The following is a 57,426-nucleotide window of genomic DNA, read 5'->3' on the forward strand; positions in this document are numbered from 1 at the left end:
CAGCAAAATGATAACGACCTTGTTCAGGCCCACCTGGTTGAAATTTTCTTTATTCCGAAAGGGCGCAATAAGATCTGTAGTTATCGTGGTAGATAAAGACTGGATCAGGGCTTCGAGGGTAGAAAGTCCGGCCGAGATCAATCCCGCCACGATGATCACCCCGACCCCTGCGGAAAAGGTCTTTACCACATAAGCCGAAACCAGTTCATCCATTTTTAGCGTTGTACCCGCTATGCTTAAATCAGGAAAAGTGATCCTGGCATACAATCCAACGACCACCACCAGGAAGAAAACGCTCATGCAAATGATGGCTACGGTCAGGTATTCGTTGATCGCTTTTTCACTTCTAAGAAAAAGGGTTTTGGTAATGATATGGGGTTGGCAAACGATAGCGATCCCGATTATGATCTGGCATACGATGATCTCAAAATAATCGCGGAAAAGAAAACTTTCGGGATTCGTGGGTTGAGTAAGATTCGGGTCTATTTCGTTCAGTAATTCTACAATTCCGTCGAAACCATTGGAGAAATATTCTGAACCCGACCATAAAAGGATCACTGCTACCACGAACATGATAATTGCCTGCACCGTATTGGTGTAGACCATTGAGTTGGCCCCGCCAAACATGGTATAACCAAAAACAAAGGCGATAAGTCCCATAAGCACATAAAATGGCTCCAGGTTCAATGATTTCGAGATGATCTGGGTCAAGCCAACACAAATTAGAACAATGAAAGTTATTAGCAATAAAGAGAGGATCGCAAAGAAAATGGTGAGTCCTTTGGAGTCATAGCGTTTGCCAATCCATTGCGCCATGGTAAGCGCTTTTACCGTGGAACCATGTTTCTGAAATGCCTTGGTAAAGAAAATAAGGGAGGCAAAAATGGCGATGGGCATAACGATGCCGAAAGAGATAAGCCCCGAAAATCCATAAAGTGCAATAAACCCCGGATTTATTATGAATGTGGCCGCGCTGGTCATGGATGCGGCCAGGCTCAGGCCTACGGCCCAGGCAGGAAAACCGTCACTGCCAATGGCAAAATCATCGATATTTTTGGTCCTGAGATTACCTCTAATCACAAAGAAAAGAATGACCAGAGCATAGACAATTAAAAGTATCGTGACGTATAGGGACCAGGTTTCTGAGGCGAACATATTTGCTTAATTACAAAATGTGAATTTAAAATTATACCTATACGAATTAACATCATTTTATGAAATTAGAACTGCGACTTATAGATTTAAATTAAATTTTATTCAAATAGAACCTTCATATCAAATGATTAGTAAAGTGCGACCATATTGAATCCTGGTTTTAAACATGCTTTTAATAAATTTACCAGAACGGGACCTCAACCAGTAAACTCTATATGAAGAGAAGGAATTTTATCTTAAAAACAGGACTTACCGGAGCAGCGATAAGCGCGGCTCCTTCTGTCTTATCCCGATCAATCTTTAAAGAATTAAATATGACCAAAAATTATCCGGTAGCGGTAGCTACCTGGAATTTCCAGAACGCGACAAAAATGGCCGGAAGCATGCTGGAAGATGGAGCTTCAGCCCTGGATGCTGTGGAAAAAGGGGTTATGGTAGAAGAAGCAAACCTTAAGAACACCACCGTTGGTGATGGCGGCGCGCCAGACCGGGACGGGAATGTCACCCTGGATGCCTGTATCATGTCGCCAGAGGGAAATGCCGGTTCGGTGGTTTACCTCAAGGAGATCGCCCACCCGGTTTCGGTGGCACGCAAGGTAATGGAAGAAACCCCACATGTAATGCTGGCCGGTGAAGGAGCATTGCAGTTCGCCATTCAGCAGGGGTTCAAAAGAAAGAACCTGCTGACCGAGGAGTCAGAAAAAGCATGGAAAGACTGGCTGGAGCATAAAGAATACAAGCCGATCATAAATATTGAAAATCACGATACCATTGGGATGCTATGCCTGGATAAAAATGGAGATATCGCCGGGGCCTGTACCACTTCCGGTTTATCCTATAAAATGAATGGTCGCGTGGGAGATTCCCCTATCATCGGCGCAGGTTTATTCCTGGACAACGAGGTAGGCGGCGCTGTTGGAACCGGAATGGGAGAAGCCATCATGAAAAGTGTGGGTAGTTTTTTGATCGTGGAACTAATGCGACAGGGAAAATCTCCGCAGGAAGCCTGTGAAGAAGCGGTGATGCGTACCGTACGAAAATCACCAAACTACAAGGATTTCCAGGTTGCCTATGTCGCCATGAACAAAAAAGGAGAAATTGGTTCTTATTGCATACATAAAGGATTCAGTTACGCAAAGTTCTGTAATGGAGAAAGCACGAACAATCCGAGCAAATCTTACCTGGAAAATTAATTAGCTTTTTAGCTCTTTATGATTTTTGTTAATTGCTTATTGTTGATTGTTTGCAAGGAAGACTGCTAATATCTTTGTAGTTTTGGAATATTCTCAATTTTATATTTAAACGACACCAATGGCCGATCAAAAACGCCTTTTCTTACTCGACGCGTACGCTTTAATTTTTCGTGGATATTACGCATTCATCAAAAACCCTCGTATCAATTCCAAGGGTTTCAATACCTCAGCGATCATGGGGTTCACTAATTCACTTTTTGATGTGATAAGACGTGAAAAACCAGATCACCTGGCGGTTTGTTTCGATAAGGATGGCAGTAAAGAAAGAACTGAAATGTTCTCTGAATACAAGGCCAACAGGGACGAAACCCCGGAGCCTATCCGTGAGGCTATCCCGATCATACAGGATATCCTGAAAGCCATGCATATCCCGGTGGTGGAAAGTGCAGGTATGGAAGCCGATGATATTATCGGGACCCTGGCCAAGCAGGCAGAAAAGGAGAACTATAAGGTTTATATGGTCACTCCAGACAAGGATTTTGCCCAGCTGGTTTCTGAAAATATTTTTATGTACCGGCCTGCCCGTATGGGTAACGGCATCGAGATCTGGGGAATTCCTGAAGTTCAGAAGAAATTTGAAGTGGAAAGACCCGAGCAGGTGATCGATTTTCTCGGCATGATGGGAGATTCTGTAGACAATATCCCGGGGCTTCCGGGAGTGGGCGAGAAAACCGCTAAAAAGTTCATAAAGAAATACGGCAGTATGGAAGGTCTGCTGGAAAATACAGATGACCTTAAAGGAAAGATGAAAGAAAAGGTGATCGAAAATGCCGAACTGGGGCGTTTATCCAAAAAACTGGCCACCATCTTTACCGATTGCGATGTGAAATTCCATGCAGAAGACTATGAGCTTTCGATGCCAGACGGAGATAAGGTACAGGAGATCTTCGACGAGCTGGAATTCAGAAGATTAAAAGACCAGTTCATTAAACTTTTCAGCGGAGAGGAAGAAACCCAGCAAACCCAGGTCACCAATTCGCCTTCTGCCAAGAAAAATGCCCAGGCAACTGCTGGCGCAGGACAATTCTCTCTTTTTGGCGGAGACGGAGAAGAAATAGAAAGAACTTCCTCCAGGACCAATCTTTCAGATACTCCACACTTTTACCAGGCTGTGACCACAGAAATGGCGCGTAAGCTTTTTATTGAAAGACTGCTGAAACAAAAAAGCGTTTGCTTCGACACCGAAACTACAAGCCTGAACCCACTGGAAGCTGAACTTGTAGGCATCGCTTTTTCCTGGGAGGCCGGGAAAGGATTTTATATCCCCTTCCCCGAAGACAGGGAAGAGGCCCAGAAGATCATCGAAGAACTAAGAGAATTCTTCGAAAATGAAAAAATAGAAAAGATAGGCCAGAACCTTAAGTACGATATCGAGGTACTGGATAAATATAAGCTCGAGGTAAAAGGACCTCTGTTCGATACCATGATCGCGCATTACCTGATTAATCCAGATATGCGCCATAATATGGATGTGCTGGCCGAAACTTACCTTAACTATACACCTCAACCTATTTCAGAACTTATTGGCAAAAAAGGCAAGAACCAGGGTAATATGAGAGATGTGCCCCTGGACAAGCAAACCGAATATGCCGCAGAAGATGCTGATATCACCTTCCAGCTGAAGAATTTTTTTGAAAAAGAACTCGATGAGGCAGAAACCAGGAAGCTTTTCAACGAGATCGAAATTCCGCTGGTCAAGGTACTGGCCGACATGGAACTGGAAGGCATCAGGCTGGATGAAAAATACCTGAAATCATTATCGGAAGCCCTGGCTTCAGACATCAAGGACCTGGAAGCTAAGATCTATGAAGCTGCAGGTGAGGAATTCCTGATAAGCTCTCCAAAACAATTAGGAGTTATCCTGTTCGAGAAACTGGCATTGGTTAAAAAACCAAAAAAGACCAAGACCGGTCAGTATTCTACCAGTGAAGATGTATTATCTGGACTGGCAGATGAGCATGATATCGTAAGGCATGTACTGGACTTTAGAGGCCTGGTAAAACTTCAGAACACTTATGTAGATGCCCTCCCGAACCAGGTTGAAAAAACCACCGGTCGGGTGCATACAGATTATGTGCAGACCACTGCCGCAACAGGGAGGCTAAGCTCAAACAACCCGAACCTTCAGAATATCCCAATAAGAACCGAAAGAGGCAGGCAGGTTAGGAAGGCTTTCGTTCCTCGTGATGAAAATTATGTATTGCTTGCTGCCGATTATTCTCAAATTGAACTCAGGATCATCGCCGCCTTGAGCAAGGAGGAGAACATGATCAAAGCTTTCCAGAATGGAGAGGATATTCACGCTTCTACTGCCGCCAGGGTTTTTGGTGTTCCGCTGGAAGAAGTGACCCGCGAGCAACGTAGTAACGCGAAAACGGTGAATTTCGGGATCATTTATGGGGTTTCCGCTTTCGGATTAAGCAACCAGACCTCGCTTTCCCGAAGTGAAGCCAAGGAATTGATAGATACCTATTATAAGACCTACCCAAAACTGAGCAGTTATATCGCAGACCAGGTAGAATTTGCCCGGGAGCACGGTTATGTTTCCACCGTGCTGGGCAGGAGAAGGTATTTAAAGGATATCAATTCCAGGAACCAGGTGGTTCGTGGCGCTGCCGAGAGAAACGCAGTGAATGCCCCAATCCAGGGAAGTGCTGCCGACATCATCAAACTGGCCATGATCAATATCCACAGGAAGCTGGAAGAAGAAAACTATAAGACCAGGATGCTCCTGCAGGTGCATGATGAATTGGTGTTCGATGCACACAAAGATGAACTGGAGAAGGTTCAGAAAATGATAAAAAGCGAAATGGAGAATGCCTACAAACTCGAAGTTCCGTTAGACGTTGACCTTGGAACAGGTGATAACTGGCTGGAGGCACATTAATTAAAGAAATGAAAAAAGGGATCTTAATTTTACTTTTCTCTGCACTCATTTTTTCCTGTAAGAAGGAAAAGGAGATCAGTTCTTATGATCCCGTGAACTGGGAAGCCCGGGGTGTTGATAGCTCTGTGACCGACTCCCTTAAAAAGGGCAAATCCTATCTTTCGGTCTATTCTGAAATTTATAGCCAGACGGAACACCGTACCCATAACCTTACTTCCACAGTCAGCATGAGAAATATAGATATGGAGGACACCATCTATATAGATAAGGCTGAATATTTTAACACCAAAGGGGAACCCATCCGCATTTATTTTGATCATCCCATATTCATTGCTCCACTGGAAACCGTAGAGATCGTTGTTGATGAAACTGATAAAGAAGGAGGTACCGGGGCAAATTTCATCTTTGAATGGTCTATAAAACAATCTTCTACAGAACCACTTTTTGAAGGTGTAATGATCTCTACCTCTGGTCAGCAGGGTTTATCTTTTACCAGTAAAGGAGTTCGAATAGATTAATCCAATTAAGCCATACAGGATTCCAGAATACCCTCCATTTTAATAGTATCCGAAACAAAAAACCTCACAAACTAACGCCTGTGAGGTTTTCCAACTAACACTAAAACTACAATTAGAACGGGTATTCTATTTTCTGGAATACTCCAGTTCTAAAATTCTTATTGCTGAAGCCTGGGTATCACCCGGGTCGTTCACATATTGATTTGACTCTATCTTGTTCACATCAAAAGAAAACCTGTCACTTTCAAAATTGATCAGTTTCCTATGAATGTATGTTTCACCATTTATCTGCATTTCCAGGATCAAACTATCATTTCTTACTTCCCAGTTCCCGGAATCCATTCTATCTGAAAGACAGCTAAACTCATTTTGTGAAGCACCTGCTTCAAAGCTCATCTGGGCATTGTTACTAATAAACGTTCCGTCTTTCTTAAATGTTATACTCATTGTGTTAAAACAATCGGTTTCATCCAAAAGATTTTTGCTGAAGGAATTATCATCATCCAGATCTACCAGAGTATCGGCCATCATACGCGATAATTGCCAGTGGCCAATCATATCTGCATTGGTTACAGCCATTGCATCACTTACTTTTAATTGAGGATCTGCCCCTGCCTCATCTTTACTACATCCCACTAACCCCAGAAATACAATAGCGATAAGGGCCAGGCATTTCATTTTAAAAGATTTAATCATTTCCTTAAGCATTTGGTTTCGATGCAAACATAAGGCTCTTCGTAAGAATTTTATGACTTTTTTAACATTAAAATGATCGTTTACCGACTTTTAACGTTTTTAATCGGTTAGGAAATCGCTTCGGAATTATTAAAAAGGGCCTAGCTGAATTTCAGCTCCTTAATTTTCGCTGTCTTTGTAAACTGGAAAAAATATAAATCTTAGATTTCACTGAAAATCAGTCTCTTCAAAGCAAATAAAATAATCTTTTCGCTATTTGCTATTAGAATTTATAATTGTACATTTGCACCCCTGTTTTCCCGATTGAGATTCGGGTAAACGGGATTGGAATGTTTAATAATTAGTAAAATCAATTGGTGTGGACACATTAAGTTACAAAACAGTATCGGCTAACAAAGCCACCAGAACCAAAGAATGGGTTGTGGTAGATGCTGAAGGACAAAATTTAGGTCGTCTTGCTTCTAAAGTAGCATACCTACTTAGAGGAAAGCACAAGCCTAACTTCACCCCACACGTTGACTGCGGAGACAATGTAATTGTTTTAAACGCACAAGGAGTCAACTTGACCGGAAAGAAATGGGACGCTAAAGAATACTTGCGTCACACAGGTCACCCGGGTGGGCAAAAAAGTCTAACGGCTGCCGAATTATTCGAAAAAAGTCCAGAGAGACTTATCGAAAAGGCAATCAAGGGAATGCTTCCAAAGAACAAACTTGGAGCTGACCTATTCAGAAATTTAAAGGTTTATGTAGGATCTGAACACGATCACGAAGCTCAAAAACCTAAAACTATTAACTTAAACGACGTTAAGTAATGGAGGTAATTCACAAAATTGGCCGTAGAAAAACAGCTGTGGCCCGTGTATATGTTTCAGAAGGAAAAGGAAACATTACCGTAAACAAGAAAGACCTTAAAGATTACTTCACTACTGGTACCCTTTTATACAAAGTAAACCAGCCAATGATGCTTACCGAGAACGAAGGAAACTTCGACGTTAAAATTAACGTATACGGTGGTGGTATCACTGGACAGGCTGAAGCTATCCGTCTTGCCCTTTCCAGAGCTATGGTAGAGCTAGACGCTGAAAACCACGGCGCTCTTAAGCCGGAAGGTCTTCTTACTAGAGATCCACGTATGGTAGAACGTAAGAAATACGGTCAGAAGAAAGCCCGTAAGAAATTCCAGTTCTCTAAACGTTAATCTTATTACCGGATTGGTTTCCGGGAAGTTCATTAAAAAAATTAATTTTTTGTTGTTACTCTGTTCCTGCCGAACAGGGGTTAGTTTAGCATCTAAACAGCCAGGGCCGTACTTCCTTAAGTAGCCACCTGATTGTTGCTATCTCAACAGAACGTAAACTATTACAAAAATGGCAAACAAAGTAGAAGTAAAAGAATTACTTGATGCTGGTGTTCATTTTGGACACTTAACCAGACGCTGGAACCCGAACATGGCGCCATATATCTATATGGAGCGTAACGGAATCCACATCATCAACCTATATAAAAGTGCTGCTAAAATGCAGGAAGCTGGTGAAGCTCTTGCAAAGATCGCGGCAAGCGGAAGAAAGATCCTTTTCGTAGCTACAAAGAAACAAGCGAAGGAGATCGTTGCAGAGCAGGCTGAAAAGGCAAACATGCCTTATATCACCGAGCGTTGGCCTGGTGGTATGCTTACCAACTTCGTTACTATTCGTAAAGCTGTTAAGAAAATGGCTTCTATTGATAGAATGAAGAAAGACGGAACCTTTAACTCTCTTTCTAAAAAAGAGCGTCTTCAGGTAGATCGTCTTAGAGCTAAGCTGGAAAAGAACTTAGGTTCTATCGCAGACATGTCAAGACTTCCAGCTGCGCTTTTCGTTGTAGATACTACACGTGAGCACATCGCGATCAAAGAAGCACAAAAACTAAACATTCCAATTTTTGCGATGGTAGATACCAACTCCGATCCACGTGAGGTTGATTATCTAATCCCATCTAACGACGATGCTTCTAAATCTATTAGCAAAGTTGTTTCTTATGTTGCAGATTCTATCGTAGAAGGTCTTTCTGAAAGAAAGTCTAACAAAGACGCTAAGAAGAAAGAAGAGAAAGCTTCAAAAGAAGGCAAAGAAGACAAGGCTCCTAAAGTAAAAAAGGAGAAAGCTGAAGTTCCTTCAAAAGACGCCGAAGATAAAAAGGCAATGAAAGAAGCTAAGAAAGATGTAAAGCTTGAATCTAAAAGTGAAACTTTAGACAAGGCAAAATCATCTAACGAAGAAGAATAAAATAACGTTTTCATAAAATCTAAAAGTCGTTTAGTTTCTTTCTTTACAGTGAGTTTCTAAACGACTTTTTTTAAATAAAAAACAATATTATGGCTAAGATAACCGCCGCTGAAGTAAATAAATTAAGAAAAGCTACTGGTGCAGGAATGATGGACTGTAAGAAAGCATTAGTAGAAGCTGATGGTGACTATGATACTGCAATCGAATTGCTACGTAAAAAAGGTCAGAAAGTTGCTGCCAAGAGAGCCGACAGAGATTCTTCTGAAGGGGCTGCTATAGCTCAGGTTAATGGAGACAACACTAAAGGGGTGATCATCTCTCTAAATTGTGAGACAGATTTCGTAGCAAAGAATGATGACTTCATCAAATTAGCTAACGATTTCGCTGATATGGCTCTTAACTACTCAACAAAAGAAGAGTTATTGAAAGCTGATTACAACGGAATTACTGTTGAAGAAAAACTTACTGAGCAAACAGGAGTTATTGGTGAGAAGATCGAGATAGGCGCATTCAAAACTTTGGAAGCTCCATTCGTAGGATCTTACATCCACGCTGGTAACAAGATCGCTGTTCTTACAGGTCTTTCTAAGAACGTAGACGGAGCTGAAGAAGCTGCGAAAAACGTTTCTATGCAGGCTGCTGCTATGAACCCTGTAGCTCTTGATGAATCTGGTGTAGACCAGGCTACGATCGATAAAGAAATCGAGATCGCTAAAGATACTTTAAGAGAGGAAGGTAAGCCAGAAAATATGTTAGACAAGATCGCTCAGGGTAAACTTCAGCGTTTCTTCAAAGACAACACTTTGGTACACCAGGCGTATATTAAAGACAACAAGCAAAGCGTTGCACAGTACGTTAAGTCTGTAGACGGTGACCTTGAAGTTGTAGGATTTGAAAGAGTAGCTTTAGGATAAGCTCATATCATATAAATTCTAAAAAGAGGTTTTATTCATTTAAAACCTCTTTTTTTATTCTCTTATTTTTGTATCGTCGAGCTGTCCCGATGCTTCGGGAGTTTCAGCTTCTCCACAGATTCTTAATCAAGTTCAGAATTTTGTATTAAGTCATTTCGAAGGAATGAAATGACTGAGAAATCTCAAATAAGTATTGAACTCACTAGAAGATTTCTCACTACGTTCGAAATGACAACATCATTAAATTTTTACTTTTACAAAATGTCTCAAAAACCCTTCAAATTCAAACAATTCAGTATAGACCAGGATCGCTGCGCAATGAAAATCGGCACAGACGGTGTGCTTCTTGGAGCATGGGCTTCCTTGGTTCATCAACCAGAAAGCATCCTGGATATTGGCACAGGAACGGGCCTTATTGCGCTAATGCTGGCACAGAAATCTGATGCTCAACTAATCGATGCGCTTGAAATTGAAGAAAATGCCTATGAACAGGCTGTGGAGAATTTCGAAAAAAGCGACTGGGGCGACCGACTTTTCTGCTACCACGCAGGTTTCGATGAGTTTGTGGAAGAAATGCAGGATGAAGAAGAATACGACCTAATTATCTCCAATCCTCCCTTTTATTCTGAAGATTATAAGACCGGAAATGAGAACAGGGATCAAGCGCGTTTCGCTGACGCCCTTCCCCTAACTGAATTGATCGAAGGAGCCTCCCTCCTGCTTTCTAAAAAAGGACATTTTGATCTTATTATTCCGTTTACGGAAGAACAAAACGCTCTCGAAATTGCGAAGGAACACAAGCTTTTCCCACTTAAGATAACGAGGGTAAAAGGCACTGAAGATTCGCCAATCAAAAGAAGCCTTATCAGCTTTGGTTTTGAGAATACAGAACCAGAAATCGATGAACTCATTTTAGAGATTTCCAGACATAATTACACCGAAGAATTCAAGGCTCTGGTCAAAGATTTCTACCTGAAATTATAAATCGATGAGTTTCGTCACCCTGAACTTGTTTCAGGGTCTCTAAAAGATGCTGAAACAAGTTCAGCATGACGGATACCTTAGAAATATATTGTCCTCATTTTGAGCTTCGGGACCCATAGGAGAGAAATCCGTAAAAAAAAAGGATTACTGTTTGAGGCCGACTGCAATTCTTTTAAGATTTAAGCCGTGATGGGTGAATAAGAAAATGAAGACTAGATTTTTTTATTTCTCCTGAGCGAAGCCGAAGGGTTCATCAATGGAAAAAAGAAAAAAGATAAACCGTTACCATAAAATTAATTCAGGTTCTCTAGAGAAATATAAACCTTAGTAAGGTAAGATGCTGAAACTAGTTCAGCATGACTAATTATTCGATTTCCAAAGCCACAATAAAAAGATTGCTTCTCATAAAAGACTTGGTTACATTTGTTGGAAACACTACACAAAATGAAACCAGATCTTTTTCAGGCTCCTGATTATTACAATCTTGACGACCTACTTAGCGACGAACATAAAATGGTGCGCGACGCCACACGCGAGTTTGTAAAGCGTGAAGTTTCCCCGATCATAGAAGAAGCGGCTCAAAAAGCTGAATTTCCAAAACAACTCATCAACGGTCTTGCTGAAATTGGTGCTTTTGGACCTTATATTCCTGAAGAATATGGCGGCGCTGGCCTGGACCAGATCTCTTACGGATTGATCATGCAGGAAATTGAACGCGGGGATAGCGGAATCCGATCCACCGCATCGGTTCAGTCTTCACTGGTGATGTACCCAATTTTCAAATACGGAACAGAGGAGCAGAAAAAGAAATTCCTACCGAAGCTGGCATCTGGAGAAATGATAGGTTGCTTCGGGTTGACCGAGCCAGACCATGGTTCTAATCCCGGAGGAATGACCACCAATTTTAAAGATAAAGGCGATCACTATCTGCTGAATGGTGCGAAAATGTGGATCTCCAATTCACCCTTCGCCGATATCGCTATCGTCTGGGCTAAGAATGAAGAAGGAAGAATTCATGGTTTGATCGTGGAGCGTGGAATGGAAGGATTCTCCACTCCAGAAACTCATAATAAATGGTCTCTTCGTGCAAGCGCGACCGGCGAACTGATCTTTGATAATGTAAAAGTTCCAAAGGAAAATCTGATGCCAAATAAAACTGGTTTAGGAGCTCCGCTTGGCTGCCTGGATTCTGCACGATATGGCATCGCCTGGGGAGCGATTGGAGCAGCAATGGATTGTTATGACACTGCCTTGAGATATGCCAAAGAAAGAGAGCAATTTGGTGTGCCTATCGCTGCGAAACAACTTCAGCAAAAGAAACTGGCCGAGATGATCACAGAGATCACTAAAGCCCAGCTGATGGCCTGGAGGCTTGGAACTTTAAGAAACGAAGGCAAGGCAACTTCAGCCCAGATCTCCATGGCGAAAAGGAATAACGTGGAAATGGCTATCAAGATCGCCAGGGAGGCCAGGCAGGTTCTTGGCGGAATGGGAATAACAGGGGAATACAGCATCATGAGGCACATGATGAACCTCGAGAGCGTGATCACTTATGAAGGTACTCACGATATTCATTTACTGATAACGGGACTGGACATCACGGGACACGCCGCATTTTAATTTAAATCATTATGAAAAAGATCAGCTATCAGGTCGAGATCGACTGCCCAAGGGATAAGGTTTTTTCAGTTATGCTGGATAAACAGCATTACCGGGAATGGACAGCTGAATTCAATCCAACTTCGCAGTATGAGGGTGAATGGAAAGAAGGCAACAGGATCTTATTTCTAGGTGAGAACGAGGCCGGAGAAAAAGCCGGGATGTATAGCCAGATAGCAAAGCTTGAACCTGGTAAATTTGTAAGCATCAAACATCTTGGTATGCTGGACCAAGGCAAGGAAACTGCTTTCGAAAATGATCTTTATGAAAATTATTACCTGGAAGACAAGAATGGTTCCACCTTATTAAAAGTAGAAATGGATACCGAAGATGACTGGCTTAAATATTTTGACAAAACCTGGCCTAAAGCGCTTCAGAAATTAAAGGGAGTCTGCGAAAAGAACTGCTAGATTTCAACAAGATCAAAACAGGGGCAACGTTTACAACGCTTGCCCTTTTTATATTTTTCACAGCATTCTTTCTTTAAAGGTTTGGGCTTTTTAGCCACCACGCCCTCTACTCTCAAATAATCTTTAGATTTATTTGAATAGAATACGATTACATTTATCGATTTCACAATTTGAAAAGCCATATTTTTAATTTACCTCAAAAGGCTGATTTTCTGAGTTAAACAAGCTATAAAAACCCGCTAAGATTTTCTAAATAGTACTTCAGCTTTTACCTTTGCTAAAAATTTGAAGGAAATATGATTAAAGAGATAAACGCAAGTTTAGAACCTCTAACCAACCAGTTAATAAATCATCCCCTATATAAAAAGATAAATACCCCGGAACAGCTTCAGATCTTTATGGAGCATCATGTGTTCGCGGTTTGGGATTTCATGTCCCTGCTTACGGCGCTGCAGGAGATACTCACTAAGACTACGAATCCATGGCTACCGGTGGGAGATCCGGAAATACGATACCTCATCAACGAGATCGTTCTTGCTGAAGAAACCGATATTAACATGCAGGGAAAGCGACAGAGCCATTTTGAGATGTACCTGGACGCGATGGATGCAGCCGGAGCCAACAGGAAGAAGGTCGAGGATCTTTTGATGCAGGTAACCCATGGGACTGATATTTTCCTGGTGATCGCCACCAGCAAATTACCCATTAGCGTAAAGCAATTCTTAAAGCAGACCTTTGAAGTGGTTTATAGCAGGGAGCCTCACAGGATCGCCTCAGCCTTTACTTTTGGTCGCGAAGGCCTTATTCCCGACATGTTCTCTTCGATCATAGAGAAGGTGCAGAAGAACTTCCCTGAAGACGATCTTAGTCTTTTTAAATATTATTTTGATCGTCATATAGAATTAGACGGGGACGAGCATGGTCCCATGGCCTTTAGAATGGTAGCAGATCTTTGCGGTGACGACCAGAGAAAATGGGACGAGGTTAAAGAAACTGCAGAGAATTCCCTGAAAAGCCGCCTGGAACTCTGGGATGGTATCGAAGCTGAAATCGAAACTGGAATATGCTTAGGCGGAACCTTGCTTAATTTTAAGTGAAATAGAAACACAAAAAAACCTGAACTAATGAGTTCAGGTTTTTTACTTTATTGTCTTCCCGGTTATTCTGAAGCAGGAGCGATACGCACCTCCAGTCCATCAAGACCTTCGGTAATGGGGATCTGGCAACTTAAGCGGCTATTGTCTTCCACAAAGAATGCCTGGTCCAGCATATCTTCTTCCTCATAGCTCTTTTCCGGAAGCATATGCTCAAAATTCAAGATGTAGCACTGGCAGGAGGCACACATGGCCATTCCGCCACAAATACCAATAGTCCCTTCCGGAGCCAGCTCGTAAGAACGAATCACTTCCATCAGGTTCATATTCATATCTGTTGGAGCATCTACCGTATGTGCTTCGCCTTGGCGATCTATGATGGTTAACTTGATATCAGACATATTATATAAAAATTGAACCTCACAGGTTTTGCCAACATGTGAGGTTTCTAAAATACTAATTTATACTCTTTACAACTTCTCTTTTCGCTTCCTTTTTACTACCATCAAAGCCATTAACACCACTTACAGTAGTATACTTCATCACATATTTCTTATCTGGGTTGATTCGCTGGTACGCACTCTGACACATGATCGCTGCCTCATGAAATCCGCAAAGGATAAGCTTCAATTTTCCCTTATAAGTGTTTACATCTCCAATTGCGTAGATCCCAGGAATATTGGTCTGGTAATCATAAGAATTATCCACTTTGATGGCGTTCTTTTCGATTTCCAGTCCCCAGTTAGCAATAGGTCCCAATTTAGGAGAAAGTCCGAATAGGGGAATAAAATGATCGGTTTCCTTGATCTCTTCTTCCCTGGCCTTATCCTTATGGCGGATCACTACTGATTCCAGTTCATTTTCGCCCTTCAGGTCTACCACCTCAGCATCGGTGATCAGGTTGATCTTTCCAATCTTAGAAAGCTCCTCTACTTTTTCTACAGAATCCAAAGCTCCACGGAAGTCCTTTCTTCTATGGACCAAAGATACTTCTGAAGCAACATCGGCCAGGAAGATACTCCAGTCTAATGCTGAATCTCCTCCCCCGGCGATCACTACTTTCTTATCCCTGTATACTTCCGGATCCCTAATAATGTAAGCCACACCTTTATCCTCATAATCCTTGATAGTAGGAATAGGCGGTTTTCTAGGCTCAAAACTACCAAGCCCACCAGCGATCACCACTACTGGAGCGTGATGTTTGGTTCCCTTGCTGGTAGTAACGATGAAACTCCCGTCCTCCTGCTTATCGATGGTTTCAGCTCTTTCGCCCAGGGTGAACCCCGGCTCAAAAGGTTTGATCTGTTCCATCAAATTATCTACAAGATCTCCGGCAAGTACTTCCGGAAACCCGGGAATATCATAAATAGGTTTCTTTGGATAAATTTCTGAACACTGTCCTCCTGGTTGAGGCAGCGCATCTATAAGGTGACATTTTAACTTTAGTAGTCCGGCTTCAAAAACGGCAAAAAGGCCCGTTGGGCCGGCACCAATGATAAGTATATCGGTTTTAATCATGTTTGAATCAATTAAAAGGCGGGCAAGTTCTACTTTTCGATGTTCACCACCTGTTCGATTTGAGGCACATATTTTTTAATGGTCATTTCCACACCGCTCTTAAGGGTCATCTGGTTCACACTGCATCCTACGCAGGCTCCTTCTAGCTGAACCTTCACCAGGCGGTCATCTTCGATGGAAACCAAAGAGATATTACCGCCGTCACTTTCCAGGAACGGGCGTATCTCTGCCAATGCCTTTTCAACATTAATTTTAACTTCTTCGCTAGTCATCTATTTCTTATTAACAGCACTACATCCGGCCATCGTGGTAATCTTTATAGCTTCAGTTGGAGGTAGGTTTTTGTTTCTATTTACGGTTTCCTGTACCATATTCCTGGTGATATCCTCGAACGCAGCTTCCAGTGGAGTTGCGGTTTGCAGGGCAGCCGGCCTTCCTATATCGCCAGACTCTCTAAGGCTTTGTACCAATGGAATTTCTCCAAGGAACGGAACTTTCAGGTCTTCAGCAAGATTCTTAGCTCCTTCCTGGCCGAAAATATAATATTTGTTCTCTGGTAATTCTTCAGGAGTAAAATATGCCATATTCTCTATGATTCCTAGCACCGGCACGTTAATGCTTTCCTGCTGGAACATCGCCACTCCTTTTTTAGCATCGGCTAGGGCAACATTCTGCGGGGTACTCACGATCACAGATCCCGTGATTGGCAAAGATTGCATGATAGACAGGTGGATATCTCCTGTTCCCGGAGGAAGGTCTACCAGCATGAAATCTAACTCTCCCCAGGCTGCATCAAAGATCATCTGGTTAAGGGCTTTGGCCGCCATAGGCCCTCTCCATACTACCGCCTGGTTAGGCTTGGTAAAGAAACCTATGGAAAGGATCTTTACTCCATAGTTCTCTACCGGTTTCATTTTAGACTTGCCGTCCACGTTCACGGACAGAGGCCTTTCAGCCTCCACGTCGAACATGATAGGCGCAGATGGCCCGTAGATATCGGCATCCAGGATACCTACCTTAAAGCCCATTTTAGATAGGGTCACCGCAAGGTTGGCAGTAACTGTAGATTTACCTACACCACCTTTTCCTGAGGCTACCGCAATGATATTTTTGATTCCGGGGATCGCTTTTCCTTTGATCTCAGGCTTCTTCTTTTCGGGTGCCTGAACTTTAATATTTACCTTGACCTTGGCTTTTTCATATACCTTTTCGTGGATCACTTTCATGACGTCCACCTCGGCTCTTTTCTTGATATGAAGTGCCGGCGTGGCCAGTACAAGGTCTACCACCACCTCATCACCAAAGGTCATTACATTTTGAACGGCGCCGCTTTCTACCATATTACTTCCTTCTCCAGCTACAGATATGGTTTCCAGGGCTTTTAAAATCTCTTTTCTGTCTAATTTCATATATGAATTTTAATCAGATTCTTAAGCTTATATAGACTGATTCTAAATGCAAATATAGGTGGAAAAGCTAAGAATACGAAGAATTTAGCGATTTTAGATTTATGAGGTAATAGGCGGAAATTATGGGACTGCAGCCCGTTATTCTTCAGCTGGAAGCTCCTTCATCGGGTCCCAGAAATACCTGTCGAAATCTATGATCTGCAGGTTTTTCACTTTCACTCCCTCGGCCTCCAGTAATTGCTGCATGGCATTGGAGCCTCCAAAATGATGCTTGCCGGTAAGCACCCCGTTGCGGTTCACCACCCGGTGGGCGGGCACATCTTCAAGATCATGGGACGAATTCATCGCCCAGCCTACCATCCTGGCACTCCTGGCCGCTCCAAGGTACTTGGCAATGGCCCCGTAGGAAGTCACCCGGCCTTCCGGTATTTTCCGGCAAACCTCGTAAACCCTGGTAAAGAATCCAGATTTATCGCCCAAAATCAAGAGTTTAAAATACGAACCAGAGCTACTACAATGAGCACCAGCATCAAAACCGCCATAAAGTAGTTCGAAAATTTCGCGAAGGATTCCGCCTTCTTTTCGATCTTATCAAATAATACCACGTAGAGGTATAATGAAGTGAAACTTCCCGAGCTTGCCGCAAGGGCAAAAGAGGAAATAAGGGACCAGTCGTACTCCATTCCTCCACTTAGGTCCATGGCTCCGGCAATAGCTACGAAGTATGGAATGGGAAAAACGTTCAGGGCCGCGATAAGCATTCCTTTGAAAAAGCTCTGGGCCTTTGCTTTCTGCCTATTATGTTTTATCCCTTTTTTGTGGCGCGCCTTTATAAAGAAATAGACGGCGAGGATACAGAATACCACCAGGCCGGCTCGAAGGATCATACGTCTAACATAGGGATGGTCAAATATATATTTGGCCAGCAGCACAGCGATGAGAGCCTGAATAAGGATCACGATCCCAGCGCCAACCGCTACATAAAAGCCACTTTTCTTGCCTTTTTCCACGCAGGTTTTGGCAACGGTCATATTTACCAGCCCCGGCGGAACCACCCCAATAAATGCTGCAAAGTAAGTTATGAGGAAAAGTTTAGTTTCTTCCAATACCCCTTATTTTATCTTGAATTGAATATACGTAATTGGTTTTCCTTTTTCAAGATACTGTTTTTCATAGAAAGTCTGGATACCGGTTACTTCTTTTGGCGAATATTCGTTACTGTAGATATCGTGATGGGCATACATTACCTCATGCCCTTCCCCATGCAACAGCCCCAGGGTATATCCATGCATGAATTCTGAATCGGTCTTAAGGTGCATCACCCCATCCTCTTTCATTACATTCTTATATCTCTGAAGGAATTCGGCATTAGTCAACCTGTGTTTGGTCCTTTTATATTTTATCTGTGGGTCTGGAAAAGTGATCCATATCTCGCTAACCTCTCCGGCTGCAAAAACATGTTCGATAAGTTCTATCTGGGTTCTCACAAAAGCAACGTTTTCCAGGCCCTCCTCTATAGCGGTCTTAGCACCACGCCAGAATCTGGCTCCTTTGATATCTACACCGATGAAATTCTTGTCTGGGTTTTGCCTGGCCAGCTCTACGGTATACTCACCCTTCCCGCAGCCCAGTTCGAGGACAATAGGATGATCGTTCTTAAAGAAATCACGGCTCCAATTTCCCTTCAGGTCGAATTGTTCATCGGTAAGTTCCTCACGGGATGGCTGGATCACGTTCTCGAACTTTTCGTTCTCTCTAAAGCGCTTAAGTTTATTCTTACTTCCCACTAAAATTTGATATTTTGGCAAAATTAAAGAAAATCACCCACCTAACTATAAATTTATAATTGTATTATGGGAAATAAGCGGATTTTGGTGGCGGCATTGAACTGGGGCCTGGGACATGCTACCCGCTGCGTCCCGATAATCAACGAACTTATCGATTTTGGTTATGAACCGGTAATTGCTTCAGACGGCCCGGCATTAGAATTACTGAAAATGGAATTTCCCCAACTCCTCCACCGGCAACTACCCTCTTACAATATTGAATATGCTGAAAAGGCCTCGGGACTTAAGTGGAAATTATTACAAAACAGTCCGCATATCCTGAGAACCATTCAGAAGGAAAACAGGATTACCGAAGAACTGGTGGATGAACTGGAGCTCTCCGGAATAATCTCAGACAACAGGTGGGGTGTTAGAAGCCAGAAGCTGAAGAAAAATGTATTTATTACCCACCAACTGAAAGTGCTGAGCGGAAGCACGAGTTTCCTGAGTACTTATATTCAAAGAAAATATATCGCTAAATTCCAGCAATGCTGGGTACCTGATGTTAAGGGAGAAAACAACCTGAGCGGCATCCTGGGGCATCCATTAAAATTACCTGGTAATGTAAAATATATTGGTAGGCTTAGCAGGTTGAAAAAAGTCAATTCTGGGATAATCTACGATTACCTTGTACTGTTAAGCGGCCCCGAACCTCAGCGGAGCATCCTTGAATCCATTCTTTTAAAACAATTTGAAAATACAGAAAGGAGAACGCTCTTTGTTCGCGGGGTAATTCATGATGAAACTATAGAACATTCCAATCCTTTTCTAAAGGTTAAAAATTACCTTTTCGGCAAAGAACTGGAAGAAGCCCTGAACGGGAGCCGGTATATCATATCCAGGTCGGGATACACCACCCTGATGGACTTGGCCTGTCTTCATAAAAAAGCTTTTTTCATCCCTACGCCCGGCCAGCCGGAACAGGAATACCTGGCAGAAAGGATGGAAAGACTCGGGATGGCCGCATATTCCAAACAGGATGATTTCAGTACAGAAAAACTGGAAAAAATAGAAGATTACCGGGGTCTAAGTGATCTCGGGGATGACCCGCTGATCGGGAGCTTCCTTACTTTTTTCGAGGGTGAATGAGAATTCACTACCTACACCAAAAACACTTTCCACATAGATCTTTTCACCATGAGCCTCCAGGATATGCTTTACAATAGAAAGCCCCAGCCCGGAACCTCCTTCTTTCCTTGATCCACTTTTATCTACGCGATAAAAACGCTCGAATAACCTGGGGATATTTGCCTTTTCTATACCTTCACCATTATCGGTCACCCTGACTATCACCTTGTTCTTGATAAGGTTTTCGATACTGATCTCGGTAGTACCTCCGTTTTTTCCATATTTAATGGAATTCACGATCAGGTTGGTTAGCACCTGTTGAATCCTTTCCTTATCTGCCCGCACATAGATAGGTTCTTCATAATCTATATCGAAAGTAAGGGTGATATTCTTCTTGGCCGCCTTCATTTCCAACAGATCGAAGGATGCCTGGATGAGATCGATAATATCGAAATTCTCATATCTTAAATGAAGATCCCCGGTCTCAAGCTTGGTGATCATATCCAGATCTTTCACAATATAAATAAGCCTTTCTACTCCTTTACTGGCGCGGGTAAGATATTTTTTCCTGATCGCCTTGTCCTTATGAGCCCCATCAAGCAGGGTAAGTATATATCCCTGTACAGTAAATAATGGAGTTTTAAGTTCATGCGACACATTTCCCATGAATTCCTTCCGGTAAGCTTCCCTCACCTTTAGGGTTTCGATCTCCAGCTTCTTGTCTTCGGCAAATTTCTTCACTTCCCGGGTAAGGCTGGACATATCTGTGGTGATCTGGTTTGGCCTTAAAGTCTTGGAATCTAAAAGAGAAACATTGTCGTAAACCTTCTTTATGCGCCTGTAGATAAAACGCTCCACCCTGTATTGTATAATAAGGAAGGTGAACAGGTAACAAAAGAGCGCGAAAACAAAAAGGGACACCCATATCGAGCTTAGGTCCAGAAGCAGGAATACCGCTAACAGCAAGGTAAGAAATACACTTATATATAAGGATGTTCTTAAGGCAAATCGATATGAGCGTTTAAAACTTTGTGGCATTAAACTACGAACTTATAGCCCACCCCTTTGATGGTCTTGATCTTATCGTCGCCTATCTTTTCGCGAAGTTTCCTAATATGAACATCGATGGTTCTTCCTCCAACCACAATATCGTTACCCCATACCGTATCCAGGATATCTTCTCTTTTAAAGACCTTGCCCGGTTTTGAAACTAGCAGGGAAAGCAGTTCAAATTCTTTCCTGGGAAGGGCCATCTCATTGCCATCCTGCACGATCTTGTATTCTTCACGGTTTATCGTGATGTCTCCAAGCTTCACAATATTCGAAGACTTTTCCTCTTCGCGGTATCTTCTTAACAATGCCTTTACCTTACTTACCAGAACCTTAGGTTTAATCGGTTTGGTAATATAGTCATCGGCACCGGCATCGAACCCGGCCATTTGGGAATAATCTTCCCCGCGGGCGGTAAGAAAAGTAATGATGGCATGTTCCAGATCTGGACTTTTCCTAATCTGTTCGCAGGCCTCGATCCCATCCATTTCGGGCATCATCACATCCAGGATGATCAAATGTGGCTTATGCTTTTTGGCAAGCTTCACCCCATCTGCACCATTGGCTGCTGTGATGACATTATAACCTTCAGAAGACAGGTTATACCCTACTATTTCCAGGATATCCGGCTCATCATCTACCAGTAATATTGTAATGTCTTTTTTCTTCATAATGAATTTAGCTGTGGTTAAGAGACCATAAAATTAACCAATAATTTGAACTATAAAGGCCTTAACACATTAGTAACATTAAACTAACCCTTTAATGACGAACCATTAAAACTAAGATAACATCCGGCATGCGTCTTCGCCGTTAATTTGCAGCGAGATTTTATAGCAAAAACAAAATGAAACGATTCTTATTATTATCATTACTTTTTATTGTAACAGCGGTTCAGGCACAGGATGCAACAACCGGAGCAATTGGTGGTAAACTTTCCGATAAGGAAATGGGCGGTGAGCCTCTGCCATTCGCCAACGTGTTACTTAAAGACTCCTCTAAAGGTACAACTTCAGATTACGACGGAATATATTTATTAGACAAATTAGAACCAGGAACCTATACCGTGGTATTTAGTTTCGTTGGTTACGAAACGCTTGAAATACCGGGAGTGGTTGTTGAAGCAGGAAAAGTAACCGAAGTGAACACGGAGCTTGGTTCCAGTGCAGCTGCCCTGGATGAAGTAGTTATTACCACTGTTTCGAGAAGGGATTCTGAAGTTGCCCTGTTAATGGAGCAAAAGAATTCTGTAGACATCAAAACTTCTATCGGTGCCCAGGAACTTGCCAAAAAAGGGGTAGGTGATGCTGAAGGCGCGGTAACCAAGATTTCGGGAATCAGTAAGCAACAGGGAGTTAAGAACGTATTTGTACGTGGACTTGGAGACAGGTATAACTCAACTACTTTTAACGGTTTGCCTCTTCCTTCTGAAGATCCTGAATACAAGAATATCGCGCTTGACTATTTTGGATCAGACATTATTAATAGCGTAGGAGTAAATAAGACTTTCGCCGGAGATATCTACGGAGATGTTGCCGGAGCAAATATTGACATCAATTCTAAAACACTGGTTACAGACGATCTTTTCAAGATTGGATTTGGAACCGGTTTCAACAGCCGTGCGGTAACTGAAGATTTCCTACTGCCTGACGGAAGTAACTGGCTAGGATTCGACCTTGACAAAGGAAGCCCTATAAACAACCTGGGAACCTATTCTTTTGTAAACTCATTTAATCCAAACAGACAGAACACCCAGGTAAGCAGTGATGCTTCCATTCAGATGGGTAAAAAGTTCGATATTGGAGACCACCAGTTATCTGCTCTTTTGATCGGTTCTTTTGAAAGCGATTACACTTACCAGGAAGGTAACACCAAGGAACTAAACGCTCAGGGACTTCCTTTAAGAGACCTTGATTTTGACAAATACCTTTATTCTGTATCTCAGATTGCCATGGGTAACCTGGACTTCGAATTTGCAGATGACCTGGGTAATATCGCATACAACTCATTATTGATCCACACCAACGTTCAAAGTACAGGACAGTACTTTGGACAGTCGGCCAACATTTCTGAAGAAGAAGGTGATTCTGCTTTCATTAGAAGACAACAGATCAATGACAACACCATCTTCGTTAATCAGTTATTATCTGAATTTAACCTTACAGACAGGTTAGCTATAAATCTGGATGCCGGCTATAACATCACCCGTGGGGATGAGCCCGACAGAAGACAGAATACTTTCGTATACGATGGTAGCGACTACAGGGTAGCTGTTGGAACACCAAGTTACAACCACAGATTCTACTCTCAGCTAGAAGAAGATGAAGTTGTAGGTAATTTCAAGACCTCTTATAAGATCGGTGACCTGGAAAGTGAAAGCAAGAATGGTGAGATCTCTATTGGATATAATTATAAGAATACAGACAGGATCTTCAATTTCTTACAGTTCAACCATGATTTTGGATCTCCTGTAAATATTGACATCAACAATGTAGATGGGGTTTTCAACCAGGAAGGTATCGATAACGGAGATTTTAGACTGGTAACCAACAGTGGTTTTGGAGCTGGCTTCAACCCGCTAAGACCATTCTTCTACGAAGGAGACAAAACAATAAATGCTGGATTTGCTAACTTCCTTTATACTTTCAGTGAGAAGTTCTCTGCAAACCTAGGTTTAAGGTACGAGAATGTTGAACAAACCGTAAACTGGAACACTAACCTTTCAAGTAGTGAGACAGACCTTAACGTAGACCCTTCAACTCTTAAGGAAAACTATTTCCTACCAAGCCTTACCGCTAAGTATAACTTTAATGAGAACAGTATCTTAAGATTTGCAAGTAGTAAGACCTACACTTTCCCTCAGTTCAAGGAGGTGGCACCGTTCCTTTATGAAGACGTGAACTTCTCAAGCTTTGGTAATCCAGACCTTATGCCATCTGAAAACTATAACCTTGACCTGAAGTACGAATACTACTTTAGTTCTGGAGAGCTGGTTTCCCTTACTGGATTCTATAAAAAGATCATCGATCCTATCAACAGGGCTCAGGTAAACTCTGCCGCTAACCAGTTGTCTTATATCAACTCTGGAGAAGAGGCCGATGTAGCCGGACTGGAACTTGAATTAAGAAAAGACATTTTTGAGATAGATGGTGATGAACTTGAAAAGAACACCAAGAGCTTATCCTTCGGTCTTAACGCGTCTTACCTTTACTCAAGACAGGACCTTACAGATGAGTCTACCAACTTTACCAACAGTGAAGATGAACTTCAGGGAGCGTCTCCATTCCTACTGAACACAGATCTTACTTTCGATCTTGAAAAAGAAAAGTATGACTTCCTTTCTTCAGTAGTATTCAACTATTTCAGTGACCGTATCTACTCGCTGGGAGTACAGCAGCAGGGTAACATCATGGAAACAGGAATTCCAACCCTGGATTACATAGCGAAGCTTACTCTTAACGATCATTTCGGGATCAACTTTAAAGCGACCAACCTTCTAGACCCAAGCTTTGAGCTTACCCAGAAGGATGTTTCAGGAAATACGAACGTAATAAACACCTATAAAAGAGGCTCTAACTTCAGTCTAGGATTCTCTTACACCTTTTAACTATAACCACAATTAATTATTAATTCAAACCTTTAAATGATGAAAAAAATCAAATTCTCTTTAACAGTCCTTGTCTTTGCAGCGATCATGACCGGATGCTCGAGCGATGACGACCTTAACGTTACGCCTACAGCATCTTGTTCAGACGGGATCCAGAATGGAACAGAAACAGGCGTTGATTGTGGAGGATCCTGCACTCCTTGTGAGAATCAAGCCCAGAAAGATGGAGTTATAGATTCTCAGGACGATCCAGACCTTGATCCTGCAGACCTTAAAGGAGATGTAACAGCAGATATTACTCTTGATGCAAATACTGCCTGGACATTAACAGGATCTTTAACTGTAAAAGCTGGAGCTACTTTAACTATAGATCCGGGAACTACGATCATGGCGCAGCCAGGAGGAACTAACGTATATATTGCTATCGAGCAGGACGCTCTTATCGATGCAGAAGGAACTGCAGACGAGCCTATAGTAATTACTTCAGCAGCTACCAACAAAAGATCTGGTGACTGGGGAGGATTGATACTTGCCGGAAAAGCACCTATCAACTCTGGAACTACTGCTGAAGCCGAAGTTGTAGGTCTAACTTACGGTGGTACTGAAGCAGATGATTCTTCAGGAACTTTAAAATATGTAAAAGTTGAATATACCGGAGCCAGAATTGGTGGAGAGCAGGAGTTCAACGGTATCACTTTCTACGGAGTTGGAAGCGGAACTGTTATTGAAAACATTGCTGTATTAAACGGAGATGACGACGGTATCGAGTGGTTCGGAGGAACCGTTAGCGTTAAGAATGCCCTAGTGGTAAACGCCAAGGACGACTGGTTCGACTGGACTGAAGGTTGGGCTGGAAAAGGAAACACCAACTTCTTTGGAGTACGTGAGTTTGGTTACAATGATGTAACTGAAGACCCAAGAGGAATCGAGGCAGACAGCAACTCTAGTAACAATGATGCTTCTCCAAGATCTAATCCAACGATCGACGGGCTTACGCTTCTTCACCAGTCACAAATCGAAATGGCTGATATGATAAAGATTAGAAGAGGTAGTTCTGCAACTATCACCAATGGTGTGATCGCTATCCTTGCTGCTGAAGGTGAAGACCCAGGATCTGCAAGTGACTTTATCGACCTTACTGATGGTTCAGGAGCTGCAGCTGCAACTACTTCTATCAACGTTTCTGCTGTTGGTGCTGCCGACGGTTCAGATGTTAAGAATGAAGTTGGAGCTACTATCACAGTTGTAGACGGAAATACTGGAGCCGATGCTTCTCTTTTCGGATGGACTGGATATACCATCCCTACTATTGAATAAATTTGAGTTAGCCACTCATATTAATAAGTATAGAAAACCGCCTACTGGCGGTTTTCTTTGTTTATAAAATAGAATAAACCTTTTGTGCCTAAAGCACTATAAATGAAACTCCGGTTATTTTTTTGAGTTTGGAAGCCTATATATGATCTCAAAATTCAGCATAAATCGATCCTGCAAAAACCAGTAAAAAATGAGTTCTGTCACCTCAGCTCGAAACCTGGTTAGAAAAAAAACTGAACTCTTGAAGTAAATTTTAACTTTCTGATTATCAATATTTAGCTATATTTAAAAGCCTGCAACGAGCAACGCCATTTTTTATTTTATTTTTTTATATTTAATGAAATTCAATGGCAAGATTTTTGAATTTTTATTTGTAAGTTTGTCTAAACCTCGATCACGAAGAATGAAGCAAAAGTACTTATTTACCTTTTTTCTTTTCTGTTTCCTGATGATTGCCGCACCGGTAAGCGCTCAGGAATCTCCTCGTGTTCAGCATCGAACAGAGATCCCTATTGATGGTTTGTCTATCTATCCTAACCCCGTAACCGGTGGTAAGGTTTATATCTCTTCTACCAGGAACCAAGAGAAAACTATCGAGATCTACAATGTACTGGGAAAACCAGTTCAAAAGTCCAGGCTTAACGGCAGGGAATTAGATGTTTCCAGTCTTACCCCGGGAATCTATATTTTGAAGATCCAGGAAGGAAAGGCCAAAGCTACCAGGAAACTTGTAGTGAAGTAAGGATATTTAGATAGTCATCTTTTTAAACAGCTTCTATTCAGAGGCTTTTTTTATTCTTAATTTTGAAGAAATTTCCCGGGCTACATGTTAGAAAATAAAATCTTTGAAATTTCCAGCGAGGCAGAATTCAGGACCACCTGCCTGGAGGTTTTCAAATTTCAGTATGAGAATAATACGCACTACAAACAATTCTGCCAGTTATTACAAAGAAATCCGGATAACGTAACCCAACTCACAGAGATCCCATTCATGCCTATCGAATTCTTTAAAACCAAGGAACTCGTAAGCAAGAATCATCCGCCACAGATCACTTTTACCAGTAGTGGCACCACCGGTAGTAAAACCAGTAAACATCATGTAACCGACCTTAGGCTGTATGAGGAAAGTTTTCTAAAGGCCTTTCAGAAATTTTATGGAGATGCTTCGAATTATATCTTCCTGGCCCTGCTTCCCTCTTACCTGGAAAGAACAGGCTCTTCCCTTATCTATATGGTGGATGCACTAATTAAAATGTCAGGTGATAAAAACAGCGGTTTTTATCTGGATAACCTGGAGGAACTTTCCGGTAAACTGAAGTCTTTAGATAAAGGAAACAAGAAGGTTTTTCTTATCGGAGTTTCGTTTGCCCTGCTCGACTTGGTGGAAAATAAAAGATTTAAGCTTGAAAACACTATTGTGATGGAGACCGGTGGAATGAAAGGCCGCCGTAAGGAGATGATCAGGGAAGAACTACATGAGATCCTGAAAACTGGATTCGGAGTGGAATACATTCATAGCGAATACGGTATGACCGAGCTTTTATCACAGGCCTATTCTAAGGGACAGGGAGTTTTTGAATGTCCACCGTGGATGCAGATCCTTATCCGCGATCCGGAAGATGCTTTAAGCTGGCAGCAGGAGGGAAAAACGGGAGGCATCAACGTAATAGACCTCGCGAATATAAATTCCTGCTCTTTTATTGCCACCCAGGACCTTGGAAGAAAAAAAAATAATAAAATTGAAATCCTCGGAAGGTTCGATAACAGTGACATTCGGGGTTGCAACCTTTTATTATTGTAAAAAATTTACCACCCCCTGTAAAGAATCAAGTAAATTTTCGACACAAATAGTGCAGTAAGCAAAATGATACCCAAATCATTTCCTTATTGCGGGCTAAGTGAAAATTTTTCATATTAGATTGGTTAGTTAGTTGCAAACCCCTTAGGCGCTCGCTTAAGGGGTTTTGTATTTCTCCTCCACGAATTAAAAAAAGCTCCCATCCTTTAATAATCAACAATCAAAAAAAGAAATAAAAAAAGCTCCTGGAAGGGAGCTTTTAGATGTTTTCGGAAGCTATATTAAACCACTCTTATTATAAAGGTATTTTTCTTTCCCTTATTAATAATGACATACTTGCCATTAATCAGGTCTTCCCTGGTGATGGTATAATCTTCTTTTACTTTCTCTTTATTTACCGAAACCGAATTCTCTTTTAGTGCCCTTCTGGCCTCCCCGTTAGAATTTAAAAAACCGGTCTTTGCCGAAAGTGCTCCTATCATATCAAGCCCATTTTCAACTTCTGAAGCTTCTACCTCTGCCTGGGGCACTCCTTCAAAAACATCCAGAAAGGTAGCTTCGTTCAGCTTTTTGAAATCTTCGGCAGTACTTTTTCCAAATAATACCTCAGAAGCGGTAATGGCATTTTCATATTCCTCTTCTGAATGCACCATCGTAGTCACCTCCCTGGCCAGAACTTTCTGTAATTCCCGCTTATGCGGTGCTTCCTTATGCTCGGCAACCAGGGCTTCGATCTCCTCTTTGCTCAAAAAGGTGAAGATCTTTATATATTTTTCAGCATCCTCGTCGCTGGTATTCAACCAGTACTGGTAGAATTTATAAGGAGAGGTTCGGTTGGCGTCCAGCCAGACATTTCCCCCTTCAGTCTTCCCGAATTTGGTGCCATCAGCCTTGGTGATCAACGGGCAGGTAAGAGCATAACCCTTCCCGTTCCCAATACGTCTAATCAGTTCTGTTCCGGTGGTGATATTTCCCCACTGGTCACTACCTCCCATTTGCAGGGTGCAGTCATGTTCCCTGAACAGGTGAAGAAAGTCATATCCCTGAACCAGCTGATAGGTGAATTCAGTAAAAGACATACCTTCAGAAGATTCCGCAGAAAGCCTTTTCTTCACAGAGTCCTTGGACATCATGTAATTCACGGTAATATGCTTACCAACGTCGCGAATGAATCCCAGGAAAGAAAAATCTTTCATCCAGTCGTAGTTGTTTACCAGCACAGCTGCATTATCATTATCTGAATCAAAATCAAGAAAACGGGAAAGCTGCTCCTTAAGCGCGTTCTGGTTATGTCTTAAAGTTTCTTCGTCAAGTAGATTTCTTTCAGCAGATTTTCCCGAAGGATCACCTATCATCCCGGTAGCTCCACCAACCAGGGCATATGGTTTATGCCCGGCAAGCTGAAAATGCCTTAGCATCATTACCCCAACCAGGTGACCTATATGTAGCGAATCTGCGGTGGGGTCTATCCCAACATAGGCAGCACGCATTTGTTCCATTAGATGTTCTTCAGTTCCTGGCATTACATCATGTAACATTCCACGCCAGGTGATTTCCTCAACAAAGTTCTTTTCCATATTTTAAATTTCAGATAAAAACAGCCGTAAAGATACCATAAAGCTTTATTTTTCCTAAGTCGTTTAGCTATATTTACCACATGATTCTGGTAACCGGAGGAACAGGTTTAGTTGGTGCTCATCTCTTATTTGAACTGGCGCAAAAAAATGAAAAGCTCAGGGCAGCAATCCGGGCTACCAGCGATACCCGACAGGTAAAAAAAGTATTTGAATATTATTGCGATAAGGCCCGGGCACACCAACTGTTCAATCGTATAGAATGGGTCACCGCAGATATCAATGATATACCTGCCCTGGATGCCGCATTTAAGGATATAAATAACGTTTATCACTGCGCCGCCCTGATTTCTTTTGATCCCTCAGACGAAAAGAAGCTTCGAAAAATAAATATAGAAGGTACCGCCAATATCGTGAACCTTTGTATCTCCCATCGGGTGGAAAAACTCTGTTATGTAAGCAGTGTTGCTGCGATTGGTTCTGCCAAAAATAGCTCCAGCGTTGACGAAAACACCAAATGGAATCCGGAAGAAGACCATAACGACTATGCGATCTCGAAATATGGTGCTGAAATTGAAGTATGGCGGGGCACCCAGGAGGGCATTAATACCGTGATCGTAAATCCCGGTATTATTATTGGACCGGGATTCTGGGATTCGGGCAGCGGCAAGATCTTCAGAAGAATAGACAACGGGCTAAAACACCATTTCCCGAAAGTAAGCGGTTTTGTAGGGGTTAAAGATGTAGTGCAAGTGATGACGGGATTAATGGAATCCCCTGTAGTGAACGAGAAATATATCCTGGTCTCCGAAAATATCAGTTTTGAAAAGGTATTAAAGGAAACTGCCGAATACCTGGAAAAGCCAAAACCAGATTACCAGTTAAAAAAATGGATGATCGCGCTGGGCTGGTTCTTTCAGAAGATAGGAAGCTGGTTTGGTGCAAAAAGAGAGATCACCAGGGATTCCATACAAGGATTATACGAGGAAACCTATTACGACAATTCCAAGATCAGGAATAATATGGATTTTGAATTCACTCCCGTAAGCGAGGTCTTAAAGGAAACCGCAGAGATCTATCGCAGGGACCACTAATTTCTATTCATACTGCTGCTGTTCTGCACGGCTTTAGGCGGCACGACAAGACTGTCCCGTCCGTCCCTAAGTTCCTCTATCCTTTTCAATTTCAGGGAGTCGGTCTTTAGGCTGTCTTTCACCCTCAGCGAATCCTTGTTCAGAGAATTGGTTTCTCGTAAAGAATCCTTTTCGGCCAGCTTAATGCTGTCTTCTATCTTTATCTCGATCTCCCTAAGCGAATCCATCCTGGATTTGATATTCTGAATACGATTCTTAACGCTATCGTAGATACGCTCGTACTGGGTATATTGCTCGGCATAATAATCATTGCTCCTTTCAAACTGAAGGCTATCGATGCCGAACCTTTTAAAAATATAATCGTCTGGCTTTATACCGGTACTCTCAAGTTTCTGTTTATTATAGTTCCGCGCAGCATTCAGCAGGGCCATTTCGGTAAGCACATCCACCATTTTAGCTTCGGGAATAAGGTCTGCCGGTCTTTCGGTCTTCTCCAGGTCCTGGCAGGAGAAAGACAGAAAAACCAGCAGTAATAGAACAGCTTTATATTTTAAACTACCTGTCAAAAGTTAATCTTTCAGCATTTTTAGCGAAAGGGGTATGTTTAAAGTTCTTATAAACAAGATTCCCGTTCACGAAAGTATGGGTGATCCTTGATTTAAAGGTTGTGCCTTCAAAAGGAGACCACTGGCATTTTGAGAATATATTATCGGGTTGTACCGCCCATGGAGAATTTAGGTCTACCAGTACCAAATCTGCCTTATAGCCTTCACGAATAAAACCTCTTTTCTCTATCTGGAAAAGGATGGCCGGGTTATGGCAAGCCTTTTCAACGATCTTCTCCAGGCTAATCTTACCCTGGTGATGCATTTGCAATAGAGCCGGTAAGGCATGCTGCACCAATGGCCCTCCACTTGGAGCCTTAGTATATACGTTCTTCTTTTCTTCCTTGGTATGCGGTGCATGGTCTGTTGCCAGAACATCCAGCCTATCATCTTTAAGCGCTTCCAGTAAGGCTTCCTGATCCTTTTTAGTTTTCACCGCAGGATTCCATTTAATATAGGTTCCTTTCTTCGCGTAATCTGAATCGTTGAACCAAAGATGGTGAATACATACTTCAGAAGTGATCTTCTTATCCTTTAAAGGTTTTTTATTGCTGAAAAGGCTCAGTTCCTTAGCGGTAGAAACATGGAATACATGCAGCCTGGCCCCGGTTTTCTTGGCCAGCGCAACCGCCCTGGAAGAAGACTTATAACAGGCCTCTTCACTTCTTATTTTCGGGTGCAGTTCAATTGGGATATCATCTCCGTATCTTTCTACACACTCGGCAAGATTCTTTTTAATGGTATCTTCATCTTCACAATGCGCAGCGATAAGCACGGGAGATTTTTTAAAGATCTGCTCCAGTACCTTTTCATCGTCTACCAGCATATTCCCGGTAGAAGAACCAAGGAACAGCTTTAAAGCGGCAACATTCTTGGGATCAATTTTCTCGATCTCGGCAAGGTTGTCGTTAGTTCCGCCGAACATGAATGAATAGTTAGCGTAAGAAGTTTCAGAGGCTATCTGGAACTTTTTCTCCAGCTCTTCCATATTAGTGGTCTGCGGAAGGGTATTAGGCATCTCTATAAAAGAAGTGATCCCTCCGGCCACTGCTGCCCTGGAACCTGTTTCGATAGATTCCTTATGAGTTAGCCCCGGCTCCCTGAAATGAACCTGGTCATCGATAAGTCCCGGAAGCAAGTAAGTCCCTTCTGCATCGAAGATATTTACATCGGGAGATTTGGCACTTATACTTTCGGAAATTTCGACAATGATGCCATCTTCGATAAATACATCACCATCAATAATTTCACCTTCATTTACAATTCTAGCGTTCTTGATTAAAACCTTTTTCATCAGACCTTTTTTCTGTTAAACAGACTTTTAAGCTTCATTTTTATTACCCCAAACACGGCTTCAGAAATTATGGAGCCGCTCATTTTAGAAGTCCCACGGGTTCTATCGGTAAATATTACCGGAACTTCTACTATTTTAAAATTGCGTAAATACGCTTTAAATTTCATTTCTATCTGGAAAGCATATCCTATAAACTGTATCCTGTCCAGGTCTATTGCCTCCAGCACCTTTCTTTTATAACATACAAATCCTGCCGTGGTATCCTGTATATCCATCCCGGTGATGAATCTCACATACCTGGACGCCAGCCAGGACATCAAGACCCGGTTCATGGGCCAGTTAATCACATTTACCCCGGTAATATACCTGGAACCAATGGCTACATCTGCATCGTCCCTTTTGCAGGTGTTATATAACCTGATGAGATCATTGGGATTATGAGAGAAATCTGCATCCATTTCAAAAATGTAGTCATATTTTCTCTCCAGGGCCCATTTAAAACCGTGAATATAGGCGGTTCCAAGACCTTGTTTCCCTACTCTTTCTTCAAGGAACAATCGCTCCGGGAACTCTGCCTGCAGGGTTCTTACCCTGGCCGCAGTTCCATCGGGAGAATTATCATCCACAACCAGAATCTGAAATTTACGTCTTTGCGAGAACACGTTCCTAATTATGCGTTCTATGTTCTCAATTTCATTAAAGGTGGGTATAATAATTATCCCATTTACCATTCCCAAATATTTTGCACAAATGTAGGTAAATTAAAACTTCAAATCTTTATGATCTGGCCCCGGAATAAAGGTCAAAATTTTACATTTGTAAAAAATTACTTCATGCAGGCAACCGAGAGAGTTTTTGAACATCAGGACTGGATTACCCTATTATTCCTGGCTTGCCTGGTTCTCCTTGTACTTGCAAAAATGCTTTTCCCGCAACGTTTTGAAGAGTTCACCTCACTTTTAAACTCGGGTAAATTTATAGCCTTTAAGGGAAAGGAGAATAAAGCTTTTCATGCTTTTAACATTTTATTATTAAGCCTTCAGGCCATTGCGGTCTCATTGTTCCTATATATAGTTTTTCGCTACTTCAAGGATTTTGAAATCTCGCCTACCATTTTATTTATCAGGATCTTTACCGCTTACACCTGCTTAGTTTTGATCAAGGCGGGAATAGAAAAGATAATCGGAAATATTTTCGAGATGGACGAAAAAATCGATTATTACCTCTTCCAGAAATTTAGTTATCGAAATTTTATCTCAATTTTCCTGTTATTTGCATCTTTATTTTTAATTTACGCCTTCCACCCTACAACTATAATCTTGGGTATAATAGGCGGTTCTGCAATATTTGCAAATGCCTTTGCCCTGGTAATCATTTATAGAAAAAATCAAAGTGTAATTAGCGCGAATTGGTTCTATTTTATTTTGTACCTTTGCGCACTTGAAATAGCCCCTTATATAATTTTGTATAAGCTAATTACAATCTAAAGAGGACCTAATAAAGTTTAATCTATGAAAGTGAAAACAATTTTGGTTTCTCAGCCTGAACCTAAGGTGGAAAACTCACCTTATTTCGAGCTTGAGGAAAAGCAAAAAGTTAAAATTGATTTCATCCCTTTTATTCACGTAGAAGGAGTACCTTCTAAGGAAGTAAGACAACAAAAAGTTGATCTAACCAAGTTCACCGCTATTATTCTTACCAGCCGTAACGCCGTGGACCACTTCTTTAGGATCGCAGAGGAAATGAGATATAAGGTACCAGACACCCTTAAGTATTTTTGTTTAAGTGAGGCAGTGGCCTACTACCTGCAAAAATATGTGGTTTACCGTAAGCGTAAGATCTATGTTGGTAAAAGGACCTTTGCTGAATTGGCACCACTTATCAAAAAGTACAAGAACGAGAAATTCCTTCTTCCTTCTTCAGATATGCTTAAGCCAGATGTTCCAAAGACACTGAACAAATTAGGGGTAGACTGGCAAAAGGCTGTATTTTACAGGACCGTGGTTAGTGATCTTTCTCACCTGAAAGATGTGACCTATGATATCCTGGTATTCTTTAGCCCAAGCGGGATCAAGTCTCTTTTCGAGAACTTCCCAGATTTCAAACAAAACGACACCAGAATTGCTGTTTTTGGTAACACTACCATCAAAGCCGCAAAAGAACATGGCCTAACCGTGAACATCAAGGCGCCAACGCCGGAAACTCCAAGTATGACCATGGCGATAAACAAATATATAAGTGAAGTGAACAAGAAATAGTTCTTTCACTTTCATCTGAAATAAAAAAATCCGGTCTTATGACCGGATTTTCCTTTTTAACTAACAATTTAAAACTACTCTATTGGAGCTCCATTCATGATCTCCTCATTTGCGTACTCTTCAAATTTACTGAAGTTCTTTCTGAAAAAATTTGATAGCTCTTTGGCCTTTCGGTCGTAAGCTTCTTTATCTGTCCAGGTGTTTTTAGGATTAAGCACTTCTGCCGGTACACCTTCACAGGTTTTTGGCATTCTCAATCCGAATATTTCGTGCTTTTCGTACTCAACATCTTCTAGTTTTCCCTGTAAGGCAGCACTGATCATGGCCCGGGTATATTTAAGCTTCATCCTGCTTCCAACCCCGTAAGGACCACCCGTCCACCCGGTATTTACCAGCCAGACGTTTACATTGGCTGCCTTCATTTTCTCACTAAGCATTTCGGCATATTCCGTAGGATGTAAAGGCATGAATGGCGCACCAAAACAAGCTGAAAAACTTGGCACCGGTTCATCCACTCCGGCTTCGGTTCCCGCTACTTTCGCGGTATATCCGCTAATAAAATGGTAGGCCGCTTGTCCAGGAGTCAGCTTACTGATTGGAGGCAATACTCCAAAGGCATCTGCGGTAAGGAAAAATATGTTCTTCGGATTCTTCCCGGTGGAAGGCTCCTGTATATTCTTAATATGGTAAATAGGATAACTCACCCTTGTGTTCTGGGTAATGCTGGTATTGGAAAAATCCACATTTCCTTCTTCGTCCAGCACCACATTTTCCAGAATCGCTCCCGGTTTTATGGCCCTGTAGATATCTGGTTCGTTCTCTTCAGAAAGATTGATCACTTTGGCGTAACATCCACCTTCAAAATTGAAGATGGTATTTTCAGCCGTCCATCCATGTTCATCGTCTCCAATAAGTTTTCTATCTGGATCTGCAGAAAGCGTTGTTTTCCCAGTTCCTGAAAGACCAAAGAAAATGGCCGTGTCACCGTCTTCCCCAACATTGGCTGAACAATGCATAGGCAAAGTGTTCTTATAGACCGGAAGAATGAAGTTCAAAGCAGAGAATATTCCTTTTTTGATCTCGCCGGTATAACCGGTACCTCCAATTAAGGCAATCTTTTTGCTGAAGTTAAGAATGGCGAAATTCTCCTGCCTGGTACCGTCTACTTCAGGATCGGCTTTAAAACCAGGAGCGTTTACGATAAGCCAGTCTTCTTTAAAATCATTCAGTTCACTGTCATCTGCACGCAGGAACATATTGAAAGCAAAAAGATTGGACCATGGATATTCATTGACCACCCTTATGTTCAATCTATAATTATCATCTGCGCAGGCATAGGCATCCCTGGCATAGATCTCTTTACCTCCAAGGTAGTCTGTCACCTTCTTATAAAGCTTATCGAACTTTTCAGGATCAAATGGAATATTGATGTCACCCCACCATACTTTATCCTTAGTGATCTCATCTTTTACAATAAATCTGTCTTTTGGAGATCTACCTGTAAACTCACCGGTATTGATTGCCAGCGCACCAAAAGAGCTTTCAACACCCTGACCAAGTCTTAGGGTTTCTTCCTGAAGTTCCTGTGGAGATAGCTGATAATGTACTGTGGCGTTTTTGATCCCGTAATCCTCTAACGAAATCGTTTTCGTAATTTGAGTGTTATCGACCATAAAAATTTTTAATTCAGTAGTTTGTTTAGGCTTACAAAAGTAAAAATCTTATGTAGATATACTGGTAATCAGGTTCAATTTATTTCTTTTTTAACTTTATAAAATCCAGCAGTAAAAGTAGCCAGCCCAGTATTAGCAGGCTTCCACCCAATGGGGTCACCAAGGCAAAACTTTTAAAATCTATCCCGGTAAGTTCCCCGGTGCTCAGTAAATATATGGATCCCGAAAAAAAGATAACCCCTGAACAAAGCAGGTAAAAGATCCAGTTGATCCTTTTTAGGGCCGAACTATTAACACCTCCAATAATTAGGAGTAAAAAGGCATGATACATTTGAAACCTTACCCCGGTCTCGAAAGAGTTCAAAGATTCTGCTGAAATACTTGACTTTAATCCGTGGGCAGCAAAAGCCCCTAAGATCACCGCAGCAAGACCGAAAATTGCCCCGGTTATTAAAAATCTACTGTTCATTATTTCAATTTTATTTCATTCAAAGTTTTAATACATTCGTCACAACCTACACAAAACTAACTTAATTTATGCGAGAAATTTTAATTGTGGGAGCAGGAAAATCTACCTCTGTTCTCATTAATTACCTGCTGGAGCAGGCCGAAAAGGAAAAGCTTTTTTTACGAATAGGAGACCTTGATATAGAGAACGCGAAGAAGGCCTGCAACGACAGCCCGAATTGCGAAGCATTCAAACTGGATGTTTTTGACCCGGAGAGCCGTGGACCGGCCATCAAAAAGGCAGACATCGTGATCTCCATGCTTCCGGCAAGATTCCATATAGAAGTTGCCCGTGACTGCCTGAAATTCGGAAAGAACATGGTAACCGCCTCTTATATAAGTGACGAGATGAAAGCCCTGGACGAGCAGGTTAAAGAGAAAGGTCTTGTCTTCATGAACGAAATTGGGGTGGATCCGGGCATAGACCATATGAGCGCCATGCAGGTAATAGACCGGATTCGAGAAAAGGGCGGGAAAATGCTGCTTTTTGAATCCTTTACCGGCGGGCTGGTTGCCCCCGAAAGCGACAACAATCTGTGGAACTATAAATTCACCTGGAACCCCAGAAATGTTGTGGTTGCAGGCCAGGGCGGGGTTGCAGAATTCATCCAGGAAGGTAAATATAAATACATTCCCTACCACCGACTCTTCAGAAGGACCGAATTCCTTGAAATTGAAGGCCATGGAAAATTCGAGGGATATGCCAATCGAAACTCCTTAAAGTACCAGAGTATCTATGGACTCGAAAATGCGCTTACCTTATACAGAGGAACCATAAGAAAAGTAGGTTTCAGCCGTGCCTGGAATATGTTCGTGCAACTGGGAATGACCGATGACAGCTTCGAAATGAAAGATTCAGAGCAAATGAGCTACCGCGACTTCATCAACTCGTTTCTGCCTTATTCGCCGAGCGATTCCGTAGAATTGAAGGTTCGCCATAATTTAAAGATAGACCAGGACGATATCATGTGGGATAAGCTCATAGAACTGGACCTTTTTAATCCTAATAAAAAAATTGGCATCAAGAATGCTACCCCTGCTCAGGCCCTTCAAAAGATCCTGATGGATAAATGGACACTTTCCCAGGATGATAAGGATATGATCGTGATGTACCACAAATTTGGATACGAACTTAACGGTGAGAAAAAACAAATAGATTCTACCATGGTTCATATTGGGGAGGACCAGTCTAAAACTGCCATGGCCAAGACCGTGGGATTACCTGTCGCGATGGCTACCATTATGATCCTGAACGGTGAGATAAAGACCCCGGGAGTTCAATTACCAATTAGCAAGGAAGTTTACGGCCCGCTACTGAAGAAACTGGAAGAGCAGGATATTATTTTTAAAGAGAAAGAGACAGAATATTTGGGATATAATCCTTTTGGAGAGGTTGGTAATTAATTTAGACAAGCATTTTTGTATTTTAGCTTAACAATCAAAAAAAATCTCGATGAAAATAGTCAATGACAATGTTAAGCTTGACGGAATTGATAAGACCATTCTTAATCATTTGATGAAGGACGCGAAAAAACCGATCCTGGAGATCGCCAAAAATATAGGCATCACCGGGGCGGCTGTTCATCAAAGACTTAGAAAACTGGAAAAATCTGGCTTGATCGAAGGCTCGCGAATGATGCTTGACGCCCGGCTACTGGGTTATAAGACCATGGCCTTTGTAGGGATCTACCTGGATAAGGCGGTAAGCAACCCTCAGGCAGTGAAGCAGCTTAGCGAAATTCCTGAAGTTATAGAATGTCATTACACCACCGGGAACTGGTCTATTTTCCTGAAGATCCTCTGCCGGGATAACGAACACCTAATGCATGTTCTTAATAAGAACATACAGGCAATAGATGGTGTTTCCAGGACAGAGACCTTCATCTCCCTTAACCAGCAGATCGACCGGCAAATAAAGATATAGACAATAAAAAAGGCTGCTTTTTGAGCAGCCTTTTTTATTTTATGAAATTCAGATTAGTCTCTTCCCATAAAGATACCGATGAAATATAGCAGGGTTGCTAATGAACCTACTGCGGCTACCACGTAAGTACGTGCAGCCCATTTCAAAGAGTCTTCAGCCGCATCATGCTCGGCACTGGTTAACATATTCTCATTCTCCAGCCATACCAAAGCTCTTTTACTAGCATCGTATTCTACCGGCAGGGTAATAAAACTGAATAAGGTTCCCATCGCATACATAATGATTCCTATCAGGAGCACGGTTTGTCCTACTCCTACCCCAACCATGGTCATTAATATAAGACCACCAAAGATGGCCCACTGCGATAATTTTGAGGCAACACTAACCACAGGTACCAGTTTGCTTCTCATTTGCAGCCAGCTGTAAGCCCTGGCGTGCTGCACGGCGTGACCACATTCGTGGGCAGCCACAGCTGCAGCGGCCGCATTTCTTTGAGAATACACCCCTTCACTAAGGTTCACTGTCTTTTTTGAAGGATTGTAATGATCTGAAAGCATTCCCGGGGTAGAGATCACCTTTACATCTGTGATCCCGTTATCCCTGAGCATCTTCTCTGCGATCTCCTTCCCGCTCATTCCATTCTGCAAATGAACTTTCGAATATTTCTTGAATTTACTTTTAAGCCTGTTACTTACATACATGCTTACCAAAAAGATAAGACCGGCAATTATATAATATCCCATCATAGGTGAAAACGTTTTTACTGTTTATGAGATTCAAATATATCAAAAATCTGGCCACAGCTTTCTTATATTATGCGAGCTGACAGGCACGAGCCGTTAATTAATATTAAAAGCATCCTAATCCTTTTCAAAATAATGGCTTTATATTTCACAAATTCAGATATTAGCTATATTTGCAACGATTAACAAAAATCAGCTATGCAATACAAAAGAATACTTTTAAAACTATCGGGAGAAGCTTTGATGGGAAACCGCCAATATGGCATTGACCCGGAGCGATTGGCAGAATATGCAGAAGAAATTCAATCGGTAGTAAATAAAGGTGTTGAACTGGCCATAGTTATTGGTGGAGGTAACATTTTTCGCGGGGTTGCCGGTGCAAGCCGCGGGATGGACAGAGTGCAGGGAGATCATATGGGAATGCTGGCAACGGTAATCAATGGACTTGCTTTACAAAGTGCTCTGGAAGACGCTAATATCCAGACCAGACTTCAGTCAGCTATCAAGATCAACGAGGTAGCTGAGCCTTTTATCCGTAGAAAAGCGATAAGGCACCTTGAAAAAGGCAGGGTAGTAATCTTTGGTGGTGGAACCGGGAACCCTTATTTCACTACAGATTCTGCTGCCGTACTTAGGGCCATTGAAATCAAGGCAGACGTCATTTTGAAGGGAACCCGTGTAGACGGGATCTATACTTCAGATCCTGAAAAGGATAAAGAGGCGACTAAATTCGATTTTATTACATTTGAAGATGTGATCAAGAAAGGCCTGAAAGTAATGGATACCACTGCTTTTACTTTGAGCCAGGAAAACGAATTACCAATTATTGTTTTCGATATGAACAAACCGGGCAATCTGCTGAAAGTAGCGACCGGAGAACGTGTTGGAACCAAAGTGAACTTATAAATCTGAACCAGTAAATTATTTTAAAATGGATGAAGTTGAATTTATTCTAGAAGAAGCAAAGGAAGGAATGGAAAAGGCCATTGCGCATCTTAAAAAACAACTTTCTAATATTCGCGCCGGAAAGGCGAACCCAAGTATGCTTGGGAGCGTAATGGTAGAGTACTACGGTTCTCAAACCCCGCTGCAGCAGGTAGCGAACGTGAATACCCCAGATGCCCGAACCCTTTCTATCCAGCCATTCGAAAAAAGCCTTATTCAGGAGATCGAAAAAGGTATCATGATGGCAAACCTTGGCTTTAATCCTATGAATAATGGAGAAAGTGTGATCATCAACGTTCCGCCACTTACAGAAGAGCGAAGAAAACAACTTTCTAAACAGGCAAAGGCTGAAGCTGAAGACGCCAAAGTAGGTATTCGTAATGACAGGAAGCAGGCGATGCAGGAATTAAAGAAACTTGATATCTCTGAAGATCTTTTAAAAACTTCTGAAGACGAGGTACAGGAGCTTACCAATACTTATATTGAAAGAATCGACAAGATCCTTGAGGTAAAAGAAAAGGAGATCATGACCGTTTAATGTTCTCCAACCTACATAAATTTGCCGGTTTAGGTCTGAAAGAGCTCAGATTTGACCCGGCATTTTTTATTTTATAACAGGCCCAAATCCCCAGCCAGACCTATGCGCTTTTATTTCCTGGTATTTTTATTTTTATGCAATTTTAGTTTACTGGCCCAGACCCGTATCCCTGGCAGGGTGATCAATAAGGATACCCGGGAACCATTGGCTTATGCTAAGATCCAGCTAGGAAATGACATACAGTTGCTGAGCAATATCGACGGGAGTTTTGAAATTCAACTGGACAAGGAAAAGGACAGTCTTCAAATATCATACATAGGCTTTAAAACTATACGAACGGAGGTAAGCCGGGACACCAGGTATCTACAGATTGGGATGCGTCCCAATTATGAGCAGCTGCAAACGGTCAATATTTCTGATGGACGCAAGCTCGCAAATATCATTATTGAAAAAGCTATTAGAAACCGGGAGAAAAATGATCCGGAAATCGCTTTAAACGGATTCAGGTATAGATCCTATTCCAAATTCATCATAGATAACGAGAACGGGGGCATGCAAATGCAGGCCGATTCCACCTCGGCGACCATGGAAACCATTATCAACCAGGGACGCGGCTATCTTTCAGAAAAGGTTTCAGAACATTTTTACACCAAAAAGAATGGCCGAAAGGAGAAAGTGATCGGCCTGGAAACAGCGGGCTTTGAAGAACCGGTCTACAACGTTCTGGCTATGGATGTGAATCCGCTTTCCCTCTACAAGAACAAATACAAGCTGTACAAGACAGATTATGCCGGACCCCTTGGTAACGAGGCATTTAAGAACTACGAGTACAAGATCCTGGACACTACTTCTACGAAAAGGCCTGCCTACGTGATATATTTTAAACCCAGGCGTGAAATGGTTGTGGCAGGCCTGGAAGGAGTTCTTTACCTGGATACCACTTCTTTTGCCATTCAAAAAGCTAAGGCCCAGCTACTGGGCGCCATAAGACTGGAAGTAAACCATAATTACGAATATCATCCTGAAAAAGAGCTATGGTTCCCTTCGGAACAAACCACCAAAATAAGGCCGGGCTCAGGAGGAAAAGAGATCGCTGTTTTTGGAGGCACCATAGGCCTGGGTACTGTACAGCAAAAGAAAGGCGTGCTAGGAGTGATCTTTGGATCAGCTGATGTATCCCGAGACCTATACCTGAACTCCGTCAGCAGGACCTTTGACATCGAGCTTGATTATACAGGAAAGATCGAAAAGCCCGGGGCCGAGATCTACGTGAATCCCGAAGCTATTAAAAGAGATTCGGAGTTCTGGCAGGAAAACCGAAAGATTGAATTCTCTGCACGGGATGAGGCTACCAGCGCAAAAGTAGACAGCCTGATCGAGGCCGGTAATGTGCGAAGAAAGATCGAGGTGAAAAATGCCATCGCGGTTGGTCATTACCCCATTGGATTCTGGGACCTCGATCTTAGCAAGATTTTTAAGTTCAGTAATTACGAAGGTATTCGCCTGGGCGTTGGAGGCAGGACCAACGACAGGTTTTCCGACGATTTCAGCCTGAATGGCTACACCACCTATGGCTTTAAGGACGAGGTACAAAAATACGGGATCGGCTCCAAGATCTACCTGAACAAGGCCACGGGCACCAACCTGCTTTTTTCGGTAAGCCGCGATATACAGGAAACTGCCTCCTTTTATTATTTAAAAGGACAGAACACCTTTGCTATTCTCGAACCAAGGTTTGTAAACATTAACTTCCTGTATAATTACAAAAGGTTTTATGCAGGCATCGAACACAGGATCACCCCAAAGCTGAACGCTGAAATACAGGTGGGCCGGCAAGAGATATGGCAGATCAGGGATTACAGCTACCTGCATGATGGGAAAGAATTCACGAATTATAATCTTTCCAGTATTACCCTTTCATTTTTATGGAGGCCATTTTCCAGGTTTTTAACCACCCCGGAGAGTAATATAGTTCTGGAAAAGAACTTTCCCCAGTTCACGGGACAGATCGAACAGGCGATCTCAGCCTTTGGCGGGGATTTCAGCTTTACCCGAATAGGCCTAAAGGCCGAACATGAGATAAGGAACCTGGACCGGTCCCGGACAGAATTCATCCTGGAAGGGAATTATGGTTTTGGGGACCTTCCGCTTACCCATGCTTTCCATGCCAATCCCAATAATCCGGATAGGGAGAATGTTTTAAGAAGGTTTTCCATTGCGGGCAGAAACAGTTTCGAGACCATGTATTTTAACGAGTTCTTCAGCGAGCGCCAGGCCAGCCTGCATATCAGGCATCAGCTCAGGCCTTTCCTCATCTCTAAAAGCTTTCAGCCAGAAATGGTCTTTATTTCGAGGTTTGCCATTGGTGATTTCGACAACCAGAATAAACATCAGAACATAAGTTTCGACACTCTTAACCATGGGTATTCTGAGGCCGGGATAGAGCTCAATAAGATTCTTGCCGGTTTTGGTCTTGGGGCCGCCTACAGGTATGGCGCTTATCACCTGGACACATTCAAAAAGAATTTCGCCTTTAAATTCACGCTGCAGTTGCAGCTTTAATTGTTGGAAGATTAATCCTTTAATACGAACCAATTAAGTCAGCTTTTTTCTACCTTTGCGCCGCTAAAACACAGCCATGCATAAGATTTTCAGCTTTGGATTTTGGAACTCCATCGCCCGACTTATTCTGAGAAATAGGATCACCATTATAGTTATAATCGCTATAGCCACTTTCCTGCTTTCTACGCAGTGGAAGAACATGCGTTTTTCTTATACGGAAGCTAACCTGATGCCAGATGATCACCCCGTGAACATCAGCTACAACGACTTCCTGAATAAATTCGGGGAAGAAGGAAATCTTATCCTGCTGGGAGTACAGGATTCTGCTCTTTTTACTCCTGAAAAGTTCAATGCATGGAATAAGCTTACCAAAAAACTCACCGAATATCCGGAAGTTGACCATATCATTTCTCCGGCAAGCCTGAAGGAATTAAAGAAATTTGAAGACCCCAAACGCTTCGAAATGGTCCCTGCCCTGGAACAGGAAGAACCAGACAGTTCTGAACTTGAAGAGTTCGAAAACAAGCTTTTTACAGAGCTGCCTTTTTATGAGAACCTGGTTTACAGTTCTCACTCCAATACCATACAGTCTGCACTTTACCTGAACAAGGAACTGGTGAACACCAAGGCCCGGAAGATCTTTGTACTGGAAGAACTGGATCCGCTTATCCAGGAATTCGAAGAAAAATACGATATAGACGTTCGTGTTTCCGGGATGCCCTATATCCGCACCCTGAATGCACAGAACATTGTAGATGAGATAGGCCTGTTTATTCTGGCGGCACTAATGGTAACCTCGCTTATCTTCTTTTTCTTTTTCCGCTCCATCAGAGCGACCTTCATTTCCATGTTCACGGTATGCATCGGGGTGATGTGGGCCTTTGGAGTCATAGGATTGTTGCATTACGAGATCACCATTTTAACCGCGTTGATCCCACCGCTGATCATCGTGATCGGGATTCCCAACTGTATCTTCCTGATCAACAAATACCAGCAGGAGATCAAAAAACACGGAAATCAGGCAAAATCACTACAAAGGGTGATCACCAAGGTCGGGAACGCTACCTTAATGACCAACCTAACCACCGCTTCAGGTTTCGCAACCTTTATACTTACAGATAGCCAGCTACTCAGGGAATTCGGGGTGGTAGCCTCTATCAACATTATCGCCATCTTTGTTTTGAGCCTGTTGATAATCCCAATTATTTACAGTTACCTGAAACCGCCCAAGGACAGGCACCTGAAACACCTCACCAAAAAATGGATTGGTGGATTCGTGGACTGGATGGAAAATATGGTCCGCAACCACCGTATCGCTATCTATATTTCTTCTATCGTACTTCTCGTAGCGAGCATTATCGGGATCTATACCATCAAGATCTCCGGAAGTATCCTGGAAGACATGCCGAAGAACACCACTTTCTACAAGGATGTGAAATTCTTTGAAAGCGAGTTCGACGGGGTGATGCCTTTAGAGATACTGATAGATACCAAAAGACCAAAGGGAGTAATGAAACTCTCAACATTAAAAAGAATGGACGAGCTGGAGCAGTTCATTCAGGACATTCCGGAGCTTTCCAAGCCTCTTTCGGTGAACCGACTGGTGAAATACTCCAAGCAGGCTTATTATAACGGCAATCCGAAATATTATCAGTTACCAAGTTCTCAGGAGCGAAATTTCATCATGCCCTATGCAAAGAGCCTTTCTTCCAACGAAGGCATTATGCAGTCTTACGTAGATTCTACCGGGCAATACGCGAGGATCACCACCTTTATGAAAGACGTGGGCACCGAAAAAATGGAGGAGATCGAGAATGACCTCCTGCCACAGATCCAGAAGATTTTCCCTGAAGACAGGTATGATATCACCATTACTGGAAAGGCACTGCTATTCCAGAAAGGAACCAATTACCTGGTCAAGAACCTGATTATTTCCCTGGGTCTGGCCATACTCTTGATCGCCATACTTATGGCCTGGATGTTCAGGAGTTTCAGGATGATCGTGATCTCCCTGGTTCCAAACTTATTGCCGCTACTGGTTACCGCCGGCGTCATGGGATTTTTGGGTGTTCCCATTAAGCCTTCCACCATCCTGGTGTTTAGCATCGCTTTCGGGATCTCTGTAGACGACACTATTCACTTCCTGGCCAAATATCGCCAGGAACTTAAAGCGAATAACTGGAAGATCAAGCGCTCAGTCTATGCCTCCTTGAGAGAGACCGGGGTGAGTATGTTCTATACTTCCATCGTGCTTTTCTTCGGCTTCTCCGTTTTTATGATAAGCAGCTTTGGTGGAACCGTCGCTCTTGGAGGACTGGTCTCGGCTACCCTGCTTTTCGCTATGCTGGCCAATCTTTTACTATTGCCTTCCCTACTGCTTTCTTTGGAAAGAAGTATCGCGAATAAGGAGGTCCTAAAAGAACCGGCCATGAATATTATTGAATCTGAAGAAGACGAGCAGGAGTATAATTCAAACGGACAAAAGAATTAAAAACGTTAATAAAATGGCCTGCTTGCTAAGCTTCAGGCTAAAAACTATCTTTGTTTTTTCTAAATTTCAACTAAATGATACAAGCAAAAATCGCTGAAATACTGGAAAGCGATCAGTTTTTACAGGAACACCATGTGAAAGGTTGGGTACGCTCTTTCAGGAGCAATAGATTTATCGCCCTTAATGATGGTTCTGGATTAAAAAACCTTCAGTGTGTAATCGATTTTGAAAATACAGATGAGGAGATCATCAAAAGGATAAATGTGGGTGCGGCCATCTCTGTAAAAGGTACTCTCAAGGAGAGCCAAGGGAGCCAGCAGCGTGTGGAAATTGAAGTTAATGAAATTGAGATCCTTGGAGATGCCAACCCTGAAGAGGTTAAATTAACCATTCTTTCTCCCAAGAAACACAGCATGGAGAAGCTTCGCGAACAGGCTCACCTGCGCGTGCGCACCAATACTTTTGGAGCGGTAATGCGTGTGAGAAGCAGGCTGTCTTTTGCTGTTCATAAATATTTTCAGGACAGGAACTTCTACTATGTGAATACCCCAATTATCACCGGCAGTGACGCCGAAGGAGCCGGAGAAATGTTCAAGGTGACCAACCTGGATCTTAAGAACCCTCCAAAAAACGAGGATGGCAGCATAAATTACAAGGAAGATTTCTTCGGAAAGGAAACAAACCTTACCGTTTCTGGGCAGCTGGAAGCTGAAACTTTTGCCCTGGGGCTTGGGCAGGTTTATACGTTTGGTCCAACCTTCAGAGCTGAAAATTCCAATACCTCCAGGCATTTAGCTGAATTCTGGATGATAGAGCCCGAGGTTGCATTTTGTGACCTTGACGGAAATATGGACCTGGCAGAAGATTTCATCAAATTCGTCCTGAAGTACGTACTGGAAAATTGTAAAGAAGATCTTGAATTCCTTGCTGAAAGACAGGAAAATGAAGACAAGCTTAAGCCAAAGGCCGAGCGGAGCGAAATGACCCTTCTAGAGAAGCTGAATTTCGTACTGGACAATAACTTCAAAAGAGTAAGCTATACCGAGGCCATCGAGATTCTTAAGAACTCAAAACCTAACAAGAAGAAGAAATTCAACTATATCATTGAAGAATGGGGTGCCGATCTTCAAAGTGAACACGAAAGATACCTGGTAGAAAAGCACTTTAAGTGCCCGGTCATCCTTTTCGATTACCCTGCCAATATCAAGGCTTTCTATATGAGGCTGAACGAGGACGGAAAGACCGTAAGAGCTATGGACATACTTTTCCCCGGGATTGGAGAGATCGTAGGAGGAAGTCAGCGTGAGGAACGCCTGGACGTACTTAAAGAAAAGATGGCCGAGCTTAATATCCCTGAAGAAGAGCTTTGGTGGTACCTGGATACCCGGAAATTCGGTACTTGTGTACACAGTGGTTTTGGACTAGGCTTTGAAAGGCTGGTACAATTCACTACAGGAATGGGCAATATCAGAGATGTGATCCCTTTCCCTAGAACTCCGCAAAACGCAGAATTTTAATTACTTGAAAATACAAGAAACGCATATAGTTCCTGCAATCTCAAAAGAAATAAGATTGCAGGAATATGCGGTTTCTATCTTCACTACAATCCAAACCCGCAGCAGCCTGAAGAAGGCAATCAAAAAGGGTTTGCTTCTTATAGATGGACAAAAGGCTTCTACAGCCAGCTGGATTAAAGAAGGCCAGAAGATACAGCTTCTCGAGCCAGATATCCAGGACAAGAAAATATACCGCCTGGACCTGGAGGTACTTTATGAGGATGAATACCTTGCGGTGATCCACAAGCCAGCAGGCTATCCTACCAGCGGTAATTTCTTTAAAAGTATAGAAAACGCCTTGCCTCATAACCTTATCAGATCGAATGAACCTGATGCCCTGCACTATCCTCTACCGGCGCACCGGCTGGACAGCCCTACTGCAGGCATACTGCTGTGCGCGAAAACCAGGAATACACTTATAAAGCTTCAGCAGGGTTTTGCAGAAAAGAAAATTCAGAAAACCTATTACGCAGTGGTAAATGGCGAGATCTCCGGTCACAGTACTATAAACTCACCTATTGAAGCTAAGCCTGCGATAACGCATATTCGACCGAAAGAATTCTATAAAATAAATTCAGATCTGTATACGCTGGCAGAAGTAAATCCGTTAACAGGAAGAACACATCAAATTAGAATTCATTTAAGCAGAAATAAGACCGCGATCGTAGGTGATGAAATTTACGGGCAGCAGGAAAACAGCTTTTTCAGGAACAAGAACCTCTTTCTGTTTGCCGGTGGGATAAGTTTTGTTCATCCTTTAAAAAATGAGGAAATGAACTTCAGCATAAAATTGCCAAAAAGGTTCAGGAACCTGCGTAATTACAGGCTGCGTTAACAAAATTTTACCACAAACATAAGCTGTGCCAAAGCGAGTATGGCTCGTATTTTCCTTATTTTTGTTAGAGAAGCAAGATTTTTATGCTAAAGCAACAATTAAATCTCAAATTATCTCAAAAGCTATCTCCGCAGCAGATACAGCTTATGAAACTCATTCAATTACCTACCCAGGCATTTGAACAGAGGATCAAGCAGGAGCTGGAAGAAAACCCTGCGCTGGAAGATGGAAAGGAAGAGAGGATAGATGAATACGACGACCTGGTGAATGACAATTCATCTGAGGACGATTATGATAATGAGACCATAGAAACTGAGATAGACGTTGACGAGTATCTTAGTGACGATGAAATACCAAGTTATCGTCTAAACGCGAACAATTACAGTCCCGATGACGATGACAAGCAGGTGCCTTATGCCGCGGGAACTTCTTTTACCCAGCACTTGAAAACACAGTTAAGCACTATTCGCCTGGACGAGACCGAAGAGGAGATCGCAGAATTCCTGGTGGGTAGCGTGGACGAAAGCGGATACATAAGAAGGAGCATACAGGATATCGTCGATGACCTGGCCTTCACCCAGAACATCTATACAGACGAGGAGAAGGTTGAAAAGGTATTACAGAAAGTACAGCGGCTGGACCCGGCAGGTGTAGGTGCCAGAAGCCTGGAAGAATGTCTTATCATCCAGCTGAATCGAAGGGAAGCAACCAAAGCCGTGGAGCTGGCAAAAGATATACTGGAAAGGTCTTTTGATCATTTCAGCAAGAAGCATTACAAGAAACTGCTTTCACGCCATGATATTTCAGAAGATGAATTAAGGGACGCGATAGATGTAATAGAACATTTGAACCCAAAACCGGGAGGAGCCTATTCGGGCAACACCCGCATGGTAGAACATGTGATCCCCGATTTTACGATTAAGATAGAGGACGGGGAGCTTCAGCTTACCCTTAACGGAAGAAATGCTCCAGAAATGCATATCTCCAGGGATTACAACAATATGCTGAAGGGCTATAAGGAGTCCAAGGAAAAGACCAAGGCACAGAAAGACGCGGTGATGTTCATCAAACAGAAGCTGGACGCGGCAAAATGGTTCATCGAGGCCATCAAGCAGAGACAACAGACCCTAATGGTCACCATGAGCTCAATCATGAACTACCAGAAAGAGTATTTTCTCACCGGGGATGAGCGTAATTTAAGACCCATGATCCTTAAGGACATTGCCGATGAGATAGAAATGGACGTTTCCACCGTTTCGCGTGTGGCAAATTCTAAGTATGTGGACACGCCCTACGGAACCAAGCTTATCAAAGAGTTCTTTTCAGAATCTATGAAGAACGACCAGGGTGAAGACGTATCTACCAGGGAGATCAAAAAGATCCTTGAAATGTCTATTGAAGAAGAGGATAAAAGGAAACCCCTCACAGATGAAAAGCTTGCAAAGGTTTTAAAGGATAAAGGTTACCCGATCGCAAGGAGAACGGTGGCCAAGTACAGGGAACAGTTAGATATCCCGGTAGCCCGGTTACGTAAAGAAATTTAATGAAAGTACTACTTAAGCTTGCCTCCTACTTGTTTCATCCATTGTGGATGCCATTGGCCGGCAGTCTTTTCTATTTCCTTTTCACCCCAAGATTCTTCCCTCAGGAGATCATTAAAGCAAAATTACTGGCCATAGCCATCATTACCATATTTATCCCGATCGTATTCTATTTCCTGCTAAAGAACCTGGGGAAGGCAGGTACGATCTTTCTAGAGAATGTGCAGGAGCGAAAATGGCCCTTGTTCTTCTTTATCCTTCTTAGTCTAATGGTGTTAAACCAGGTGCTTAATATCTATAATTATCCCGGTCTGTTCTATTATTTCGTAGGAATTCTCATCTCTTCAGTATTAGGGTATATTTTCACCATTTTCAATATTAAGATAAGCTTACATATGGTAGGCATGGCAGGATTGCTGATGTTCGTGATCGCATTCTGCACCTATTTCCACCTGTACTTCATCTACACGATAAGTTTCCTGATCATAGCCACAGGATTGACAGCTTCCTCGCGCTTATACTACAAGGCACATAATAAACAGGAATTGTTTCTTGGCTTTCTAACGGGTCTTGTTCCCCAGGCGATGGTTTTCAGCCTATGGTTTACAGAATATAGAATGTCAGACCTATTTTCAGGGTAGAGAGATCTACCGGTTCTCCATCTACTTCAGCATTCTGAAAAAATGGATTCAAAGCATAATAGAACTGGAAATTGAAGGTATTATAGCCAAAGGTAAATGTTGCCCCAAGCCTTAACCGATCCAAGTCGGAAAGGCGGTTCACAATGATCTCCCGATCATCATCCCTGTAACGGCTTCTAAAGTGATAGACATATCCGAGCTTCATCCCCGTATAGATACGCCAAAATTTATAGGTCTCAGGAGTCGAGGTACGCCATCTGAATTCCACCGGAGCCTCAATGAGCTGAGTGGTGAACCTGTTGGTAGAATAATTGGCATCGCCATCAAGGCTTTCAAAAACACCATTGCCTTCTGAATCCTCACTGATGAATAGGTTCTGACCATAGGTATTAATGGACCAGCCAAGGCCAATCCCGAGAGCCACATTCCTTCTCTCGTTCAATGGGAAATCCCGGATAAAACCAACATCAAGCCCCCCGGAAAAGCTTTCCTGGGAAATACTGGATGGTCTATCGGTAATGAGGTTGAAATGAAAACCAGCATAGAACTGATCTTCGCGGTAAAGGCTATCTATGCTAAAGGGAACGGTATCTGGAATCCTAGCCGCCTCCTTTTCCTCCTGGGCAAAGGAAGACAGGGGTAAGAAACAAAAGAACCATAAGATAACTTTACCAGTCTTCATTCAAGTTATTAAATGTAATGTTTAAATATAAAAAAACATCCTGTCTGGTTAAACCCAAACAGGATGCTTTCTATAATTAAATTGAAAAGATTATTCAACGTTCTGCATAGCGTCACCAACTACAGTTGTATAGTTGATCTTAAGTGCTTCTGCTTTTCTCAATTCTTGTTTAATATCTGAAACAAGCCCCATGTTAGTCTCTTCATCTACCTTTAAGGCAGTGGTTAGATAAGGAATTAATTCCTCTCTTTTAGACTCTCTTTCAGAATAAATAAACTGCTGTACTTCTTCAACACTTGCAAATTTATCATTTAACTGAATACGTGCTTCTGTTCCATATTGAGCCTGGTATCTCTTGCTTGGTTTCCCTGCATAGATATACATGATCAAATCTTTCTTGTCAAGTTTCTCAACTTGGTCTGCGAACGGTAATTTGTTTTCGATCATCAGAGTGTTCTGACGCATTACTGTTGCCACCATAAAGAAAAATAAGAGCATAAAAACGATATCAGGTAAAGATGCCGTACTAATCGCAGGCAAATCTCCAGACTTCTTCTTTTTAAATTTAGACATAATTAAAGTCGTTTTCGTTTATTAATAGCTCTAGCTTGTCGGTTCAGCTTCAGATAACTTCTGTGGAATCATATCTGTAATTACATCGATCTTTTCTTTAAGGGCATCTTTATCGCCATTATAGTTAGGATCGTTATAATTCTTTTCCATTTGAGTAAAGCTCATTCCATACATTCTTTGTGCCTCACGGTCACGCAGCTCGTTATAAGCGGCCACAAGTTCGTTCTGCACGGCGATGTAGGTACCGTATTCGGTTCCACGGTTATTCACCAGTGAAATAATGGCTTTCTGAGGATTTACCGAAGAGTTAGGATCTTTGGCTCCCTGGCAAAAGCTACAAGCTTCATCACCAGTACCACCTCCATTATCCAAAAACTCTACAGCTGCCTCGCGAAGTTCAGAAAGCTCCATCTCTTCATCTTCTACAAGTAACTGGTTATTACTGTTCACCAGAACCGTAAAGATGTTACGTTGTTTAATGACCGGAGGCTCAACGTCTTCAGGTTGCCATGGCGGTAACTTCCTGCTTATCCCGCTATCTGTTTCGATGGTAGTAGTTACCAGGAAAAAGATAAGAAGTAAGAAGGCGATGTCTGCCATAGACCCGGCGTTAACTTCCGGTGCTGATCTCTTTGCCATATTATTTAGCCAGTTTTTTAATTCCAGAGAATACCATCGCAGCGATAGCTATTCCGGCAAGGATGTAGAAGGTAATTAAACCAGCTCCAACCCAATGATCACCGGATGCCGAAAGCATACTACCGTCCTTAAGCTCTTTTGCTGTACCATCACTTAATGCATAAGCGATAACCACGATCACTAAAAATGATCCAATAGCAATAATAGTGTTCTTAATATTACCTCTGAATAAACCTACGATCACAAATATTCCAACTAGTACTACAACAGCAGCTAGAACCAAATAAGCAATCCACATATAAGGGTCTAAATGACTCCCCTGAAGGTCTGCCGAGGCTTTAATGGCATCGTCTCCGGTGGCGATAATCCTTCCCAGAAGGATCATACCTACCACACCAAGAACGAGTGCCAGATATTTTAATATTTTATGTAAGGTCATAATTTACTTTGTCTTAGATTCGTTTTTTATTCTTGTAAGCTACCAACATATCGATAAGTAGGATAGAAGCATCTTCCATATCGTTAACGATACTATCTATCTTAGCGATGATATAGTTGTAGAAAATCTGAAGAATAATCGCAACGATCAAACCGAATACTGTAGTAAGAAGTGCTACTTTAATACCTCCTGCCACAAGTGATGGCTGCATATCTCCGGCTGCCTCGATACGGTCAAAAGCCTGAATCATCCCGATTACAGTACCCATGAACCCAAGCATAGGAGCCAATGCGATAAATAAAGAAACCCAAGATACGTTTTTCTCAAGCTGTCCCATTTGAACACCTCCATAAGCAACAACTGCTTTTTCAGCAGCTTCGATGCTCTCGTCAGCTCTGTCTAAACCTTGATAATAGATAGAAGCAACAGGTCCTTTTGTATTTCTACAAACTTCCTTAGCTGCCTCGATTCCTCCACTGTTAAGAGCGTCCTCAACATTTTGAGCAAGCTTCTTAGTGTTAGTAGTAGATAGGTTTAAAAAGATAATTCTCTCAATGGCAATAGCCAGACCAAGAATTAAACACAATAGAACGATCCCCATAAAGGCAGGACCACCTTCGATGAAACGTTTCTTAAGCTCCTGGTGAAAACCAAGCTCTTCTTCTTCCATATCACCGGCTGCTGCTTCCTCGTCATCCTGTACAAAGGTCACAATCGTTCCTGGCAAAGTATTCGCGCTGTTAGCCGCCTGTAGATTGTAGGCCCCAAGAACCGTAATCGCGGCGATTACCAAAATAGAAAATAATCTTTTCATTACTGTTTGTCTTAATTTAATTAGTTAAAGGGTTAAAGATATAAATTATTTTTAATAAAACACTTAGCAGAGAGGAAGGGATTCGAACCCTCGATACGCTTGTGACGTATACACACTTTCCAGGCGTGCGCCTTCGACCACTCGGCCACCTCTCTGTTTGTTTGTTTTGGTGCGGCAAATAACAAAAAAATTGCCTTTCCATCAAAAAAGATTACTTAAAATTTAAGACATCTCTCCTCTTAGGGAAGTTTCATAGATAGTCCTGAATACTTTAGGGGAAAGATCCTTGCTTAAAAGATACATTAATTTAGAGACTGCCGCCTCTGTAGTAATGTCTTTTCCAGACACAACCCCTATTCTTTTTAGGCCTACACTGGTCTCATACTGACCCATTGAAACACTTCCTCCTATACACTGGGTAACATTCACTACCCTTAATCCGTTTTTGATCTTTTTCTCCAGTATATCCAAAAACCAGGATGCATTTGGCGCATTTCCGCTGCCATAAGTTTCCAGAACCACTCCTTTTAAATTGGGTTTTGAAAGAATATACTCCACCGTACTTTCACTTATTCCCGGGAACATTTTTAAAACCAGCACCTCATCATCAAAACCTGTATGCAGTTTTGTCTTTTGTTTCCGGTTTGGCTTCCACAAGGCCTTATAGTTTACCGACAAATATACTCCAGATTCGGCCAGGGCAGGATGGTTCATGGAAGCAAAAGCCTGAAAATGCTCTGCATTCACTTTAGTGGTCCTGTTGGCCCGGTATAATTTATATTCAAAATAAAGCCCAACTTCAGAAATCACCGGCTTGCCGTTCTTACGCAGCCCGGCTATCTGTATACTGGTGATCAGGTTTTCCTTGGCATCTGTTCTAAGGTCCCCGATAGGTAACTGGGATCCCGTAAAGATGATTGGCTTGGTCAAATTCTCGAACATAAAGCTCAGGGCAGATGCCGTGTAAGACATGGTATCGCTACCGTGCAGCACCACAAAACCATCATAAAGATCGTAATGATCGTCAATGGTTCCCGCGATCATCTCCCAATATGCCGGATTCATATTTGAAGAATCTATGGGCTCTTCAAAGCTCAAAGTTTCTATCTCATGTTCCAGGATCTTTAACTCAGGGATATTCTGAAGCAACTCGTCGAAGTTAAAAGCCTTTAACGCACCGGTGTCATAATCCTTGATCATACCAATGGTTCCACCGGTATATATTAAAAGTATTCTGGATTTAGTCTTCATCCAAAGACATTTTATTGATCACAGGATTCGCATACATTAATAAGTAACTATTCAGCGCAAGCGGATTTTTCACATCTACCCTCCTGCTAATACGACGATCAAACTGTCTTTTTTCCTTTTCGGTATAATGTTCCTCAAACCTATCTTCATTTTTCAGAAGATCATAAGCGATATAGTTTGAAGGCCACAATTTATAATTGCGGTAGATAGCATTGTCTATTAAGGTAGCAACCTCTTTTAACTGGTCGTTTATCGATAGGTCCTTTTTCCTGATAGCATCAAAATCTTCTTCGGTCAATGGCTGGGATGCATTTAGCTGAATCCTTCCTTTTTGCCCCATGGCGCCCTGCATGATACTATTGAAATCTTCATTGGCAGATTTCTTATATTCCTCTTTCATCCTTTTCGCCAGCACCTCTGGCATTTTCAGCATGTCTGTAGGATCGAATTCATAAGAAATAGCGACCGGCACTATTCTTAATTTGGCGAAATAGTCCAGGATATCCATTTTCCCCTTGCCCATTCCAATCATCTTAAGCACGCCTTGTTGGGTAAAGTCGTTACCATCTTTGGTTCTCCCCTCTCTTTGTGCCATCCAGACCGAACGCTTTTCATCAAGCATCAGATGTTTGATATATTCTGAAAGTTTCATAGAACTCTTCAGCATCTCCCGCGGACTCTGATTTCTTAAAACAAGGAAATTCCTGTTAAGCCTTGAAAGAGCCATCAAAAATGGTTTTTGCACCAGATTATCGCCAATGGCCGAAGCGGTCATCACCATGTCATGATTAAGAAGCGTATAATTAATAAGTGAGGTGTCCAGGATGATATCCCGGTGATTTGAAATATAAAAATAGGATTCCTTAGCATCCAGTTCCTCAAAGCCATTATCGGTAAGACCTTCGCTGGTTCTTTCCAGCACTTTTTCCACGCTTAAATAGATCACCTTGTTCTGGAAATCGGCAATGGAATGGCATTCCTTAAGAATGGCCTTAATATCACTAAAATCTAACTCAGGAAATGTGAACTGAAGCAGGGCCTTCACCATAGGGTGACTGGCATATTCCATTAAGGCCGCATTCACCTCATCATCCCTGTAAAATCTTATATCATCAAAATTTTTCACCTATCTCTAAATTATTTTGACAAATGAACAAAAATTCTGTTTAACAGCTTCAAATTCCAAAAACTTCCTTGGAGTTTTTTGTAGTGATCTCGGCAACCTTCTCAAGGGGAAGATCATAAAGTTCTGCTATCTTTTCAGCCACTTTAAGAATATAAACAGGATCATTGCGTTTTCCCCGGTATGGTTTGGGAGCCAGGTAAGGAGAATCTGTTTCCAGGACCAGCTCCTCGATCGGGATCTGGTTAAGGAATTTATCTATGCCTCCATTTTTAAAGGTAACTACTCCCCCGATCCCAAGTTTCATATTATAGGAAAGGGCTTTTTTTGCCTGCTCCAGGTTACCGGTAAAGCAATGAAAGATCCCAAAGAGTTTGTCATCTTTTTCAGACTCCAGAACCTCGAAGATCTCATCGAAAGCTTCCCGGCAGTGGATCACGATAGGCAATCCCAGCTCCTTGGCAAAATGTATCTGCTTTTTGAAGGCCTGCTGCTGAATCCCCAGGGTAGATTTATCCCAGTAAAGGTCTATCCCGATCTCACCAACCGCATAAAACTTTCTGCGATCAAGCTCAGATTTCACATGCTTTAGTTCCTCTTCAAAATTTTCTTGCACATGTGTTGGGTGCAGCCCCATCATTAAAAAGATATTTTCGGGAAATGCTTTCTCCAGCTCATACATGCTCTGTGTAGTTTCAGAATCTATGGCCGGGATAAAGAATCTTCTGACTTCATTATCTATTGCCTCCTGAATCACCTCCCTGCGATCTGCATCAAAGGAATCACTATATAAATGTGTATGCGTATCTGTAATTATCATAGCTGCAAAAGTAATAGAAGAAAGCAGAATGATAAAAATAGAGTTGACTAAAAAGCAAAGACCCTTCTACCGGAGACTCTCCGATGCTTTGAGCTAAAAATTCTTGAGCCTCTGCTAGCTAATGGTGGCTGTAATATTACCTCCACTTATACTAGTTGGATAAACCCTTAGGTTCCTGGTACTACCAGATTCACCCTGTGGGCCGCGAATCACATCACCATCGTCTTCGTAACGGGAAAAATGCAGCTGGCATTCTATATAACCTTCATCTTCTACCCAAACCAATGCGCCTCCCTGATGGGGACATAAAGCCTCGGTAGCTACAAAATCGTCTGAAGAATTGCCTTCACTAATTCGGAAGAAAAGCACCCCGCTCCTGGTGAACTGGTCACCAACATTCGCCAGGTTAGACAGGCTTACAGATACCGTAGTAGGCCCTCCTCCATTTCCTGGCGGATCTGGAGTACCTCCTCCATCGTCGCTCGAACTACAGGCCGACAATACACACGCACCTGAGCAAGCCAGTAAAACCCCTTTCACTAAAAATTCACCTCTTTTCATAACTATACATTTTAATTACACTTTTACTTAATTAGCAATCTTTTTAGGCCCCAGATTAAAATTCCTGGAAATCATGAAGCCGAATCTAACGCCACCATCAGACCAGCTTTTAGTAGTATTGGGAATAAAATTGTTGGCGATGATCGCCTGCGAGTTCTGGAAATTCAAAGCAAACACATGGCCTCCAGTCTCAATTTCGACTCCAACCCCGAAAGGGTTGTAATAATCGGTCTGCAGATCGTCTGGCCGGCTAAGACCATTTACGAAAGTATAATCGGCGATGATCGAAATTCTTTTAAAGATCTTCACCCGCC

General features: G+C 42.2%; 57 protein-coding genes and 1 tRNA gene (2 of these 58 cut by a window edge). 29 read left to right on the forward strand and 29 right to left on the reverse strand.

Translation table 11 applies throughout. From position 1 onward, the window contains the following. Positions 1 to 1,155 carry the 5' portion of a sodium/pantothenate symporter gene (locus FLP08_RS06530; RefSeq protein ID WP_156275204.1) on the reverse strand. The gene continues 327 nt to the left of window position 1, outside the view, so 1,155 of the gene's 1,482 nt are visible here — the first part of the coding sequence; its start codon is at positions 1,153 to 1,155; the stop codon falls past the left edge of the window. A gap of 215 nt (positions 1,156 to 1,370) precedes the next feature. Here FLP08_RS06530 and FLP08_RS06535 point away from each other — a divergent pair, with 215 nt between their 5' ends. The 3 genes from FLP08_RS06535 to FLP08_RS06545 all read left to right on the forward strand — a co-directional run bounded on the left by FLP08_RS06535 (position 1,371) and on the right by FLP08_RS06545 (position 5,813). Beyond that, a complete protein-coding gene (locus FLP08_RS06535; RefSeq protein ID WP_156275206.1) occupies positions 1,371 to 2,348 on the forward strand; it encodes a glycosylasparaginase in 978 nt (325 codons plus the stop codon). Between the two features lie 118 nt (positions 2,349 to 2,466). Beyond that, the gene (gene polA, locus FLP08_RS06540) at positions 2,467 to 5,295 is read left to right on the forward strand and encodes a DNA polymerase I (RefSeq protein WP_156275208.1); all 2,829 of its coding nucleotides are present in this window, start codon (positions 2,467 to 2,469) and stop codon (positions 5,293 to 5,295) included. Positions 5,296 to 5,303: 8 nt separating this feature from the next. Next, on the forward strand, positions 5,304 to 5,813 hold the full coding sequence (locus FLP08_RS06545) for a DUF3124 domain-containing protein (RefSeq protein ID WP_156275210.1): 510 nt from the start codon (positions 5,304 to 5,306) through the stop codon (positions 5,811 to 5,813). Between the two features lie 126 nt (positions 5,814 to 5,939). Here FLP08_RS06545 and FLP08_RS06550 read toward each other — a convergent pair whose 3' ends face one another. Then, entirely contained in the window at positions 5,940 to 6,491 is a 552-nt protein-coding gene (locus FLP08_RS06550) for a lipocalin-like domain-containing protein (RefSeq protein ID WP_162430958.1), read from the reverse strand. A 376-nt stretch (positions 6,492 to 6,867) separates the two neighbouring features. Between FLP08_RS06550 and rplM the strand changes: the two genes are divergently transcribed. The 8 genes from rplM to FLP08_RS06590 all read left to right on the forward strand — a co-directional run bounded on the left by rplM (position 6,868) and on the right by FLP08_RS06590 (position 13,839). Further along, complete coding sequence (gene rplM / locus FLP08_RS06555) at positions 6,868 to 7,323, forward strand: 50S ribosomal protein L13 (RefSeq protein WP_162430960.1); 456 nt, start codon at positions 6,868 to 6,870, stop codon at positions 7,321 to 7,323. Then, positions 7,323 to 7,709 (forward strand): 30S ribosomal protein S9, encoded by a 387-nt coding sequence (rpsI, locus tag FLP08_RS06560; protein WP_156275213.1) that lies wholly within the window; start codon positions 7,323 to 7,325, stop codon positions 7,707 to 7,709. The genes rplM and rpsI overlap by 1 nt, the downstream gene beginning before the upstream one ends. A 169-nt stretch (positions 7,710 to 7,878) precedes the next feature. After that, complete coding sequence (gene rpsB, locus FLP08_RS06565; protein WP_156275215.1) at positions 7,879 to 8,775, forward strand: 30S ribosomal protein S2; 897 nt, start codon at positions 7,879 to 7,881, stop codon at positions 8,773 to 8,775. A gap of 89 nt (positions 8,776 to 8,864) precedes the next feature. Further along, on the forward strand, positions 8,865 to 9,689 hold the full coding sequence (gene tsf, locus FLP08_RS06570; RefSeq protein WP_156275217.1) for a translation elongation factor Ts: 825 nt from the start codon (positions 8,865 to 8,867) through the stop codon (positions 9,687 to 9,689). Between the two features lie 261 nt (positions 9,690 to 9,950). Beyond that, a complete protein-coding gene (locus FLP08_RS06575) occupies positions 9,951 to 10,673 on the forward strand; it encodes a tRNA1(Val) (adenine(37)-N6)-methyltransferase (RefSeq protein WP_156275219.1) in 723 nt (240 codons plus the stop codon). Between the two features lie 444 nt (positions 10,674 to 11,117). Next, positions 11,118 to 12,293, forward strand: coding sequence for an acyl-CoA dehydrogenase family protein (locus FLP08_RS06580; protein WP_156275221.1), 1,176 nt, complete (start codon positions 11,118 to 11,120; stop codon positions 12,291 to 12,293). Between the two features lie 11 nt (positions 12,294 to 12,304). Continuing rightward, entirely contained in the window at positions 12,305 to 12,742 is a 438-nt protein-coding gene (locus tag FLP08_RS06585) for an SRPBCC family protein (RefSeq protein ID WP_156275222.1), read from the forward strand. Positions 12,743 to 13,038: 296 nt separating this feature from the next. Next, positions 13,039 to 13,839 (forward strand): DUF3050 domain-containing protein, encoded by an 801-nt coding sequence (locus FLP08_RS06590; RefSeq protein ID WP_156275223.1) that lies wholly within the window; start codon positions 13,039 to 13,041, stop codon positions 13,837 to 13,839. 62 nt (positions 13,840 to 13,901) lie between these two features. Here the strand turns inward: FLP08_RS06590 and FLP08_RS06595 are convergent, their stop codons facing one another. The 7 genes from FLP08_RS06595 to trmB all read right to left on the reverse strand — a co-directional run bounded on the left by FLP08_RS06595 (position 13,902) and on the right by trmB (position 18,550). Beyond that, positions 13,902 to 14,237 carry a 2Fe-2S iron-sulfur cluster-binding protein gene (locus tag FLP08_RS06595; RefSeq protein ID WP_156275225.1) on the reverse strand — a complete coding sequence of 112 codons (336 nt, stop codon included), beginning with the start codon at positions 14,235 to 14,237 and terminating at the stop codon, positions 13,902 to 13,904. Positions 14,238 to 14,292: 55 nt separating this feature from the next. After that, entirely contained in the window at positions 14,293 to 15,354 is a 1,062-nt protein-coding gene (locus FLP08_RS06600) for an NAD(P)/FAD-dependent oxidoreductase (RefSeq protein ID WP_156275227.1), read from the reverse strand. Positions 15,355 to 15,383: 29 nt separating this feature from the next. Beyond that, positions 15,384 to 15,626, reverse strand: coding sequence for a NifU family protein (locus FLP08_RS06605; protein WP_156275229.1), 243 nt, complete (start codon positions 15,624 to 15,626; stop codon positions 15,384 to 15,386). Continuing rightward, on the reverse strand, positions 15,627 to 16,763 hold the full coding sequence (locus FLP08_RS06610; protein ID WP_156275230.1) for an Mrp/NBP35 family ATP-binding protein: 1,137 nt from the start codon (positions 16,761 to 16,763) through the stop codon (positions 15,627 to 15,629). Between the two features lie 138 nt (positions 16,764 to 16,901). Continuing rightward, a complete protein-coding gene (locus FLP08_RS06615; protein WP_156275231.1) occupies positions 16,902 to 17,243 on the reverse strand; it encodes an MGMT family protein in 342 nt (113 codons plus the stop codon). A gap of 2 nt (positions 17,244 to 17,245) precedes the next feature. Next, on the reverse strand, positions 17,246 to 17,869 hold the full coding sequence (locus tag FLP08_RS06620; protein WP_156275232.1) for a LysE family translocator: 624 nt from the start codon (positions 17,867 to 17,869) through the stop codon (positions 17,246 to 17,248). Positions 17,870 to 17,875: 6 nt separating this feature from the next. Continuing rightward, positions 17,876 to 18,550, reverse strand: a complete 675-nt coding sequence (gene trmB, locus FLP08_RS06625) for a tRNA (guanosine(46)-N7)-methyltransferase TrmB (protein WP_162430962.1) — start codon at positions 18,548 to 18,550, stop codon at positions 17,876 to 17,878. 66 nt (positions 18,551 to 18,616) lie between these two features. On the opposite strand from trmB, the gene FLP08_RS06630 reads away from it, so the two are divergent. Then, positions 18,617 to 19,678, forward strand: coding sequence for a glycosyltransferase (locus FLP08_RS06630; RefSeq protein WP_156275235.1), 1,062 nt, complete (start codon positions 18,617 to 18,619; stop codon positions 19,676 to 19,678). Here the strand turns inward: FLP08_RS06630 and FLP08_RS06635 are convergent. Both FLP08_RS06635 and FLP08_RS06640 read right to left on the reverse strand, forming a co-directional pair. After that, entirely contained in the window at positions 19,616 to 20,695 is a 1,080-nt protein-coding gene (locus FLP08_RS06635) for a sensor histidine kinase (RefSeq protein WP_156275237.1), read from the reverse strand. The genes FLP08_RS06630 and FLP08_RS06635 overlap by 63 nt on opposite strands. Further along, the gene (locus FLP08_RS06640; protein WP_156275239.1) at positions 20,695 to 21,378 is read right to left on the reverse strand and encodes a response regulator transcription factor; all 684 of its coding nucleotides are present in this window, start codon (positions 21,376 to 21,378) and stop codon (positions 20,695 to 20,697) included. Before FLP08_RS06640 ends, FLP08_RS06635 begins: the two co-directional genes overlap by 1 nt. A gap of 176 nt (positions 21,379 to 21,554) precedes the next feature. Here FLP08_RS06640 and FLP08_RS06645 point away from each other — a divergent pair, with 176 nt between their 5' ends. From FLP08_RS06645 to FLP08_RS06660, 4 genes are all read left to right on the forward strand, one after another. Beyond that, complete coding sequence (locus FLP08_RS06645) at positions 21,555 to 24,314, forward strand: TonB-dependent receptor (protein ID WP_156275241.1); 2,760 nt, start codon at positions 21,555 to 21,557, stop codon at positions 24,312 to 24,314. A 36-nt stretch (positions 24,315 to 24,350) separates the two neighbouring features. Further along, the gene (locus tag FLP08_RS06650; protein WP_238388457.1) at positions 24,351 to 25,631 is read left to right on the forward strand and encodes a beta-helix domain-containing protein; all 1,281 of its coding nucleotides are present in this window, start codon (positions 24,351 to 24,353) and stop codon (positions 25,629 to 25,631) included. 403 nt (positions 25,632 to 26,034) lie between these two features. Then, positions 26,035 to 26,373 (forward strand): T9SS type A sorting domain-containing protein, encoded by a 339-nt coding sequence (locus tag FLP08_RS06655; protein WP_156275242.1) that lies wholly within the window; start codon positions 26,035 to 26,037, stop codon positions 26,371 to 26,373. A gap of 84 nt (positions 26,374 to 26,457) precedes the next feature. Then, positions 26,458 to 27,432 carry a LuxE/PaaK family acyltransferase gene (locus FLP08_RS06660; RefSeq protein ID WP_156275244.1) on the forward strand — a complete coding sequence of 325 codons (975 nt, stop codon included), beginning with the start codon at positions 26,458 to 26,460 and terminating at the stop codon, positions 27,430 to 27,432. A gap of 278 nt (positions 27,433 to 27,710) precedes the next feature. On the opposite strand, the gene tyrS is transcribed toward FLP08_RS06660, so the two are convergent. Beyond that, the gene (tyrS, locus tag FLP08_RS06665) at positions 27,711 to 29,006 is read right to left on the reverse strand and encodes a tyrosine--tRNA ligase (protein ID WP_156275246.1); all 1,296 of its coding nucleotides are present in this window, start codon (positions 29,004 to 29,006) and stop codon (positions 27,711 to 27,713) included. Between the two features lie 80 nt (positions 29,007 to 29,086). Between tyrS and FLP08_RS06670 the strand changes: the two genes are divergently transcribed. After that, positions 29,087 to 30,097 carry an NAD-dependent epimerase/dehydratase family protein gene (locus FLP08_RS06670; protein WP_156275248.1) on the forward strand — a complete coding sequence of 337 codons (1,011 nt, stop codon included), beginning with the start codon at positions 29,087 to 29,089 and terminating at the stop codon, positions 30,095 to 30,097. Here FLP08_RS06670 and FLP08_RS06675 read toward each other — a convergent pair. Genes FLP08_RS06675 through FLP08_RS06685 form a run of 3 tightly spaced genes read right to left on the reverse strand, consistent with a single transcriptional unit; the run spans position 30,094 to position 32,727 of the window. Further along, positions 30,094 to 30,663 carry a DUF4296 domain-containing protein gene (locus FLP08_RS06675; RefSeq protein WP_156275249.1) on the reverse strand — a complete coding sequence of 190 codons (570 nt, stop codon included), beginning with the start codon at positions 30,661 to 30,663 and terminating at the stop codon, positions 30,094 to 30,096. The genes FLP08_RS06670 and FLP08_RS06675 overlap by 4 nt on opposite strands. Next, the gene (locus FLP08_RS06680) at positions 30,653 to 31,996 is read right to left on the reverse strand and encodes a dihydroorotase (RefSeq protein WP_156275251.1); all 1,344 of its coding nucleotides are present in this window, start codon (positions 31,994 to 31,996) and stop codon (positions 30,653 to 30,655) included. Before FLP08_RS06680 ends, FLP08_RS06675 begins: the two co-directional genes overlap by 11 nt. Then, positions 31,996 to 32,727 (reverse strand): polyprenol monophosphomannose synthase, encoded by a 732-nt coding sequence (locus FLP08_RS06685; RefSeq protein ID WP_156275252.1) that lies wholly within the window; start codon positions 32,725 to 32,727, stop codon positions 31,996 to 31,998. Before FLP08_RS06685 ends, FLP08_RS06680 begins: the two co-directional genes overlap by 1 nt. A gap of 102 nt (positions 32,728 to 32,829) precedes the next feature. On the opposite strand from FLP08_RS06685, the gene FLP08_RS06690 reads away from it, so the two are divergent. Both FLP08_RS06690 and FLP08_RS06695 read left to right on the forward strand, forming a co-directional pair. Beyond that, positions 32,830 to 33,483: a DUF4271 domain-containing protein gene (locus FLP08_RS06690; RefSeq protein WP_156275254.1), complete on the forward strand. Its 654-nt coding sequence runs from the start codon at positions 32,830 to 32,832 to the stop codon at positions 33,481 to 33,483. A gap of 24 nt (positions 33,484 to 33,507) precedes the next feature. Beyond that, complete coding sequence (locus FLP08_RS06695; RefSeq protein ID WP_156275256.1) at positions 33,508 to 34,254, forward strand: uroporphyrinogen-III synthase; 747 nt, start codon at positions 33,508 to 33,510, stop codon at positions 34,252 to 34,254. A gap of 74 nt (positions 34,255 to 34,328) precedes the next feature. Here FLP08_RS06695 and pckA read toward each other — a convergent pair whose 3' ends face one another. Both pckA and FLP08_RS06705 read right to left on the reverse strand, forming a co-directional pair. Continuing rightward, positions 34,329 to 35,927 carry a phosphoenolpyruvate carboxykinase (ATP) gene (gene pckA / locus FLP08_RS06700; protein WP_156275257.1) on the reverse strand — a complete coding sequence of 533 codons (1,599 nt, stop codon included), beginning with the start codon at positions 35,925 to 35,927 and terminating at the stop codon, positions 34,329 to 34,331. A gap of 79 nt (positions 35,928 to 36,006) precedes the next feature. Then, positions 36,007 to 36,396 (reverse strand): DUF423 domain-containing protein, encoded by a 390-nt coding sequence (locus tag FLP08_RS06705; protein WP_156275258.1) that lies wholly within the window; start codon positions 36,394 to 36,396, stop codon positions 36,007 to 36,009. A 68-nt stretch (positions 36,397 to 36,464) separates the two neighbouring features. Between FLP08_RS06705 and FLP08_RS06710 the strand changes: the two genes are divergently transcribed. Then, on the forward strand, positions 36,465 to 37,838 hold the full coding sequence (locus tag FLP08_RS06710; RefSeq protein ID WP_156275260.1) for a saccharopine dehydrogenase family protein: 1,374 nt from the start codon (positions 36,465 to 36,467) through the stop codon (positions 37,836 to 37,838). 49 nt (positions 37,839 to 37,887) lie between these two features. Further along, positions 37,888 to 38,358, forward strand: coding sequence for an Lrp/AsnC ligand binding domain-containing protein (locus FLP08_RS06715; protein WP_156275262.1), 471 nt, complete (start codon positions 37,888 to 37,890; stop codon positions 38,356 to 38,358). 53 nt (positions 38,359 to 38,411) lie between these two features. On the opposite strand, the gene FLP08_RS06720 is transcribed toward FLP08_RS06715, so the two are convergent. After that, the gene (locus FLP08_RS06720) at positions 38,412 to 39,104 is read right to left on the reverse strand and encodes a zinc metallopeptidase (RefSeq protein ID WP_156275264.1); all 693 of its coding nucleotides are present in this window, start codon (positions 39,102 to 39,104) and stop codon (positions 38,412 to 38,414) included. Between the two features lie 195 nt (positions 39,105 to 39,299). On the opposite strand from FLP08_RS06720, the gene pyrH reads away from it, so the two are divergent. The 8 genes from pyrH to FLP08_RS06760 all read left to right on the forward strand — a co-directional run bounded on the left by pyrH (position 39,300) and on the right by FLP08_RS06760 (position 50,210). Then, positions 39,300 to 40,007, forward strand: coding sequence for a UMP kinase (gene pyrH / locus FLP08_RS06725; RefSeq protein ID WP_156275266.1), 708 nt, complete (start codon positions 39,300 to 39,302; stop codon positions 40,005 to 40,007). Between the two features lie 25 nt (positions 40,008 to 40,032). After that, positions 40,033 to 40,584: a ribosome recycling factor gene (gene frr, locus FLP08_RS06730; RefSeq protein ID WP_156275268.1), complete on the forward strand. Its 552-nt coding sequence runs from the start codon at positions 40,033 to 40,035 to the stop codon at positions 40,582 to 40,584. 102 nt (positions 40,585 to 40,686) lie between these two features. Beyond that, positions 40,687 to 43,146 carry a DUF5686 family protein gene (locus tag FLP08_RS06735; protein ID WP_156275270.1) on the forward strand — a complete coding sequence of 820 codons (2,460 nt, stop codon included), beginning with the start codon at positions 40,687 to 40,689 and terminating at the stop codon, positions 43,144 to 43,146. Positions 43,147 to 43,222: 76 nt separating this feature from the next. Beyond that, a complete protein-coding gene (locus FLP08_RS06740) occupies positions 43,223 to 45,637 on the forward strand; it encodes an efflux RND transporter permease subunit (protein WP_156275272.1) in 2,415 nt (804 codons plus the stop codon). A gap of 74 nt (positions 45,638 to 45,711) precedes the next feature. Beyond that, positions 45,712 to 47,154 (forward strand): asparagine--tRNA ligase, encoded by a 1,443-nt coding sequence (asnS, locus tag FLP08_RS06745; RefSeq protein WP_156275274.1) that lies wholly within the window; start codon positions 45,712 to 45,714, stop codon positions 47,152 to 47,154. Positions 47,155 to 47,158: 4 nt separating this feature from the next. After that, complete coding sequence (locus tag FLP08_RS06750) at positions 47,159 to 48,028, forward strand: RluA family pseudouridine synthase (protein ID WP_156275276.1); 870 nt, start codon at positions 47,159 to 47,161, stop codon at positions 48,026 to 48,028. Positions 48,029 to 48,111: 83 nt separating this feature from the next. Continuing rightward, positions 48,112 to 49,572 carry an RNA polymerase factor sigma-54 gene (gene rpoN / locus FLP08_RS06755; protein WP_156275278.1) on the forward strand — a complete coding sequence of 487 codons (1,461 nt, stop codon included), beginning with the start codon at positions 48,112 to 48,114 and terminating at the stop codon, positions 49,570 to 49,572. After that, entirely contained in the window at positions 49,572 to 50,210 is a 639-nt protein-coding gene (locus tag FLP08_RS06760) for a hypothetical protein (protein WP_156275280.1), read from the forward strand. Before rpoN ends, FLP08_RS06760 begins: the two co-directional genes overlap by 1 nt. Here FLP08_RS06760 and FLP08_RS06765 read toward each other — a convergent pair. The 11 genes from FLP08_RS06765 to FLP08_RS06815 form a co-directional block, all read right to left on the reverse strand. Next, the gene (locus FLP08_RS06765) at positions 50,173 to 50,892 is read right to left on the reverse strand and encodes a porin family protein (RefSeq protein WP_156275282.1); all 720 of its coding nucleotides are present in this window, start codon (positions 50,890 to 50,892) and stop codon (positions 50,173 to 50,175) included. The two genes, FLP08_RS06760 and FLP08_RS06765, sit on opposite strands and share 38 nt — an antisense overlap. 90 nt (positions 50,893 to 50,982) lie before the next feature. Further along, complete coding sequence (locus tag FLP08_RS06770) at positions 50,983 to 51,465, reverse strand: ExbD/TolR family protein (RefSeq protein WP_156275284.1); 483 nt, start codon at positions 51,463 to 51,465, stop codon at positions 50,983 to 50,985. 30 nt (positions 51,466 to 51,495) lie between these two features. Beyond that, the gene (locus FLP08_RS06775) at positions 51,496 to 52,104 is read right to left on the reverse strand and encodes an ExbD/TolR family protein (protein ID WP_156275286.1); all 609 of its coding nucleotides are present in this window, start codon (positions 52,102 to 52,104) and stop codon (positions 51,496 to 51,498) included. Between the two features lies 1 nt (position 52,105). Further along, positions 52,106 to 52,543 (reverse strand): hypothetical protein, encoded by a 438-nt coding sequence (locus FLP08_RS06780; RefSeq protein WP_156275288.1) that lies wholly within the window; start codon positions 52,541 to 52,543, stop codon positions 52,106 to 52,108. Positions 52,544 to 52,556: 13 nt separating this feature from the next. Then, complete coding sequence (locus FLP08_RS06785; RefSeq protein WP_156275289.1) at positions 52,557 to 53,357, reverse strand: MotA/TolQ/ExbB proton channel family protein; 801 nt, start codon at positions 53,355 to 53,357, stop codon at positions 52,557 to 52,559. Between the two features lie 67 nt (positions 53,358 to 53,424). After that, positions 53,425 to 53,512, reverse strand: a tRNA-Ser gene (locus FLP08_RS06790). A 67-nt stretch (positions 53,513 to 53,579) separates the two neighbouring features. Next, positions 53,580 to 54,608 carry an asparaginase gene (locus FLP08_RS06795; RefSeq protein ID WP_156275290.1) on the reverse strand — a complete coding sequence of 343 codons (1,029 nt, stop codon included), beginning with the start codon at positions 54,606 to 54,608 and terminating at the stop codon, positions 53,580 to 53,582. Then, complete coding sequence (locus FLP08_RS06800) at positions 54,598 to 55,734, reverse strand: 1-acyl-sn-glycerol-3-phosphate acyltransferase (protein ID WP_162430964.1); 1,137 nt, start codon at positions 55,732 to 55,734, stop codon at positions 54,598 to 54,600. The genes FLP08_RS06795 and FLP08_RS06800 overlap by 11 nt, the downstream gene beginning before the upstream one ends. A gap of 49 nt (positions 55,735 to 55,783) precedes the next feature. Then, positions 55,784 to 56,551, reverse strand: a complete 768-nt coding sequence (locus tag FLP08_RS06805) for a TatD family hydrolase (RefSeq protein WP_156275292.1) — start codon at positions 56,549 to 56,551, stop codon at positions 55,784 to 55,786. A 114-nt stretch (positions 56,552 to 56,665) separates the two neighbouring features. Beyond that, a complete protein-coding gene (locus FLP08_RS06810) occupies positions 56,666 to 57,112 on the reverse strand; it encodes a QcrA and Rieske domain-containing protein (RefSeq protein WP_156275294.1) in 447 nt (148 codons plus the stop codon). Between the two features lie 27 nt (positions 57,113 to 57,139). Further along, positions 57,140 to 57,426 carry the final stretch of a DUF5777 family beta-barrel protein gene (locus FLP08_RS06815; protein ID WP_156275295.1) on the reverse strand. It continues 622 nt past the right edge of the window, so 287 of the gene's 909 nt are visible here — the last part of the coding sequence; the start codon falls outside the window, past its right edge; it ends in the stop codon at positions 57,140 to 57,142.

Source organism: Christiangramia aestuarii, from assembly GCF_009735585.1.
In the GTDB taxonomy this organism is placed as follows: Bacteria; Bacteroidota; Bacteroidia; order Flavobacteriales; family Flavobacteriaceae; genus Christiangramia; species Christiangramia aestuarii.

What these genes read in the sequence shown, in the direction of transcription:
- FLP08_RS06720 (WP_156275264.1), bottom strand. Translation starts at nt 39,104, where the DNA reads ATGATGGGATATTATATAATTGCCGGTCTTATCTTTTTGGTAAGCATG.
- FLP08_RS06550 (WP_162430958.1), bottom strand. Translation starts at nt 6,491, where the DNA reads ATGAAATGCCTGGCCCTTATCGCTATTGTATTTCTGGGGTTAGTGGGA.
- FLP08_RS06735 (WP_156275270.1), top strand. Translation starts at nt 40,687, where the DNA reads ATGCGCTTTTATTTCCTGGTATTTTTATTTTTATGCAATTTTAGTTTA.
- FLP08_RS06605 (WP_156275229.1), bottom strand. Translation starts at nt 15,626, where the DNA reads ATGACTAGCGAAGAAGTTAAAATTAATGTTGAAAAGGCATTGGCAGAG.
- tyrS (WP_156275246.1), bottom strand. Translation starts at nt 29,006, where the DNA reads ATGGAAAAGAACTTTGTTGAGGAAATCACCTGGCGTGGAATGTTACAT.
- FLP08_RS06535 (WP_156275206.1), top strand. Translation starts at nt 1,371, where the DNA reads ATGAAGAGAAGGAATTTTATCTTAAAAACAGGACTTACCGGAGCAGCG.
- FLP08_RS06580 (WP_156275221.1), top strand. Translation starts at nt 11,118, where the DNA reads ATGAAACCAGATCTTTTTCAGGCTCCTGATTATTACAATCTTGACGAC.
- FLP08_RS06545 (WP_156275210.1), top strand. Translation starts at nt 5,304, where the DNA reads ATGAAAAAAGGGATCTTAATTTTACTTTTCTCTGCACTCATTTTTTCC.
- FLP08_RS06590 (WP_156275223.1), top strand. Translation starts at nt 13,039, where the DNA reads ATGATTAAAGAGATAAACGCAAGTTTAGAACCTCTAACCAACCAGTTA.
- FLP08_RS06715 (WP_156275262.1), top strand. Translation starts at nt 37,888, where the DNA reads ATGAAAATAGTCAATGACAATGTTAAGCTTGACGGAATTGATAAGACC.
- FLP08_RS06695 (WP_156275256.1), top strand. Translation starts at nt 33,508, where the DNA reads ATGAAAGTGAAAACAATTTTGGTTTCTCAGCCTGAACCTAAGGTGGAA.
- FLP08_RS06655 (WP_156275242.1), top strand. Translation starts at nt 26,035, where the DNA reads ATGAAGCAAAAGTACTTATTTACCTTTTTTCTTTTCTGTTTCCTGATG.
- FLP08_RS06630 (WP_156275235.1), top strand. Translation starts at nt 18,617, where the DNA reads ATGGGAAATAAGCGGATTTTGGTGGCGGCATTGAACTGGGGCCTGGGA.
- frr (WP_156275268.1), top strand. Translation starts at nt 40,033, where the DNA reads ATGGATGAAGTTGAATTTATTCTAGAAGAAGCAAAGGAAGGAATGGAA.
- FLP08_RS06660 (WP_156275244.1), top strand. Translation starts at nt 26,458, where the DNA reads ATGTTAGAAAATAAAATCTTTGAAATTTCCAGCGAGGCAGAATTCAGG.
- FLP08_RS06645 (WP_156275241.1), top strand. Translation starts at nt 21,555, where the DNA reads ATGAAACGATTCTTATTATTATCATTACTTTTTATTGTAACAGCGGTT.
- FLP08_RS06585 (WP_156275222.1), top strand. Translation starts at nt 12,305, where the DNA reads ATGAAAAAGATCAGCTATCAGGTCGAGATCGACTGCCCAAGGGATAAG.
- FLP08_RS06805 (WP_156275292.1), bottom strand. Translation starts at nt 56,551, where the DNA reads ATGATAATTACAGATACGCATACACATTTATATAGTGATTCCTTTGAT.
- FLP08_RS06575 (WP_156275219.1), top strand. Translation starts at nt 9,951, where the DNA reads ATGTCTCAAAAACCCTTCAAATTCAAACAATTCAGTATAGACCAGGAT.
- polA (WP_156275208.1), top strand. Translation starts at nt 2,467, where the DNA reads ATGGCCGATCAAAAACGCCTTTTCTTACTCGACGCGTACGCTTTAATT.
- FLP08_RS06710 (WP_156275260.1), top strand. Translation starts at nt 36,465, where the DNA reads ATGCGAGAAATTTTAATTGTGGGAGCAGGAAAATCTACCTCTGTTCTC.
- FLP08_RS06775 (WP_156275286.1), bottom strand. Translation starts at nt 52,104, where the DNA reads ATGGCAAAGAGATCAGCACCGGAAGTTAACGCCGGGTCTATGGCAGAC.
- rpsB (WP_156275215.1), top strand. Translation starts at nt 7,879, where the DNA reads ATGGCAAACAAAGTAGAAGTAAAAGAATTACTTGATGCTGGTGTTCAT.
- FLP08_RS06690 (WP_156275254.1), top strand. Translation starts at nt 32,830, where the DNA reads ATGCAGGCAACCGAGAGAGTTTTTGAACATCAGGACTGGATTACCCTA.
- pyrH (WP_156275266.1), top strand. Translation starts at nt 39,300, where the DNA reads ATGCAATACAAAAGAATACTTTTAAAACTATCGGGAGAAGCTTTGATG.
- rpoN (WP_156275278.1), top strand. Translation starts at nt 48,112, where the DNA reads ATGCTAAAGCAACAATTAAATCTCAAATTATCTCAAAAGCTATCTCCG.
- pckA (WP_156275257.1), bottom strand. Translation starts at nt 35,927, where the DNA reads ATGGTCGATAACACTCAAATTACGAAAACGATTTCGTTAGAGGATTAC.
- FLP08_RS06600 (WP_156275227.1), bottom strand. Translation starts at nt 15,354, where the DNA reads ATGATTAAAACCGATATACTTATCATTGGTGCCGGCCCAACGGGCCTT.
- FLP08_RS06810 (WP_156275294.1), bottom strand. Translation starts at nt 57,112, where the DNA reads ATGAAAAGAGGTGAATTTTTAGTGAAAGGGGTTTTACTGGCTTGCTCA.
- FLP08_RS06785 (WP_156275289.1), bottom strand. Translation starts at nt 53,357, where the DNA reads ATGAAAAGATTATTTTCTATTTTGGTAATCGCCGCGATTACGGTTCTT.
- FLP08_RS06705 (WP_156275258.1), bottom strand. Translation starts at nt 36,396, where the DNA reads ATGAACAGTAGATTTTTAATAACCGGGGCAATTTTCGGTCTTGCTGCG.
- FLP08_RS06670 (WP_156275248.1), top strand. Translation starts at nt 29,087, where the DNA reads ATGATTCTGGTAACCGGAGGAACAGGTTTAGTTGGTGCTCATCTCTTA.
- FLP08_RS06685 (WP_156275252.1), bottom strand. Translation starts at nt 32,727, where the DNA reads ATGGTAAATGGGATAATTATTATACCCACCTTTAATGAAATTGAGAAC.
- FLP08_RS06650 (WP_238388457.1), top strand. Translation starts at nt 24,351, where the DNA reads ATGATGAAAAAAATCAAATTCTCTTTAACAGTCCTTGTCTTTGCAGCG.
- FLP08_RS06640 (WP_156275239.1), bottom strand. Translation starts at nt 21,378, where the DNA reads ATGAAGAAAAAAGACATTACAATATTACTGGTAGATGATGAGCCGGAT.
- FLP08_RS06680 (WP_156275251.1), bottom strand. Translation starts at nt 31,996, where the DNA reads ATGAAAAAGGTTTTAATCAAGAACGCTAGAATTGTAAATGAAGGTGAA.
- FLP08_RS06595 (WP_156275225.1), bottom strand. Translation starts at nt 14,237, where the DNA reads ATGTCTGATATCAAGTTAACCATCATAGATCGCCAAGGCGAAGCACAT.
- rpsI (WP_156275213.1), top strand. Translation starts at nt 7,323, where the DNA reads ATGGAGGTAATTCACAAAATTGGCCGTAGAAAAACAGCTGTGGCCCGT.
- FLP08_RS06795 (WP_156275290.1), bottom strand. Translation starts at nt 54,608, where the DNA reads ATGAAGACTAAATCCAGAATACTTTTAATATATACCGGTGGAACCATT.
- tsf (WP_156275217.1), top strand. Translation starts at nt 8,865, where the DNA reads ATGGCTAAGATAACCGCCGCTGAAGTAAATAAATTAAGAAAAGCTACT.
- FLP08_RS06770 (WP_156275284.1), bottom strand. Translation starts at nt 51,465, where the DNA reads ATGTCTAAATTTAAAAAGAAGAAGTCTGGAGATTTGCCTGCGATTAGT.
- FLP08_RS06635 (WP_156275237.1), bottom strand. Translation starts at nt 20,695, where the DNA reads ATGCCACAAAGTTTTAAACGCTCATATCGATTTGCCTTAAGAACATCC.
- asnS (WP_156275274.1), top strand. Translation starts at nt 45,712, where the DNA reads ATGATACAAGCAAAAATCGCTGAAATACTGGAAAGCGATCAGTTTTTA.
- FLP08_RS06765 (WP_156275282.1), bottom strand. Translation starts at nt 50,892, where the DNA reads ATGAAGACTGGTAAAGTTATCTTATGGTTCTTTTGTTTCTTACCCCTG.
- FLP08_RS06610 (WP_156275230.1), bottom strand. Translation starts at nt 16,763, where the DNA reads ATGAAATTAGACAGAAAAGAGATTTTAAAAGCCCTGGAAACCATATCT.
- FLP08_RS06780 (WP_156275288.1), bottom strand. Translation starts at nt 52,543, where the DNA reads ATGACCTTACATAAAATATTAAAATATCTGGCACTCGTTCTTGGTGTG.
- FLP08_RS06760 (WP_156275280.1), top strand. Translation starts at nt 49,572, where the DNA reads ATGAAAGTACTACTTAAGCTTGCCTCCTACTTGTTTCATCCATTGTGG.
- FLP08_RS06740 (WP_156275272.1), top strand. Translation starts at nt 43,223, where the DNA reads ATGCATAAGATTTTCAGCTTTGGATTTTGGAACTCCATCGCCCGACTT.